The sequence below is a fragment of the Nonomuraea sp. NPDC048881 genome (genome assembly GCF_040649795.1).
Taxonomy (GTDB): Bacteria; Actinomycetota; Actinomycetes; order Streptosporangiales; family Streptosporangiaceae; genus Nonomuraea.
In genome coordinates this window covers 112,344-168,557 of sequence record NZ_JBEZGC010000020.1, presented here as the reverse complement: position 1 = coordinate 168,557, position 56,214 = coordinate 112,344, and the positions used below count along the sequence as shown (strand labels likewise).

Annotated in this window: 54 protein-coding genes (2 of these 54 running past the window's edge); 30 read left to right on the top strand and 24 right to left on the bottom strand. The window is 72.3% G+C overall.

Going from position 1 to position 56,214, the window contains the following annotated elements; genetic code table 11:
• From AB0C33_RS42995 to AB0C33_RS42980, 4 genes are all read left to right on the top strand, one after another.
• Nucleotides 1–716, top strand: the 3' portion of a protein-coding gene (locus AB0C33_RS42995; protein ID WP_358298948.1) for a DivIVA domain-containing protein. It extends 4 nt beyond the left edge of the window; the window shows 716 of its 720 coding nt (coding positions 5–720); its start codon lies beyond the left edge, outside the window; its stop codon occupies nt 714–716.
• A gap of 134 nt (nt 717–850) precedes the next feature.
• Nucleotides 851–2,044, top strand: a complete 1,194-nt coding sequence (locus tag AB0C33_RS42990; RefSeq protein WP_358298946.1) for a hypothetical protein — start codon at nt 851–853, stop codon at nt 2,042–2,044.
• A 197-nt stretch (nt 2,045–2,241) separates the two neighbouring features.
• A complete protein-coding gene (locus AB0C33_RS42985) occupies nt 2,242–3,495 on the top strand; it encodes a trypsin-like peptidase domain-containing protein (RefSeq protein ID WP_358298944.1) in 1,254 nt (417 codons plus the stop codon).
• A 311-nt stretch (nt 3,496–3,806) separates the two neighbouring features.
• Entirely contained in the window at nt 3,807–4,112 is a 306-nt protein-coding gene (locus AB0C33_RS42980) for a hypothetical protein (RefSeq protein WP_358298942.1), read from the top strand.
• 103 nt (nt 4,113–4,215) lie between these two features.
• Here AB0C33_RS42980 and AB0C33_RS42975 read toward each other — a convergent pair whose 3' ends face one another.
• A complete protein-coding gene (locus AB0C33_RS42975; RefSeq protein WP_358298940.1) occupies nt 4,216–4,587 on the bottom strand; it encodes a hypothetical protein in 372 nt (123 codons plus the stop codon).
• Between the two features lie 235 nt (nt 4,588–4,822).
• Between AB0C33_RS42975 and AB0C33_RS42970 the strand changes: the two genes are divergently transcribed.
• From AB0C33_RS42970 to AB0C33_RS42960, 3 genes are all read left to right on the top strand, one after another.
• Nucleotides 4,823–5,242 (top strand): RNA-binding S4 domain-containing protein, encoded by a 420-nt coding sequence (locus tag AB0C33_RS42970; protein ID WP_358298938.1) that lies wholly within the window; start codon nt 4,823–4,825, stop codon nt 5,240–5,242.
• A gap of 258 nt (nt 5,243–5,500) precedes the next feature.
• On the top strand, nt 5,501–6,691 hold the full coding sequence (locus tag AB0C33_RS42965; protein ID WP_358298936.1) for a serpin family protein: 1,191 nt from the start codon (nt 5,501–5,503) through the stop codon (nt 6,689–6,691).
• 178 nt (nt 6,692–6,869) lie between these two features.
• Nucleotides 6,870–8,051 carry an RNA ligase RtcB family protein gene (locus AB0C33_RS42960; RefSeq protein WP_358298934.1) on the top strand — a complete coding sequence of 394 codons (1,182 nt, stop codon included), beginning with the start codon at nt 6,870–6,872 and terminating at the stop codon, nt 8,049–8,051.
• Nucleotides 8,052–8,170: 119 nt separating this feature from the next.
• On the opposite strand, the gene AB0C33_RS42955 is transcribed toward AB0C33_RS42960, so the two are convergent.
• Both AB0C33_RS42955 and AB0C33_RS42950 read right to left on the bottom strand, forming a co-directional pair.
• Nucleotides 8,171–8,626 carry a hypothetical protein gene (locus AB0C33_RS42955; RefSeq protein WP_358298932.1) on the bottom strand — a complete coding sequence of 152 codons (456 nt, stop codon included), beginning with the start codon at nt 8,624–8,626 and terminating at the stop codon, nt 8,171–8,173.
• A 135-nt stretch (nt 8,627–8,761) separates the two neighbouring features.
• Nucleotides 8,762–9,304: a hypothetical protein gene (locus AB0C33_RS42950; protein ID WP_358298930.1), complete on the bottom strand. Its 543-nt coding sequence runs from the start codon at nt 9,302–9,304 to the stop codon at nt 8,762–8,764.
• A gap of 264 nt (nt 9,305–9,568) precedes the next feature.
• Here AB0C33_RS42950 and AB0C33_RS42945 point away from each other — a divergent pair, with 264 nt between their 5' ends.
• The gene (locus tag AB0C33_RS42945; RefSeq protein WP_358298928.1) at nt 9,569–10,141 is read left to right on the top strand and encodes a DUF305 domain-containing protein; all 573 of its coding nucleotides are present in this window, start codon (nt 9,569–9,571) and stop codon (nt 10,139–10,141) included.
• 95 nt (nt 10,142–10,236) lie between these two features.
• Here AB0C33_RS42945 and AB0C33_RS42940 read toward each other — a convergent pair whose 3' ends face one another.
• Nucleotides 10,237–11,448 carry a GNAT family N-acetyltransferase gene (locus AB0C33_RS42940; protein ID WP_358298926.1) on the bottom strand — a complete coding sequence of 404 codons (1,212 nt, stop codon included), beginning with the start codon at nt 11,446–11,448 and terminating at the stop codon, nt 10,237–10,239.
• 67 nt (nt 11,449–11,515) lie between these two features.
• Here AB0C33_RS42940 and AB0C33_RS42935 point away from each other — a divergent pair, with 67 nt between their 5' ends.
• A complete protein-coding gene (locus AB0C33_RS42935) occupies nt 11,516–12,970 on the top strand; it encodes a response regulator transcription factor (protein WP_358298924.1) in 1,455 nt (484 codons plus the stop codon).
• Between the two features lie 19 nt (nt 12,971–12,989).
• On the opposite strand, the gene AB0C33_RS42930 is transcribed toward AB0C33_RS42935, so the two are convergent.
• Both AB0C33_RS42930 and AB0C33_RS42925 read right to left on the bottom strand, forming a co-directional pair.
• Nucleotides 12,990–13,502 (bottom strand): RICIN domain-containing protein, encoded by a 513-nt coding sequence (locus tag AB0C33_RS42930; RefSeq protein ID WP_358298922.1) that lies wholly within the window; start codon nt 13,500–13,502, stop codon nt 12,990–12,992.
• Between the two features lie 245 nt (nt 13,503–13,747).
• Nucleotides 13,748–14,920: an ROK family transcriptional regulator gene (locus AB0C33_RS42925; RefSeq protein WP_358298920.1), complete on the bottom strand. Its 1,173-nt coding sequence runs from the start codon at nt 14,918–14,920 to the stop codon at nt 13,748–13,750.
• Nucleotides 14,921–15,061: 141 nt separating this feature from the next.
• Here AB0C33_RS42925 and AB0C33_RS42920 point away from each other — a divergent pair, with 141 nt between their 5' ends.
• Complete coding sequence (locus AB0C33_RS42920) at nt 15,062–16,306, top strand: Gfo/Idh/MocA family oxidoreductase (protein ID WP_358298918.1); 1,245 nt, start codon at nt 15,062–15,064, stop codon at nt 16,304–16,306.
• A complete protein-coding gene (locus tag AB0C33_RS42915; protein ID WP_358298916.1) occupies nt 16,303–17,910 on the top strand; it encodes a beta-N-acetylhexosaminidase in 1,608 nt (535 codons plus the stop codon). The genes AB0C33_RS42920 and AB0C33_RS42915 overlap by 4 nt, the downstream gene beginning before the upstream one ends.
• 61 nt (nt 17,911–17,971) lie before the next feature.
• Here AB0C33_RS42915 and AB0C33_RS42910 read toward each other — a convergent pair whose 3' ends face one another.
• Entirely contained in the window at nt 17,972–18,781 is an 810-nt protein-coding gene (locus AB0C33_RS42910; protein ID WP_358298914.1) for a metalloregulator ArsR/SmtB family transcription factor, read from the bottom strand.
• A 252-nt stretch (nt 18,782–19,033) separates the two neighbouring features.
• Here AB0C33_RS42910 and AB0C33_RS42905 point away from each other — a divergent pair, with 252 nt between their 5' ends.
• On the top strand, nt 19,034–21,403 hold the full coding sequence (locus AB0C33_RS42905) for a hypothetical protein (protein ID WP_358298911.1): 2,370 nt from the start codon (nt 19,034–19,036) through the stop codon (nt 21,401–21,403).
• 81 nt (nt 21,404–21,484) lie between these two features.
• On the opposite strand, the gene AB0C33_RS42900 is transcribed toward AB0C33_RS42905, so the two are convergent.
• On the bottom strand, nt 21,485–22,651 hold the full coding sequence (locus AB0C33_RS42900; RefSeq protein WP_358298909.1) for an erythromycin esterase family protein: 1,167 nt from the start codon (nt 22,649–22,651) through the stop codon (nt 21,485–21,487).
• 153 nt (nt 22,652–22,804) lie between these two features.
• On the opposite strand from AB0C33_RS42900, the gene AB0C33_RS42895 reads away from it, so the two are divergent.
• Complete coding sequence (locus AB0C33_RS42895) at nt 22,805–23,230, top strand: DNA-binding protein (protein ID WP_358298907.1); 426 nt, start codon at nt 22,805–22,807, stop codon at nt 23,228–23,230.
• A gap of 15 nt (nt 23,231–23,245) precedes the next feature.
• Here AB0C33_RS42895 and AB0C33_RS42890 read toward each other — a convergent pair whose 3' ends face one another.
• The 7 genes from AB0C33_RS42890 to AB0C33_RS42860 form a co-directional block, all read right to left on the bottom strand.
• Nucleotides 23,246–24,292 carry a VWA domain-containing protein gene (locus AB0C33_RS42890; RefSeq protein WP_358298905.1) on the bottom strand — a complete coding sequence of 349 codons (1,047 nt, stop codon included), beginning with the start codon at nt 24,290–24,292 and terminating at the stop codon, nt 23,246–23,248.
• Nucleotides 24,293–25,243, bottom strand: a complete 951-nt coding sequence (locus AB0C33_RS42885; protein WP_358298903.1) for a VWA domain-containing protein — start codon at nt 25,241–25,243, stop codon at nt 24,293–24,295. It lies immediately after the preceding gene.
• Nucleotides 25,240–26,124, bottom strand: coding sequence for a DUF58 domain-containing protein (locus AB0C33_RS42880; RefSeq protein ID WP_358298901.1), 885 nt, complete (start codon nt 26,122–26,124; stop codon nt 25,240–25,242). Before AB0C33_RS42880 ends, AB0C33_RS42885 begins: the two co-directional genes overlap by 4 nt.
• Nucleotides 26,125–26,130: 6 nt before the next feature.
• Nucleotides 26,131–27,108: a MoxR family ATPase gene (locus tag AB0C33_RS42875; protein WP_352361528.1), complete on the bottom strand. Its 978-nt coding sequence runs from the start codon at nt 27,106–27,108 to the stop codon at nt 26,131–26,133.
• Nucleotides 27,109–27,143: 35 nt separating this feature from the next.
• Entirely contained in the window at nt 27,144–27,950 is an 807-nt protein-coding gene (locus AB0C33_RS42870) for a trypsin-like peptidase domain-containing protein (RefSeq protein WP_358298899.1), read from the bottom strand.
• Nucleotides 27,951–28,141: 191 nt separating this feature from the next.
• Nucleotides 28,142–28,429, bottom strand: coding sequence for a putative quinol monooxygenase (locus AB0C33_RS42865; RefSeq protein ID WP_358298897.1), 288 nt, complete (start codon nt 28,427–28,429; stop codon nt 28,142–28,144).
• Nucleotides 28,430–28,443: 14 nt separating this feature from the next.
• Nucleotides 28,444–29,505, bottom strand: coding sequence for an aldo/keto reductase (locus AB0C33_RS42860; protein ID WP_358298895.1), 1,062 nt, complete (start codon nt 29,503–29,505; stop codon nt 28,444–28,446).
• Nucleotides 29,506–29,657: 152 nt separating this feature from the next.
• Between AB0C33_RS42860 and AB0C33_RS42855 the strand changes: the two genes are divergently transcribed.
• The gene (locus AB0C33_RS42855) at nt 29,658–30,521 is read left to right on the top strand and encodes a helix-turn-helix transcriptional regulator (protein WP_358298893.1); all 864 of its coding nucleotides are present in this window, start codon (nt 29,658–29,660) and stop codon (nt 30,519–30,521) included.
• Nucleotides 30,522–30,541: 20 nt separating this feature from the next.
• Here the strand turns inward: AB0C33_RS42855 and AB0C33_RS42850 are convergent, their stop codons facing one another.
• The gene (locus tag AB0C33_RS42850) at nt 30,542–30,856 is read right to left on the bottom strand and encodes a hypothetical protein (protein WP_358298891.1); all 315 of its coding nucleotides are present in this window, start codon (nt 30,854–30,856) and stop codon (nt 30,542–30,544) included.
• A gap of 193 nt (nt 30,857–31,049) precedes the next feature.
• Nucleotides 31,050–31,346 (bottom strand): hypothetical protein, encoded by a 297-nt coding sequence (locus AB0C33_RS42845; protein WP_358298889.1) that lies wholly within the window; start codon nt 31,344–31,346, stop codon nt 31,050–31,052.
• A 476-nt stretch (nt 31,347–31,822) separates the two neighbouring features.
• On the opposite strand from AB0C33_RS42845, the gene AB0C33_RS42840 reads away from it, so the two are divergent.
• The 4 genes from AB0C33_RS42840 (at nt 31,823) to AB0C33_RS42825 (ending at nt 35,129) form a co-directional block, all read left to right on the top strand.
• Complete coding sequence (locus AB0C33_RS42840; protein ID WP_358298887.1) at nt 31,823–32,947, top strand: hypothetical protein; 1,125 nt, start codon at nt 31,823–31,825, stop codon at nt 32,945–32,947.
• A 54-nt stretch (nt 32,948–33,001) separates the two neighbouring features.
• The gene (locus AB0C33_RS42835; protein ID WP_358298885.1) at nt 33,002–33,610 is read left to right on the top strand and encodes a hypothetical protein; all 609 of its coding nucleotides are present in this window, start codon (nt 33,002–33,004) and stop codon (nt 33,608–33,610) included.
• Nucleotides 33,607–33,816, top strand: coding sequence for a hypothetical protein (locus AB0C33_RS42830; RefSeq protein WP_358298883.1), 210 nt, complete (start codon nt 33,607–33,609; stop codon nt 33,814–33,816). Before AB0C33_RS42835 ends, AB0C33_RS42830 begins: the two co-directional genes overlap by 4 nt.
• 101 nt (nt 33,817–33,917) lie before the next feature.
• Complete coding sequence (locus AB0C33_RS42825; RefSeq protein ID WP_358298881.1) at nt 33,918–35,129, top strand: PP2C family protein-serine/threonine phosphatase; 1,212 nt, start codon at nt 33,918–33,920, stop codon at nt 35,127–35,129.
• 5 nt (nt 35,130–35,134) lie between these two features.
• Here AB0C33_RS42825 and AB0C33_RS42820 read toward each other — a convergent pair whose 3' ends face one another.
• Together AB0C33_RS42820 and AB0C33_RS42815 are read right to left on the bottom strand one after the other, a co-directional pair.
• On the bottom strand, nt 35,135–36,958 hold the full coding sequence (locus AB0C33_RS42820; RefSeq protein WP_358298879.1) for an ABC transporter ATP-binding protein: 1,824 nt from the start codon (nt 36,956–36,958) through the stop codon (nt 35,135–35,137).
• Nucleotides 36,958–38,772, bottom strand: a complete 1,815-nt coding sequence (locus tag AB0C33_RS42815) for an ABC transporter ATP-binding protein (RefSeq protein WP_358298877.1) — start codon at nt 38,770–38,772, stop codon at nt 36,958–36,960. The genes AB0C33_RS42820 and AB0C33_RS42815 overlap by 1 nt, the downstream gene beginning before the upstream one ends.
• 142 nt (nt 38,773–38,914) lie before the next feature.
• Between AB0C33_RS42815 and AB0C33_RS42810 the strand changes: the two genes are divergently transcribed.
• Nucleotides 38,915–40,114 (top strand): hypothetical protein, encoded by a 1,200-nt coding sequence (locus tag AB0C33_RS42810; protein WP_358298875.1) that lies wholly within the window; start codon nt 38,915–38,917, stop codon nt 40,112–40,114.
• A gap of 35 nt (nt 40,115–40,149) precedes the next feature.
• On the opposite strand, the gene AB0C33_RS42805 is transcribed toward AB0C33_RS42810, so the two are convergent.
• Both AB0C33_RS42805 and AB0C33_RS42800 read right to left on the bottom strand, forming a co-directional pair.
• Nucleotides 40,150–40,956: a hypothetical protein gene (locus AB0C33_RS42805; protein ID WP_358298873.1), complete on the bottom strand. Its 807-nt coding sequence runs from the start codon at nt 40,954–40,956 to the stop codon at nt 40,150–40,152.
• 104 nt (nt 40,957–41,060) lie between these two features.
• Nucleotides 41,061–43,163: a histidine kinase gene (locus AB0C33_RS42800; protein WP_358298871.1), complete on the bottom strand. Its 2,103-nt coding sequence runs from the start codon at nt 43,161–43,163 to the stop codon at nt 41,061–41,063.
• A 163-nt stretch (nt 43,164–43,326) separates the two neighbouring features.
• On the opposite strand from AB0C33_RS42800, the gene AB0C33_RS42795 reads away from it, so the two are divergent.
• Nucleotides 43,327–43,602 carry a sulfurtransferase TusA family protein gene (locus AB0C33_RS42795; protein WP_358298869.1) on the top strand — a complete coding sequence of 92 codons (276 nt, stop codon included), beginning with the start codon at nt 43,327–43,329 and terminating at the stop codon, nt 43,600–43,602.
• Nucleotides 43,603–43,618: 16 nt separating this feature from the next.
• On the opposite strand, the gene AB0C33_RS42790 is transcribed toward AB0C33_RS42795, so the two are convergent.
• Nucleotides 43,619–44,590 (bottom strand): helix-turn-helix domain-containing protein, encoded by a 972-nt coding sequence (locus AB0C33_RS42790; protein ID WP_358298867.1) that lies wholly within the window; start codon nt 44,588–44,590, stop codon nt 43,619–43,621.
• Nucleotides 44,591–44,662: 72 nt separating this feature from the next.
• Here AB0C33_RS42790 and AB0C33_RS42785 point away from each other — a divergent pair, with 72 nt between their 5' ends.
• Entirely contained in the window at nt 44,663–45,859 is a 1,197-nt protein-coding gene (locus tag AB0C33_RS42785; protein ID WP_358298865.1) for an MFS transporter, read from the top strand.
• Nucleotides 45,860–46,135: 276 nt separating this feature from the next.
• Nucleotides 46,136–46,924 (top strand): alpha/beta hydrolase, encoded by a 789-nt coding sequence (locus AB0C33_RS42780; protein WP_358298863.1) that lies wholly within the window; start codon nt 46,136–46,138, stop codon nt 46,922–46,924.
• A 79-nt stretch (nt 46,925–47,003) separates the two neighbouring features.
• On the opposite strand, the gene AB0C33_RS42775 is transcribed toward AB0C33_RS42780, so the two are convergent.
• Nucleotides 47,004–47,750, bottom strand: a complete 747-nt coding sequence (locus AB0C33_RS42775) for an SRPBCC domain-containing protein (protein WP_358298861.1) — start codon at nt 47,748–47,750, stop codon at nt 47,004–47,006.
• Between the two features lie 263 nt (nt 47,751–48,013).
• Between AB0C33_RS42775 and AB0C33_RS42770 the strand changes: the two genes are divergently transcribed.
• From AB0C33_RS42770 to AB0C33_RS42740, 7 genes are all read left to right on the top strand, one after another.
• Entirely contained in the window at nt 48,014–48,601 is a 588-nt protein-coding gene (locus AB0C33_RS42770) for a hypothetical protein (RefSeq protein ID WP_358298859.1), read from the top strand.
• Nucleotides 48,602–48,617: 16 nt separating this feature from the next.
• Nucleotides 48,618–49,787 (top strand): histidine kinase, encoded by a 1,170-nt coding sequence (locus AB0C33_RS42765; protein WP_358298857.1) that lies wholly within the window; start codon nt 48,618–48,620, stop codon nt 49,785–49,787.
• Nucleotides 49,784–50,440 (top strand): response regulator transcription factor, encoded by a 657-nt coding sequence (locus AB0C33_RS42760; protein ID WP_358298855.1) that lies wholly within the window; start codon nt 49,784–49,786, stop codon nt 50,438–50,440. Before AB0C33_RS42765 ends, AB0C33_RS42760 begins: the two co-directional genes overlap by 4 nt.
• Before the next feature lie 29 nt (nt 50,441–50,469).
• Entirely contained in the window at nt 50,470–50,787 is a 318-nt protein-coding gene (locus AB0C33_RS42755; RefSeq protein WP_352323139.1) for a DUF3140 domain-containing protein, read from the top strand.
• A gap of 82 nt (nt 50,788–50,869) precedes the next feature.
• Nucleotides 50,870–51,082 (top strand): hypothetical protein, encoded by a 213-nt coding sequence (locus AB0C33_RS42750; protein WP_352323140.1) that lies wholly within the window; start codon nt 50,870–50,872, stop codon nt 51,080–51,082.
• 86 nt (nt 51,083–51,168) lie between these two features.
• Entirely contained in the window at nt 51,169–54,081 is a 2,913-nt protein-coding gene (locus AB0C33_RS42745) for a BTAD domain-containing putative transcriptional regulator (protein ID WP_358298853.1), read from the top strand.
• 172 nt (nt 54,082–54,253) lie between these two features.
• Nucleotides 54,254–55,270 (top strand): acyl-CoA desaturase, encoded by a 1,017-nt coding sequence (locus AB0C33_RS42740; protein ID WP_358298851.1) that lies wholly within the window; start codon nt 54,254–54,256, stop codon nt 55,268–55,270.
• Nucleotides 55,271–55,273: 3 nt separating this feature from the next.
• Here AB0C33_RS42740 and AB0C33_RS42735 read toward each other — a convergent pair whose 3' ends face one another.
• Nucleotides 55,274–55,489: a hypothetical protein gene (locus AB0C33_RS42735; RefSeq protein WP_358000040.1), complete on the bottom strand. Its 216-nt coding sequence runs from the start codon at nt 55,487–55,489 to the stop codon at nt 55,274–55,276.
• Nucleotides 55,490–55,536: 47 nt separating this feature from the next.
• Between AB0C33_RS42735 and AB0C33_RS42730 the strand changes: the two genes are divergently transcribed.
• Nucleotides 55,537–56,214, top strand: the 5' portion of a protein-coding gene (locus AB0C33_RS42730) for a sensor histidine kinase (RefSeq protein WP_358298849.1). Its footprint extends 444 nt past the window's final position; 678 of the gene's 1,122 nt are visible here — the first part of the coding sequence; it begins with the start codon at nt 55,537–55,539; the stop codon falls past the right edge of the window.

The window sequence follows — 56,214 nt, the reverse complement described above, 5'->3', positions numbered from 1 at the left end:
ACCAGTTCCTCATGCACGCCGAGCACGAAGACCACGACCATGACCGCGACCATGACCACGCCCGTGGCCTCCCCCTCCCCCACAGCCACGCCGCCCTCGACGGCGCCACCGCACCGCCGCTCCAGGCGGGGACGCCCGGCCGGCTCGCCCTGCTGACCGCCTCCGCGGTGCACCATCAGGTCTTCACGGTCGTCCGCCTGCGCTCCGGCTACGACCTGGCCGAGGTGGACGCCTTCCTCTCCCAGGTGGAGACCACGCTCAGCCTGCTCTGGCAGGACAACACCCAGCTTCGCGAACGCCTCGGCGCCGCCCCTCCCGTGAGCATGCCCACCGACGCCGGCGTGCTCGCGGCGGCACACCGCAGCGCCCAGGAAACCCTTGAATCCGCCCAGCAGGAAGCCCATCAGATCCTCGCCGACGCCCGTACCGACGCCGAACGACTGCGGCGCGAGGCCGCGTCGGCCGCCGACGCGCTGACCCGGGCCGCCCACCAGGCCCTTGACGAACAGCTCGACCGGCTCGAACGCGCCATCACCGACCAGGGCCGGAACCTGCAGCACAACCTGCACACCCAACTCGGCCACCTGCGCGCCGCCCTGGCCGACCTGGACGCCCACGGCCCCACGCCCGCCCACGGCGCCCACGACGCGGCCTCGCAGCGGCCGATCACCGTACATTCGCCCCCCTTCACCCGCGACCCGGCCGCCGGTCACTGACGGACGGCCTGGCTCGTCGGCTCGTGCCGTCCGTCGTCGCGGTGTCCCGACGCGACGACCGCCCACCAACCCCGCACCCTCGCCGGAAAGGCCGTGTCATGCTCGTGCCGCTCGGGGGATCGACGCCGCCATCAGTGCCCCTGCACACCCTGTCCGCCCTGAACGTGGAAGCCTCCGCCCCCGATACTGCCCTGACCGCCTGGACGACCTGGGCCGCCGTCGTGCTGGTGGCACTGTCCACGCTGGTCGGCGCCTCCCTGGCCCGCCGCAGGAACGCCACGATCAGCGTCTGGCTGGCCATCGCCTCGGCGCTGATGCTCATCACCGCCCTGGTCGACCTGCTGCCCGACGCCTGGCACGAAGCCGACGCCACCGGCGTGCCGCTGTGGGTCGTGGGTGTGGCCGGCGCGTTCGGCTTCCTGGTCATCACCTTCTTCACCCGTAAGGGCTGCGGGCACAGTCACGGTGACGAGGCCGGCGGCGGGCGGCACGCGCCCGGCCTGCACCGCCGGGTCCAGCAGGCGGTCAGCGCCGCCGTCTACGGCGGTGTGGGCACCGCGGCCGCCCTGTCGCTGCACCGCATGATCGAGGGGGCGACCCTGGCCTTGGCCGCGTCCGCCGTCGTGGTGGCCGCCCTGGTGATCCACTCGGCCAGTGAAGGGCTGGCCCTGACCGCCATGCTCGACCTGGCGCGCAGACCGGCCGTCCCCTGGCTCACCCTGTCCTGTCTGGCTCCCGCGGCCGGCGTCGTCCTGGCGACGGTGGCGCCGCTGCCCGCCCAGAGCGTGCCGGTGCTGCTCGGCATGGTGACCGGCGTACTGCTGCGTACCGGTCTCATCGGACTCACCATCGCCCGCGACAGCCGCCGCCTCACCCGCCGCCACCTCGTCCTCGCCGCCACCGCCGTGGCCGCCATCGGCGGCCTGCTGGTCACCACCCAGACCCTGCTCGCCGACGGTCCGCCGGCATCCTCCGCGCCGGTCGCCGCCGCCCGGGGCCTCGCCACCGCGCCGAACCCTCGAACGGCCGAAGCCGCACCGCCCCTCGATCCGTTGCCTCGGCAGACGTCCGAGGCCCAGCTACGCGCCGCCGTCACCGCCAGGCGGCTCACCCTCGAACAACTCCTGGCGCGCAGGGACGCCACCACCATCACCGCCGACGCCACCGCCCTCCTGCGCGCCCTGCCCGAGCACACCCCCGACCAGATCACGCGGACCCTGCGCCAGGCCAAGATCGATCCCGGCACCAGTGTCGGTGACCTCACCCTGCTGCAGCGCCACCTCCTGCTCACCTCACTCAGCGACGCGCTCCCCACCCCGCGCCCCTGAGACGACGCCTCGGCCCACCGGTCCGGCCGGTCAGGTTCGACGACATGTAGAAAGCGATATCGGCGACTCACCCCCCGTCCCGACCTGGATCGATAAGGCCGTCATGAGGAGCGGGCCCGGTTCCGGGATCAAGGGCTTAGCCGGGTCTTACGCCGGAGTTGGCACCGTGAGGCAGCAGAACTTGAGGGAGATGACAGATGAACGCGCACGAGCCTCACGAGCAGGACCCTGGAGCGCAGGGAAACGGCGGGTGGAGCCAGTTCGGCACCACGCCACCGACCGCCGGAGGCTTCCCCCGCCGTGACCCGATCGTCACGGAGCAGCCGCCGCCCCCGCCTCCGCCGGCGCCGACCTTGAAGGCCCGTTTCACCGCCGGCCAGAAGGCGGTGGCCGGGCTCGCACTGGCAGCGATGGCGATCGTCGGCGGGGTGGTCGGCGCCGTCGCGGTGAACTCCTTCCGGCCCGCACCCGTCGCCACCACCAGCCACGTGCCCAGCCCCGCCCTCAAGCCGGCCTCCGGGTCGCTCACCGTGGCAGACGTCGCGGCCAAGGTTCAGCCGACCGTCGTGATGATCCAGGGGCAGAGCGGCGAGGGCTCGGGCGTCGTGCTGTCGGCGGACGGCCTCATCCTCACCAACAACCACGTGGTCGAGGGTGCGAGCCAGGGCGGCGGGCAGATGAGCGTGAAGTTCAGCGACGGCAAGACGGCCAAGGCGAGCATCGTCGGCACCGATCCAGCCACCGACCTGGCCGTCATCAAGGCCGCGGACGTGTCCGGGCTGACCAAGGCGACGCTCGGCGACAGCGACGCACTCAAGGTGGGTGAAGCCGTACTGGCCATCGGCAGCCCCCTCGGCCTGGACGGATCCGTGACGGCGGGGATCGTCAGCGCGCTTGACCGTACCCTCACCACCGGCCCTGACCAGCGGCAGCAGCTCCCTCCCGGCTGGGGGCAGGAGCAGAGCCGGCAGAGCGCCGGCACGACGATCGGCGGCGCCATCCAGACCGACGCCTCGATCAACCCGGGCAACTCCGGCGGCGCGCTCGTCAACGCCGCTGGGGAACTGGTCGGCATCAACACCGCCATCGCCTCGAACGCCGCCGGCGGCGGTGTGGGCTTCGCCATCCCGGTCAACACCGCCAAGCAGGTCTCCGACCAGCTCATCGCCACCGGCAAGGTCCGCCACGCGGTCCTCGGGGTGAGCGTCACCGACGCGACCGGCGATGTGCCCGGCGCCCTGATCAGCCAGGTCATAGCGGGAAGCCCGGCGGAGAAGGCCGGACTGAAGCAGGGCGACCTGATCACGAAGATCGGCAACACGCCGGTCGACGCGGGCGAGACCGTCGTCGGACAGGTCAGAGGCGCCAAGCCGGGCCAACAGGTCAAGATCACTTATCTGAGGGACGGCCAGGCGCACGAGGTCAACGTCACCCTCCAGGAGAAGACCTGACCCGACATCCACGCTGGCCATTCAACGGTCACGCCTCCCCAGGGTTGGGCTCTGGCCAGTGATTCGGCGCCTGACAGCGTTCTCGGCACACTCCGGAGCCTCTCCCTGAAGGCAGGAAAGGCGAATCATCATGGCAGTCCTCCGCAGGAGCGCTCACGACAGCCTGCGCGTTCGCCAGGGCTCCGAATTTCTCGTCACCGAGGTGGCGGACGGCATGCCCACAGGCAGCCCTCGCCCAGGGCAGGACTTGGGAGGGGTGGGCGCTCCCCAGGATCGGAGCAGGGCCCAACGGCGTCGACATCGCCGGCGCCGTGCCTCCCGGCGGCCCGATCCACGTCCGCTACGAACTCTGGGACGCCGAGCCGGGCCTGCTCCCTGCCTGGGATCGTCTGTGGGAAGGCCGCTTCCACCTGGGAACCGGCCTCATCGGCATTGCTCAGCATTTCGCGGAGGAGTGGGATGAGTACGTCGAGTTCGACACGGGCGAGCGTGACAGCGCCTGGTCGGCTCGCGTGCTGAACAGGGTTCTGTCCAACCCCGAGGAGCCCGACTTTCCCGCCGACATCGTCGAGGTCGATCTCTACCGAGTGCAACTCTGGCCGCTCGTCACGGCATGAAGCGGTCGCGACAGAACCGCCGATTGAACGCGTAGAAGGCTCCGGTGCTCGGGAAGTCCTCCGAGCGCTGCGCCTGCCCCGGCGGGATAACCGAAGGACGCCTCTATGTCAGAGAGGCGAGGAGCCGGCCAAATGCTGTGAGATCCGCGCAGGTGATCGGATAGCCGTAGGTGGACGGCCGCTTGCCTTTGTTGACCTTCTTGGGAAAGTGACGCATGCCATCGGAATGCTTGGGCGCGTCAGGAATCCCTAATCCCGCCTCCGCCGGAAGTCGTGACAGGTCGGTCTCGGGGTGCAGGAAGACAGCGATGACGTTTCTCCCGCTCCGCTGCCGATCGAGATAGATGATGGCGTGGTCGCGTTTCAACTCACAGTAGTACTGCACGGGCTCGCGGAGCAGGATGAATCCGTGCTCGTGCGCGATGGCCAACAGGCGCTGTTCGAGATCCGTGAGCGGGTGCTCGTGTGCGGCCATTGTGCTCCTTCTGACAGGCGCAGCCTCGGACGTACCTCACCAGAAGCGGATCTTAACGGCCGACCACGCCCACCGCAGGAGCCGCCTGGGCCCGTGATCCGGACGTTCCTGGGTACGTCGAGCGGGCCCAGCTGAGGCACGGCTGACCCAGGCGTGCTGCGAGCTCTGCCTGGCACGGGGTGAATGCGGCAAGGCGTGGATGTCGGCGGTGCGGGGTTCTCAGTACAGTGTCGGGGTGGTGGGTGAGCAGCTGAGTGTGCGGGTGGACAGCTGGATCTGGTCGGTACGGCTCACCAAGACCCGTTCGATCGCGGCCGACGCCTGCCGGGGCGGTCACGTCCGGGTCAACGGGGTGCGGGTCAAGCCTGCGCACGCCGTACGGGTCGGAGACGAGATCCGGCTGCGGCATGACGGGCGCGAACGCATCGTGGTTGTCTCCCGTGCCATCACCAAGCGCGTCGGCGCCGCCGTGGCCGCCGAGTGCTACGTCGACAAGAGCCCTCCGCCCCCTCCCCGCGAGGAGACCGTGACGGTGGCCGTCCGGGCTCGTGGCGCGGGGCGTCCCACCAAACGCGAACGCCGCAGCCTCGACAAGCTGCTCGCGCGCCCGGTGGTGGAGGAGGAGCGACGGAGCGGCCGGGCACGCCCGGACTGACCACAGAGGTCCCGCCGTGCCGGATGCACGGAGGCAACCGCGCCTGTGCGGCATCCCGACAACGCGGCGGTGCGCTCGCACGGATGCGGCGAGGTCCCCACAGAGGTGCTGGAAGCCGCTGCCAGGGCCGGCTGGTGTCCTCGACGGCATCGCGCGAGCCCACCGTAGCCCGCTCCTCGGTCACGACGGACTGACCGCATCCGCTCAGAGCGCTCGAACGGTTCTCGTCCAGGACTTCGATCTTGTACGGTCGCCCGCATGAACTGGCAGCAGCAGCACGCCGCGGTGACCGCGGCCAACGCACTGACCGCCCGGTGGGTACAGACCTGTTCGGGGGGATCCGTCGTGATGGCCGGCGCAGGCGCCTGGCCGTTGCTGGCTCATCTCGCGTCAGCCGCCGGAGGAGGGGGGCGCGCGGAACTGCAGGAGGCCGTGGGGGTGGACGCCGCCACCGCGTCCCAGGCGGCCCGAGTCGTGCTGTCGATCATGGGCGAGTCCACGGCGGTACGGTCGGCGCTGGGCTTGTGGTCCCGGCCGGACCTGCCGCTACGTCGGGACTGGCTCAGCACGCTTCCCGCAGGCATGCACGGCGAACTGACCGCAGACCCGGCCGCGGACCGGCTCCGGCTCGACACCTGGGCCAAGGAGCAGACCGGCGGGCTGATCGACAGCATGCCCCTCCAGCTGAGCGACCGCGTGCTGCTCGTCCTGGCCATGGCGCTGACCGTGCGCACCGCGTGGCTGCGGCCGTTCACCGACGGCGTCGGCCTGTACGAGGGCGGCCCGTGGGCCGGACGTGAGATCCATGTCTTACGCCGCAGCACCCGCCTACTCGACCGGGCTGGGGTCGCCGACACGCCGGCCGGCCGGCTGACCTTGCTTCGAGTCATGGGTACCGGTGGGATCGACGTCCATCTGGTGCTGGGTGACGGCTCGATGGGACCCGGGCAGGTTCTCGGCGCCGGGGTCGATGTGCTGGACGGGCGTCATCTCGCCACGCCGGCCGGTGTTCTGGCTGCGGGCTGTCCGGGCCCCGGGATGACTGTCCGCCACGTTCGCGACCACGTCCCTGAGGACGTGCTGAACGTCAAAATCCCGCGTTTCACCATCGCCGCCACGCACGACCTCCTGGAGTTGCCCGAGGTCTTCGGCCTGGCAACGGTGACCAACCCGACCCGCGGACACTTCCCGGGCATCAGCACCCAGCCGCTCGCCGTCACCCAGGCCCGGCAGAATGTCGTCGCCGCCTTCCACTCCGCCGGATTCGAAGCCGCCGCGATCACCGCCTTCGGCGCCGTCGGGGGCGGAATGGCCCCGCCGTCCCGGTACCGCGTCAGACACGTCGACCTCGAATTCAGCCGTCCCTTCGGGTTCCTCGCGGTTGACCGCCGGAGCCGGCTCGTCATGGCCGCCGGCTGGGTCGCCGAAGCCGAAGCCTGGTCTGGCTGAGGACCGCGTCGCCCTTGCCTGCGCCGGACCGAAAATCGGTTGCCTGGGATGGCGGGGGTTCGAGAGCGTGATGCCCATGAGGCTCTGACGGAAGACACCCCGCCCTTGGTGATGCCGCGACGCCGGTACGCGTCGTGATGCCGCCTGTCCATGCCCTTCTGCAGGGAAGAGAACGTCTTTGTCTCAGCAACAGTCTCAGCGACACCCGGCCCCGTCCGCTCCGGTCACGGGGGCCACCGTCACCGTGTTCGCCTCGCCCACCAGCTGGATCGAGTCCGACGCCGTCGCGCAGTGCCGTCAGGTGGCCGCTCTCGACGGCATGACGCACGTCGCCGCCATGCCTGACCTGCACCCCGGCAAGGGCGCGCCCGTCGGGGCCGCCATGGCGTCGGCCGTCCTGTACCCGTTCCTGGTGGGCTCCGACATCGGGTGCGGCATCGCCGTGTTCCCGGTGAGGCTCAAGCGCGCCGTGCCCGAGAGGCTCGCCGCCCGCTTTCCCGACCTCGATCGTGCGCTGGATCCCGAGCGTGATGCCGACGATCCCGCCTGGGCCGTCATGAAGGACGACATCCCCGCCGGTCACGTCGAGGGCCTCGGGACGGTCGGCCGCGGCAACCACTTCGTCGAGCTGGCCCGGATCGGGACCGTCTTCGAACCGGGCCATGCCGCTCGGCTCGGCCTCGACGCCGGTGACCTGGTCCTCGTCGTCCACAGCGGTTCACGGGGGCTGGGCGAACGGATCCTGCGCGAGCACACCGAGGTCCACGGCGCGGGCCCCGCCCCCGACCCCGCCGCCTACCTGGCCAGGCACGACCAGGCCGTACGGTGGGGGTCGCTCAACCGGCGGCTGCTGGCCGCCCGGGTCGCGCACGCGCTGGGGTTCGAGCCTGCCGAGCCGATCCTCGACCAGTGCCACAACCTGGTCGAACTCCGCGACGGCGGCTACCTGCACCGCAAGGGAGCGGCGCCGGGCGACGGCCGCGACGTGCTCATCGCCGGCACCCGCGGCACCCCGTCCTATCTCGTGGCCGCCCACGCCGGTCCGGACGCCGGCCATTCCGTGGCGCACGGCGCGGGCCGCAAGATGTCGCGCGCGGACGCCCTGCGCCGCGGCCGGGCCAAGCACACAGTCGAAGAGCTGCGCCGCACGCCGGTGGGGTCGGTGGTGGTGTGCGGCGACCGCCAGCTTCTCTTCGAGGAGGCGCCCACGGCCTACAAGCGCATCGAGCAGGTGATCAGCGACCTCGTCGACCACGGACTGGCCACGCCCGTGGCCACCACGATCCCCCTGGTCACCTACAAGACACCCGACCTCGGACCGGACTCCCGAAAGGACCGCCGCAAGCGGGGGCGGCCGTGAACGTCGTCCGCCTGCCGGCTGCCGCACCGCCTGGCAGGCGGCCTCCCTGTGCCGGCGGGCTTTCGGCGAGTGGTCCGGCTGCGGGAGTTCGAGTGGGGTCGGTGCGCGATCGGGAGGCGTCAGACACTGGAAGTGCGCCCCGTGCAGCGCAGCGTGTTGCCCTTCCTCACGAACGTGGCGTCCACGGCGAAGTAGAGCTTCTTCCTGGCCGGGACCTTGAGGTCGAGGATGACGTCGTAGGAGACGTCGTAGAGTGCCTTCTTCTCGCGAAACGTCTTCCCGTAGACCTTTTCGTCCTTGCCGCGGCGTTCGACCATCAGGTTGAGGTGTGCGGTCTTCAGTCGGGTCGGCGCCTCGGAGCTCCAGCGGTAGATGATGTCGGAGATGCGGTGGTACCCGCCGGTCGTCCGGTACTTCAGCTCGAAGTACGCCTTCTCGCCATCGCTCATCGTGCAGCTGGATTTGACGCTTTGCGCCGGAGCGGCCGTGGTGGCGTGCGCGGCGGAGGTCAGCAGGGCGAGTGTCAGGCCGGCCCCGGCGAGCGTGGCCGCGGCGTTCCCGAGGATGTGCGTCATTTGCGCGTCTCCCTTCGCATGGCTCGGATCTGTGGTCGAGGTTGACGGCGGCGGTGTTGAGGATCTGTTGAGTATCTGTTCAGGCGGGCGGGGACGGAGGGGTTGGCTCCGGTGCCGGCCTGTGGAAACACGGGGCTAGCGACCGATCAGGGTCGCGTCTGGGAGTGACTGCTTGACCGCCTCCGGCGTGCCCACCACGACCGTCAGTTTTTCGTCGGTCTTCTTTGCCGCCGCGTTTCCGTAGAGCTGCACCTTTCCGAGCTTTTTTGCCTGGACGGTGACGAACATCCGGGTGGGGGTGCACCACAGGGTCACGGTGCTCTCCGAACTGGTGCCGACCATGGGTTCCTTGGGCCCGGCGAAGCCCTCTTCCGCGGTGATGACGTTGCCCTCGGACTTGGTCAGATCCTGGCTCATGTTGAAAAGCACGCTGGAGGATCCCTGGTCGGCGAGCCCGCACACGCCCTTGTTGCTGATCCAGGGGACCATGTCGTATTCGCCGACCTGGATCCGCGCCAGCACTTTGTCCGCCCCGTCCGGCATGCCCGATTTGGAGGCCGCGGCCGGCAATGACGCCAGCGGCCAGCGGCCCGGATCCTTGAGCAGCCAGTCCTTCGGCTCGTTCGTCGAACAGCCCGTCAACAATAAGACCGCAAGTATCACGATTTTTCCCCGCATAGGTCGATCATCATAAGGTCGAAACTTCGTGCCGTACGGGCGTATGCGGTGACATTCCAGGGGCGGGTTACCGTTGGAGTAGGTGTCGAATCGGCGTTGGGGGTACGCATGAAGCGACGCTCCGCGAAGACAGCGATGGCCGCAGGGGCATTCCTGGCCGCCATCACCACCGGATCAGCCGCGTCAGGGGCCACTGCGACGGCCATGGCATCTTCGCCGATGCCGTCCCCGAGCCCTGCAGGAACGCAGCCCACGTGCCCCGGCATGGGGCAGATGCATGCCGTGACCAGCGAGTACGACTACCTGTCGCAGATGGTCCCGCACCACGAGGACGCCATCGCCGCGGCCCGGCAGCTGCAGCGGTCCAGCAGGCCGGAGATGCGGCGGCTCGGGCAGTCGATCGTCACGACGCAGACCGCCGAGGTCGCTCGGATGAAGGGCTGGCTGCTGCAGTGGTACCCGCAGAGCCCGGCGCCGAGCCCGAGCGGGACCACGATGCCCGACCTGTCGGGGCTCTCGGGGAATCAGCTCGACAAGGCGTTCCTGCAGCACATGATCCCGCACCACATGATGGCGATCATGATGTCGCAGCAGCTCCTCGTGCAGGGTGAGGCGGTGCATCCCGAGGTCGCCGCCTTCGCCCGCAAGGTGCGCGACGACCAGCGGGCCGAGGTCGCCACGATGCGGCGGTACCTGGTCCAGTGGTTCGGGGAGCAGAGCATGCCCTGCATCCCACAAATGCCCGGCATGCCCGACATGACGCCAGAGCCACACATGTCTGAGATGACACCAGGGCCGCACATGTCCGGCATGACGCCCACCACCGGCACGTCCTGACGGCACCCCGACCGCTCGGCCGGCGAGGGGAAGGGACGGCGCGGGCCGCGAAGAAGACGGGGAACGCCCAGCCCGACGGGTGAAAAGGCGCGACGTCAGAAGGCGGGGAAGGCCCAGCCCGACGGGTGGAAAGGCGCGCGCTCCCCGCGGAAGGCGAGCGAGGCGGCGGTGACCGCGCCCGGCCGCAGTTCCTCGACCCGGCCCGCCGCCGCCAGCGACGACAGTGTGGTGCCGCCCAGGTAGGCCGCCCCCAGTTCGGCGGACGTCAGCCGCAGGTCGGCCTGGGCCCGGGTGCGTTCGCAGGTGACGGAGTCGCCGTCGGCCCGCAGGCGGTGGCGTCCGGCGTTCCAGGGGCAGAACGGGTCCTGGACCTCCAGGACCAGGTCCAGGGGGTCGAGTAGCGGCGGGCCGCCAGCGCCCGGTCGACGTCCACCAGGCGCACCCAGAGGTTGTCGATCGTGGTGGCGCGGGTCGGTCAGCAGGTGCGTCAGCGGTTCGTCGACGGCGCCATCGTAGGTGAGGCCGGCGTGCGCGTCGAGGTCGATGAGGAAGCGCCACAGAGCGGCGTAGGACTGCCTGCTGGTGGCCACGACCTCGATGACCTGCACCAACCCGGGCCTGGAGCGGTAGAGGACGTACCCGGTGGCCTCGCCGCCTGGCTCGGTGTGCACCGCGAAGCGCAGCTCCGTCCCGCCGCCGCGGACGCGTTCGCCGTCCGCCAGGCGGGCCTGCCAGAACTTCTCCGCACGGTCCACCCAGCCGACCGCGCCGCGGCGGGCGGTGTCGTAGACCTTCTCCAGCAGCGGCCGGGCGTCCTGACGGGCGAGCAGGCGGATCGTGCCGTCGCCGAGGTCGGTGCCGGGCCGCAGGGCCATGAGTCTCTTGTCCGCCTGGGTCTCGGCCACGTGGCTGGCGACGCCGTACCCGAACCGGCCGTAGATGGTGGCCTCGGCGGCGTTGAGCGCGGTGATCGGCTCGCCGCCCGACTCGTGCAGGTCGGTGAGCTGCTTGCGCATCATCGCGGTGAGGATGCCGCGACGCCGGTGCGTGGGCAGGACCGCGACGAGCGTGATGCCGGCGACGGGGACGGCCGCGCCGGGGACCGTCATGACCCGGCCGTAGATCGAGGCGCCGCCGACGATCTCCGGGCCGTCGTAGGCGGCGATCGTGCGTTCGGGCTCGATGGAGGTGGCCGCGTTGCGGAGGCCGCCCTCGTACCAGTCCTGGCCGTAGGTGGTGGTGATCATGCGGGCCCAGGCGTCGAGTTCGTGGGCGTGGATGGTCCGCAGGGGGTAGGTGGTCGTCATGCTTCGAGCCTGGCCGGGTAAACACGGGCCGCACATCGGGAGATCCGGGTATTTATATGCTGACGCCGTGGTGGCGGAGCGCGTGGTCAGTCCCATGTTCGTCGGCTGGGGTGAGGAGCTGTCGGCCCTGGCCGACGCCCTCGACCGCGACTGGGAACACGCCCTTGACCTGCTGGCCGCCGCTCCCGACAGCGTCCGGCGGGGGCGGCTGCTCGGGGTGCTGGCCATGGGCCTGCTGCCGGAGGTGGACCGGGCCCGCGACCTGTTCGTGGAGGCGCTGGCCGTCGGCCGGCGCACCGGCGACGCCACGGTCACGATCCGCGGGCTGCTGGGCGTCGGGTCCATGACGAGCGACCTCGCGATGCTGGCCGAGGCCCGCACGCTGGCCGAGCGGCTGGACAGCCACGACCTGCTCATGACCGTCCCGATGTACGAGGCCACGCTGCACACCAAGGCCGGCGACCAGCACCGCGCCGTGGAGGCGGCCCGCGGCGGCATCCGTCACGCCCGCCGGTACGGGCTCGGCCGCAGCCGTGGCGCCGAGCTGGCCCGCTACGCCGCGCGCGGCCTGATCCTGGCCGGGCGATGGGACGAGGCCGCCGCCCTGCTGGAGGAGAGCCTCCAGCAGGATCCGCCGCCGCTGTCGCGCCTGGCGCTGCGCGTCCTGGCCGGCTACCTGGCGCTGCTGCGCGGGGACCTGGCCACCGCCGCCGACGCCGCCGCCGTGGCCGTGACCGGGCACGCCGGGAGCGGCGGCCTGTTCTCCCGCCACCAGTTGTTCTGCCTGCTCGCCGTCGCCCAGGGCGACCCGGAGCGGGCCGACCTGCTGCTGGAGCGGGCGCTGGCCGATCCGGCGCTCACCCGGATCTACAGCAGCGACGCCCGGCCGGTCCTGGTCGCCGGCGCCCTGGTGCAGCAGGTGCGGCTGGCCCGCGGCGCGCCCCGCGAGCGGGTCGCGGCCCGCCGGGCCGAGCTCGCCGCGGCCGATGCGATGCTCGGCGTGGACGGGCCGTTCGACCGGGCCTGGCAGGCCATGCTGCGCGCGCTCGTCGAGGACGCCGACTGGAACGCCGACTGGGACGCCGGCTGGGACGCCGGCTGGGACGGCGTGGCGGCTGCCTGGCGGGATCTGGGACAGCCGTACGAGCTGGCGCTGAGCCTGTTCCACGGCGCGCGGGCCGCGCTGACGGCGGGCGACCGGCCCGGCGGAGCCGCCCGCCTCAGGGAGGCCGCGCGGCTGGCCGACGAGCTGGGCGCCGCGCCGCTCGCCAGGGAGATCGCCCTGCTCGGACGGCCCCGACCGGCGCAGGACGGGCTCACCGAGCGCGAGCGCGACGTGCTCGTCCTGATCGCCGACGGGTTGAGCAACCGGCAGATCGCCGCCCGGCTGCACATCTCGCCCAGCACGGCGGGCGTGCACGTCTCCCACATCCTGGCGAAACTGGGCGCGGCCACCCGTACCGAGGCGGCGGCCATCGCGTTCCGCGAGGGACTGGCGGGATCCTCCCCGACCCGGCGGTGACCTGGAAGCAGCCCCGGGGTCAGGTCAGGGTGTCCTCGACCTTGACCTGGCCGCCCTGGACGACCCACTTCTGGTTGGGATGGTTCAGGCAGGTCCACAACCGCACCACGGTGTTGTTGGCGCGGCTGTTGGTGGCGTCCAGGCAGACCTCCCGGCCGGTGCCTACGGTGTCCTCGACCTTGATGTGACCGTTCTGGAGCACCCACTTCTGGTTGGGATGGTTCAGGCACGTCCACAGGCGCACGTTGGTGTTGTTGGCGCGGCTGTTGGTGGCGTCCAGGCAGACCTCCCGGCCGCTGCCTACGGTGTCCTCGACCTTGATCTGGCCGCCCTGGATCACCCACTTCTGGTTGGGATGGTCCAGGCACGTCCACAGGCGCACGTTGGTGTTGTCCGCGCGGCTGTTGGTGGCGTCCAGGCACACCGGCGGGCCGGCCTGGGCGGCGTGGGCCGTCGAGGCGGGGGCGACGGCGGCGGCCACCAGGACGACGGCGGACGCGGCCATCAGGCGGGCGACGGGGCTGGCGGGCATGGGTTACCTCCACTGATGCGGTGGGTGGGCCGGCACGGGCCTCGGACGGCGGGCGAGCCCACACGAGACGATCGACCGGCTCGGGGGCCGGTGACGACCATGAGCAATGCATACAGAACGTAATCGACTGACAGCGGAAAGTGATCTGGCGGAAAGGTGACGCATCACTGGCCGGTGTCGAAACCCTCCGAATCCGCCCGGGAGGTCAGCGACGGGCTTCTCGTGGAGTCCACGAGAAGAGCAGGTCAGGAGGGTCGCTGCGGAGCGGCGGGGCTGGAGATGGAACCCTCCAGGGAGAAGAATCGATCGTCCACGTGGTCCAGGGCCAGACAGGCTCCGCCCAGGGCGACGCACTCCTCGCCGAGCGTCGAGGGCCGGATGTCGGGAACGCGTACACAGTGAGGTTCGAGCGCCCGGCGCAGCGCGGGCAGCAGGACGTCGGCCGAGCGGGAGAACCCGCCGCCGAGCACGACCAGCTCGGGGTCGAGCGTCAGCACCATCGCGGCGGTGCCGAGCGCGAGATGGCGGGCGTACGCGTCGACCGCGGCCTGGGCCTCCAGGTCGCCGGCCCGGGCCGCGCCGAAGACGTGCCGGGCGGCCTCCTCGGGCGCGGCGCCCTCGGCCGCCGGGCCGCTCTCCAGCCGCCCGGCCATGGTGCTCCAGCCCGTGATCTCCATGAGCCCGACCTCGCCGGTGGCCCCGCTGAACCCGTGGTACAGGCGCCCGTCGATGATCAGCGCTGCGCCGGGCCGGCGGCCGACGTGCAGGTAGACGAGGTGCTGGACGCCCGCGGCCACCCCGAGCCGCTGCTCGGCGAGCGCGGCCAGCTTGCTGTCGTTCTCGATGGTGATCGGGCAGGCCAGCCGCTGCCCGAGATGACCGACGAGGTCGACGCCGGGCCAGTCGGGCAGGTCGTTGACCATGGTGACGAGCCCCTCGCGGTTGACGACGCCGGTGCTGCCCGCGGTGACGCCCCACATGTCGGACGCGCTCAGCCCGGCGGCGACGAGCGCGGCGTCGACGGCCCGCCACACCGCCTCCAGCCGCTCCCGCTGGGCGGTGTGCCGGTCGACGGCGACCCGCCCGCTGGCCACGATCCGGCCGGCCAGGTCGGTGACCACGGCCAGCACCTTGTGCACGCCCACGTCGATGCCGAGCACGTGCCCCGCGTCGCTACGGAACCGGTAGCGCTTGGCGGGCCGGCCCATGGCGCCCGGCGCGGGCGGCACCTCGGCGATCCAGCCGCGCTGCTCCAGATCCGTGACGACGTCCACGACGGAGGCCCGTGACAACCCGGTGCGGGCGGACAGCTCGGTGAGCGTCAGCGGCTCGCGCGCCTCCCGCAGGGCGCGGATGCTGCTCAGGGAGTTCAGCTGGCGTAGCCGCTGAAGGTCGCCACCACTGACCTGCACGGTCACACTCCTCACTATCACTGGTCTCTGAACTATATCCCTTTGGCCCATCCCCACTTCTAGCTGCATGTGCCCGGCGAGAAGAGGCTTGACGGCAAGGTCATTCTCGTGACTATCTATGGAGACCTTCATAAAGGAGTTTGCGAAATGACAGTGACCATAGCCATCGTCGGGGCCGGATCGCGCGGCCAGATCTACGCCAGGGCCGCCGCCGCGGACGGCCGGGCCCGCATCGTGGCAGTCGCCGACCCGGACCCGGCCCGGCGGGCCAAGGTGGCCGCCGACCACGACCTGCCGGACAGCGCCTGCTTCGCCGGATGGGACGAGCTGGCCGCCGTGCCGAAGCTCGCGGACGCCGTGGTCATCGCGACCCAGGACCGCTTGCACGTCGAGCCGGCCGTGGCCTTCGCCGACCTCGGTTACGCCATCTTGCTGGAGAAGCCCATGGCGCCGACTGAGCCGGAGGCTCGCCGGATCGTCGAGGCGGTCGAGCGCAACGGCGTGCTGTTCGCGGTCTGTCACGTGCTCCGCTACACGGCCTACACCAGGGCGTTCAAGGAGCTGCTGGACAGCGGCAGGCTGGGCACGATCTCCAGCGTGCAGCACCTGGAGCCGGTGGGCTGGTGGCACATGGCCCACTCCTTCGTGCGGGGCGCCTGGCGGAACGCGGCCGAATCGGGGCCGATGCTGCTGACCAAGTCCTGTCATGACATCGACTGGTTGCTCCACATCCTCGGCGAGCAGCCGGTCGCGGTGTCGTCCTTCGGCTCGCTGACCCACTTCCGGCCGGAGAACCGGCCCGAGGGCGCGAGCACGCGTTGCGTGAGCTGCGCCGTCGAGCCCGACTGCGCCTACTCCGCCAAGCGTCTCTACCTGAGCTGCCTGGGCGACCCGCGCCGGGAGTTCTGGCCGCTCGGCGCCGTCACGTCCGACGCCACCGTGGCGGGCGTCACGCACGCGCTGGAGACCGGCCCGTACGGCCGCTGCGTCTACGACTGCGACAACGACGTGGTCGACCAGCAGGTCGTCACGCTGGAGTTCGCGAAGGGCGCGACCGTGTCGTTCACCATGACGGCGTTCACGCCGCTGGAGCACCGCAGGACCCGGATCTTCGGCACCCGCGGGTACGCCGAGGGCGACGGGCGCGAGATCAGGGTCGTCGACTTCGTGACCGGCGCCGAGGAGCGGATCGACACCCAGACGACGGCGGGCGCGTCGCTCGCCGACGGCCACGGCGGCGGCGACGGGGGTCTCACCAAGGCGTTCATCGACGCCGTCGCCGCCGGGGACCAGGCGCCGCTGGGCGCCGGCCCGGCCGAGGCCCTGGCCGGGCACCTGGTCGTCTGGGCCGCCGAGCGCGCCCGCGAGACCCGCACCGTGCAGGCCCTGTGAACGCGACGATCCCGGCCCCCGCCCGCCGCACGCCCGGCGAGGGCCGGTTCACCTTCACCGCCACGACCCCGCTGTCCGCCGACCCGGCGCTGGCCAGGGCCGCGGAATGGCTTCGCGAGGCCCTCACCCCGGCCACCGGCCTGCCGCTCCCCGAGGGGCCCGGCGGGGTGGAGATCCGGCTCGTCGCGGGCCTCGGGCCCGAGGAGTACCGGCTCACCGCCACGACCGAGTCGGTGCTGATCGAGGCGACGGGCCCGGCCGGCGCCTTCTATGGGGCGCAGACCCTGCGCCAGCTGCTCGACCCCGCCGCCTTCCGGGCCGGACGCACCGGGGACAGGACGTGGAGCATCCCCGCGACGGAGATCACCGACGCTCCGCGATACGGCTGGCGTGGCTGCCTCATCGACGTGGCCAGGCACTTCCTGCCGAAGAACGACCTGCTGCGGTACATCGACCTGCTGGCCGCGCACAAGCTCAACGTCCTGCACCTGCACCTGACCGACGACCAGGGCTGGCGGCTGGAGATCAGGAAGTACCCCAGGCTCACGGAGGTCGGCGCGTGGCGGCACGAGTCACCGGTGGGCGCCGCGCGGCACCAGCGCTTCGACGGGCGCCCGCACGGCGGCTTCTACAGCCAGGACGACATCCGCGAGATCGTCTCCTACGCCGCCGACCGGTTCGTCACGGTCGTGCCGGAGATCGACCTGCCCGGCCACACGCAGGCCGCCATCGCCGCCTATCCCGAGCTCGGCAACCTCGACGACCGCCTGCCGGTCCGCACCGAGTGGGGGGTCGGCGAGAACGTGCTCAACGTCGCCGACGACACGATCGCCTTCTTCACCGACGTCCTGGACGAGGTCCTGGAGCTCTTCCCCGGCCGGTACGTCTGCGTCGGCGGCGACGAGGTGCCGAAGACCCAGTGGAACGAGAGCGTCCCGGCCAAGGAGCGCATCCGGGAGCTCGGCCTGCACGACGCCGACGAGCTGCAGACCTGGCTCATGCGCCACTTCACCGACTACCTGCTGTCCCGCGGGCGCAGCCCGCTCGGCTGGGACGAGCTCCTGGAAGGCGGCCTGCCGCCCGGCGTCACCGTCGCGGCCTGGCGCGGCGACAAGTGCGCGGTGCTGGCCGTGCGGGCCGGTCACGACGTGGTCGTCTCGCCGTTCAGCGAGACGTACCTGGACTTCCGCCAGGCCGACGGCGACCAGGAGCCGGTGCCGATCGGCAGCGTGACGTCCCTGCGGGCGGTGCACGCCTTCGACCCCGTCCCCGCCGGCCTGGACGCAGAGGAGCGCGACCGGATTCTCGGCGCGCAGGCCGCTCTGTGGACCGAGCACATCGACTCCCCCCGGCTGCTCGACTACATGGCCTTCCCGCGGCTGGCCGCCTTCGCCGAGGCGATGTGGAGCGGCGAGCGCGACTTCGCGGACTTCCTGGCGCGGCTCGCCGTGCACGAGAGACGTCTTGACGCCCTGGGCGTGGAGTACCGGCCGGCGGCCGGGCCGCACCCCTGGCAGCGCCGTCCGGACGCCCCCGGTCACCCCCGGACCAGAGCGGAGATCGACGCCCAGCTCGCCCGCTGGACGTCGAACCTGCGTCTCTGAACCGCGCGTCCCCGTGCCGAGGGCGGCGCCGGCCTCAGAGCAGGGCCAGGAGCCGTGGGCGTCAGGCGTGTGCCCGGTGCATCTCCCACGGCGCCTGCGGGAGGACCTCGCCGGTCTCCAGCAGCGACTTGAGGTTGGCCAGGACGGCCGGCCAGCCCTGCGCGATCCCGTCGTGCATCGCCTGGTTGGGCAGGTCCTCGTGGGTCACGGTGAGCCGGACGATGTCCTGGTGCGGCTCGATGAGGAAGGTGACGACCGACGCCTTCCGCGCCGGTTCCGTGCCGGCGGCGTCGTCGAAGGTGACGACCAGGCGGGCCGGGGGCTCGGCCTCGATCACCTCGCCGACGACGTCGACCACGTCCGACCCGTCGGCGCGCCGGTGCTCCCAGGGCGAGCCCGGCCGCCAGTCCGAGACGTTGGCGTGTCCCCAGTAGCGCGCCGTCAGGTCCGCGTCCGTCAGGGCCCGCCAGACCTGCTCGGCGCTCGCGCGGATGTAGGTGACGTAGACGTAGGTCGGCACGGACGTGGGTGCGTCGCTCATGGCGTACTCCTCTGCCTGGTTCTTGATGGCGTTGATCGCTCGCAGCCGGGGCCGGTCGAACTCCGAGATCCAGCGCTCCTGGATCTCGTGGATGGGCGCCGGGTTGAGGTAGTGGAGCCGTTCCCGTCCGCGCCGGACGACGGTGACGAGGGCGGCCTGCTCAAGCACGTTGAGATGCTGGGTCGCCGACTGGCGGGCCATGTCCAGGCGTTCGCACAGTTCGCGCAGCGTCTGGCCGTTGTGCTCGCGCAGTCGGTCGAGCAGGAGGCGCCGGGTGGGGTCGGCCAGCGCCTTGAAGACGAGATCCACGGCTGTCGCTTCGGGGCTCACGCCGTCCATTATGCAGGTATTTACCTGCCTATTGTCAAAGCCCGCCGGGACCAGGCCGAACGCGCTGCCCCCGCAACCCGGAATCCCTGTAGTCATTCCTGGTTGATCATTTGCTATGTCGATCGAGCTGTTCACAAGTGCGCATGGTTACCTTCAGTATTCGTGAAGATACGATCTGGCCCTGCGGGGCCGGGAAACAGCTCATCTGGCCCTAAACGTGCGGCCATTTCCACCATGCTCCTTCTGAGCGCGGTGTCTGTCGCGCTTCAACCTGCCCGTCCAGCAGCCGCGCAGCCGGTTCCGCTGGTCGAGGAGGACTTCACCGGGGCCACCGCGATCCCGCAGTTCATCGGCGTGGGATCGGCCTGCCTGACCGGCGCGCCGGCGGCTCCGCCCGCCGGGCCCGGCGACCATCCGCTCGGGGGCTGCCCCGCCAACGCGACGGGCCCCGTCCCGCCGACCGGAGCAGCCCCGTACGGCTACCTCCAGCTCACCAGCGCCGATCTGGACCAGACGGCGGCCGCCCTCTACAACGAGCCGATCCCGGCCGAAGAGGGCCTGGACGTGACGTTCGAGCAGTGGCAGTACGGCAACACCACGGCGGTGCCCGCGGACGGCATCTCCTTCTTCCTGATCAACGGGGAAGCCTCGCTGGACCGTCCAGGCGCGTTCGGCGGCAGCCTCGGCTACGCCCAGAAGCTGCCCGACGACGACCCGGCGAACCCGTTCGAGCCGGGGGTCAACCAGGGCTACATCGGCGTCGGCCTGGACGTCCTCGGCAACTACTTCGGGGACTGGGAGCAGCGGGGCCGCACCTGCGCCGAGCGCTCACCGGCCGGCACCGGGTTCCGCGTCCCGGCTCCCGGGCCGAACATGGTGACGGTGCGCGGGCCCGGCAACGGCACCGCGGGCTACTGCTTCCTGACCGCCACCACCAGCAACTTCACCACGACCGGGCCGTGGCCCTCGACGCTGCCGGGCGACCTGCAGGGGCCCACGCGGACCGTGCCCAACGACCCGCGGGCGGCGCAGGCCGTGCTGGAGGAGTCGAAGCGCACGGTCAACGTCCGGATCACTCCGGCGCCGAACCCCGAGGTCACCGTCTCGATCGACTTCAACGACGGCAACGGGATGCAGGAGGTGCTGTCCCTGCCCGCGCCGCAGCCGGTCCCGGAGACCTACAAGTTCGGCTTCGGTGCGTCCACCGGTCTGTTCACCGATGTGCACCTGATCCGGAACGTGGTCGTCCGTCCGGTGGCCGAGCGGCCTGAGCTGTCGCTCAGGAAGCGCGTCGCCGAGGACGCCGACCTGCCCGACCCGGTGCCGGTGGGCACTGAGGTGCCCTACGAGTACGTGGTCACCAACACCGGCAACATGAACATCGCCGACCTGATGGTGGACGACGACGTCGTCGAAGAGGTCACCTGCCCGCAGACCACCTTGAACGTGGGCGAGCGGGTCATCTGCCGCGGCTCGTACACGGTCACGGAGGAGGACGCCGAGCGCGGCTCGGTGACCAACGTCGCCACCGCGATGGGCCGGGCCGACGGCAACGAGGTCAGCTCGCCGCCGTCCGAGGTCACCATCGGCGTCACGGACGAGCGCGGGATGCTGGAGCTGGACAAGCGCGTCGACGACTCCCGCACGTACCGCCCCGGCGACCGGGTCACCTACCGCTACGTCGTGCGGAACACGTTCGACGAGATCGTGACCGACCTGCGGATCGACGACAACCGGGTGTCGGACATCGTCTGCGAGACCACCACCCTGGAGCCCGGCGAGTCCACGTCCTGCACGGGCACCTACACGGTCACCGAAGAGGACGCCGCCCACGGCTCGGTCACCAACACCGCCACCGCGGTGGGCCTGATCGACGACACGGAGGTGAGCTCGCCGCCGTCGGAGGCCACCATCGACGTCATGGGCGAGCGCGGGACGCTCCTGCTGGAGAAGACCGTGGACGACACCCGCACGTACCGGCCGGGCGAGCGGGTCACCTACCGCTACGAGGTCAGGAACAACTCTGACGAGACGGTGGAGAACCTCCGGATCGACGACAACCGGGTGACGAACATCGTCTGCCGGACCACCACTCTGGAGCCGGGCGAGACCACCACGTGCACGGGCGTCTTCGTCGTGCCGAGCCGTCCCGGCGGCAAGAAGGACTGCCGGAAGGGCTGCCGCTTCACCGTCACCAACACCGCCGTGGCGAAAGCGGACGGCCTGACCTCCGCTCCGGCGACGGCGACCATCCGGGTCGTGCAGAAGTCGAAGAACCCGCACCACCCGTGCCGGCCGGGCAAGAAGGACCGCCACTGCCGGCCCGGCAAGAAGCCGCACCACCACGGCCACGGCCGTCACCACGGTCACGACCACGGGTACGACCAGCGGTACGACCACGGCTACGACCACCAGTGCCCGCCGGGCGGGATGCCGTACGACGGCAGGACCGCCGAATCGGGATGCGTCCCGGAGCACGCGGACAAGAACGAGCGGGACATGGGCCAGTCCATGGACGAGTCCTACGAGCCTCAGCCTGAGGACATGATGGACGACCCGTACATGGAACGTTCCTACCGGGAGATGGGCGACATGCCGATGCCCTGGGAGACCTCCGAGTAGGTCGTCCCTCTTCCCATCCGCGTCAACCTGATGGTCCCTCCCCGCGGGGAGGGACCATCGTGCTGTCCGCCCTCCGGACGGTCACCCCCAGGCGCCGACCTGCTTGAGGAAGACGACGCCGTCGATCGTGCCGAGCTGGGACGGGTCGAGCGGGAAGTAGGCGAAATCCTGGGACACGCGCCGCTCCGGGTCGGCGACCATCCCGGCCAGGCGGCGGGCGTCGATCACCGCGTGGTCCCACGGGAGCGCGGACAACACGCCCTCGACGGTGTCCGGCGGCGGGGTGTCGTCGCCGGTCGCGCCGAAGGCGGAGGCCAGGTAGGCGTACCGGTCGCCCAGATGGGCGGCGGCGATCGCCCCCGCGCTCCACCACTCCAGCCGCTGGTCGCCGAACGGCATGAACGTCTTGTGGCGCTGGAGGTGCAGGTTGGAGGAGAAGACCAGGGCCGGGCCGTGCTCGGCGACGGCACGCAGGTTGGCCGCCATCATCGCGTCCCGCAGGGCCGACAGCCGGGTCCAGCGTGCCGGGGAGGCGTCGGCCATCCAGTGGTGGTAGCGCAGCAGGCCGGTGACGGTGCGCGCGTACAGGTGCGCGCGCTCCCTGTCCCGCGCGCCGAGTTGCGGCGACTGCGTGTCGAGCAGCGCCGCCAGGTCGTCGGCGATCACCCGCAGCCGCTGGGCGTCGGCGGACTGGCCGATCGACTTCGCCGGGTCCATGGCCGTGGCCTCGTCGGACCAGCGGTCGTCCGGGCCCAGCAGCGTGTCGAGGGTCTCCCTGGTCACCACCGCGGCGGGGAGCGGGCCGTCGAGCAGGTGGTAGAGGCCGGTGAGCGCCTCGCGCGGGCTCGCCGCCCAGTACTCCAGCGGGCCGTCGACGCCGAAGAAGCGCAGTTTCTCGTCGTGCTCCTCGTTGTGGGCGCGCATCCAGCGGACGAGCTCACGGTTGGCCGGCAGGGCGCCGAAACCGTGGCTGAAGCCGCGGTCCATGACGTCGTCGAGGGCGCCGGCGCCGGTCGTGACGTAGTCGTCCACCAGGAGGCCCTTGAGGCAGTCGCTCTCGACGGCGAACGACCGGTAGCCCTCGTACTCGACGAGGTGCCGGAAGATCTCGTTGCGCAGCTCGCCCAGTTCCCCCACGAAGTGCCGGGCCTCACCGAGGCCGAGCAGCAGCGGCCGGGCGGGCAGCGTTCCCAGGAACGCCGAGACACCCGCGCCATCGACCGGCCAGGCGATGTCCTTGATATCCATGCCTTCAACGCTAGCGTTGAACTTTCGGTGTAATCTTTGCCGCCGGAATACCGGCTCAGCCCTCTTGAACCTTCAATCGGCACTTCACGTGTTGAACAGTTCGTTCAAAACAAGCTGTTGACATCAATCGGTTCCCGCGACATCGTTTCCTCCATGTCGATCGAACACCCCTTCTCCCCGCCGGACCCCGAGCAGGCGCGCGCCCGGCGGGTGCACGCGTCCCTGTTCCGGATCGCCGAGCGGCACGCGGCCACCGACGAGCAGCGGCTCAGGCAGGCGCACCCGTCGGTCATCGGGCCGCACGAGGCCGTCAGGCTGGTGTCGTTCCTGCTCAGCGGGGCCGCGCAGCTCGACGACGACGAGCCGGAGGTGGATCAGGCCGACATCACCGCGGCGTTGAGCCTCGTCCCGCTGGTTCGCGGAGAGCTGGACGCGCTGGAGGCCGGGCTGCTGGCGATGGCCCGTGGCCGCGGCATGACCTGGCAGGAGATCGCCTTCGGGCTCGGTCTCGGCACCGCGCAGGCCGCCCGGCAACGCCACGAACGGCTCGCCGAACGGTCGGCGACGGCTCTCGACTAGGCCGCCCGCAGCGGGTCAGGCGCGGCGCGGGCGGTTCCACCAGAGGGAGAGCGACAGCGCCGCGGCCACGAGCAGGGCGCCGGCCCCGGCGAAGGCGGCGGCCGTGTCCACCCGTTCGCGGACGACCGTGAAGGTGCCGGGCAGGGCGTCGAGGGCGGTCGCGAGCTGGTCGGCGTTCTCGGCCCGGTGGTAGGAGCCGCCGGTCGTACGGGCGATCTGCCGGAGTGCCGGCTCGTCGATGACCCGGGGGTTGCGGCCCCGGTCGAAGCCCCCGCCGGACCCGCCGCCCCAGTCGCCGAAGCCGCGGCCGTCGAACTGCGAGTTGTCGCACACCATCGGCACCACCTTCGTGGTGCCGAAGCCGATGGTGAACACGCGTACGCGGCGCGACGCCGCCTCCTGGGCGGCCCGCTGCGGGTCGACGCCGTGAGTGTTGGCGCCGTCGGTGAGCACCACGATCGCGGCGCCGGCGTACCCGGAGGCTGCGGCGGGCGGCGTGGCGGCAGTGGCGGCGACCGAGGGGTCCACCTCGGCGATCGCGTCGATCGAGGTGAGCATGGCCTGGCCGATCGCGGTGCCGCGAGCGACGGCGAGCCCGTCCAGGGCCTCGATCAGGGCGTCGGTGTCGTCGGTGGGCGGGACGAGCAGGCCCGCGGTGCCGGCGAAGGTGACCAGGCCGATGCGCGGCCCGCCGCGCATCGACTCGATGAAGCCGGCGGCGGCCTGCCTGGCGGCGGTGAGACGGTTGGGATCGACGTCGGTGGAGCACATGGAGAGGGAGGTGTCGAGCGCGAGCAGGATCGTCGCCGACCGCATCGGCACCGGCACCGACGCCTGCGGCCGCGCCGCCCCCACCGCGAGCAGCGCCAGCCCGGCGACGAAGAGCGCCACGGGGATGCGCCGCGTCCAGCGCGTACGCCCGGGAAGCGCGGCCCGCACGAGCGCGATCGAGGTGACGCGCACGACGGCCCGCCGCCGCCGGCGGCCCGCCCACCAGCGGATCGCGAAGATCAACGGGATGACCAGCGCCGACAGCAGCGCCCACGGCCAGGACAACGACATTCAGATCACCCGCCCGGACCGGAACACGGTGACCGCCGCGCCCGCGGCGAGCAGCGCGAGGGCGAGCCCGATCAGCCCGCCGGCGAGCGGCAGCGGCTCGTCGGAGACGGTGAGCCGCAGGTCGATCGCGTCGGCGACGCCGTCGAGCCGGGCGGCGTCGGCGGCCGGGTGGTAGGCGCCACCGGTGGTCCGCGCGATCGTGGTGAGAGTGTCCTCGTCGAGCGAGGTCTGCAGGTGGTAGCCGTCGACCTGGACCGCCGCCCCGGCCGCGGTGCCGACCCCCACGGTGTGGACGCGCACGCCCGCCTTCTGGGCCGCGGCGGCGGCCCGTTCGACGTCGCCGCCCTGGTTCTGGCCGTCGGAGAACATCACGATCGTGGCCGACGGCCAGTAGCCGAGATCGGGCGGCGGCCCGTCGCGGCCGATGACCACCTGCCGGCCGGTGATGGCCGTCAGCGAGGCCGTGATGGCCGCCCCGAGCGAGGTGCCGCCGGTGATCCTCAGCCGGTCGATGGCCCTGAGCGCGACGGAATGGTCCGCGGCGGCCCGCGCGGTGGTGAGCGCGCCGCGCTCGAACGCGACGACCCCGATGTCCACGCTGTCGGGCTGCGCCGCCACGAACGCGCGGGCCGCCCGCTGCGCGGCGGCCAGCCTGGTCGGCGCGACGTCGCCGGCGCCCATGCTGTTGGAGACGTCGACGGCGAGGATGACGGTGCCCGCGGTGCGCGGCACCGGCACCATCGCCGCCGGTCCCGCGGCCGCGACCGCGAGCACGCCGACCCCGGCGATCGTCAGGCCGGTCCCGAGGTACGCGCCGCGCCCGCCCGGCCCGGCGACCCCGGCCGCGGCCAGCGCCGACCTCCGGCGGCGGGCCGAGACGACGGCCGCCCAGGCCAGCGCCGCCGTGACGAGCAGCCCGGCGGCCAGCGACAAGGGGGACGACAGTGTCATGGCCACCGCTCCCCTGTGCGGGCCGCGAGCTCGACGAGCGTGTCGGTCAGGTCGCGGTCGGTGGCGACGCGGTGGACCGGGACCCCCGCCCGGCGCATGCCCGCCGCGAGCCGGGCGTCGCGGGCGTCCACGGCCTCGCGGAAGCGGACCCGCAGCAGCGGGTCGGCGGAGTCGACGACGAGCTGCTCGCCGGTCTCGGCGTCCTCGACCACGATCAGCCCGGCCTCGGGCAGCACGTCGTCGGCCGCGTCCACGATGCGCAGGGCGACGACCTCGTGCCGCCGGGCCAGGCGCTGGAGCGAGCGTTCCCAGTCGCCCTCGCCGATGAAGTCCGACAGGACGACGACGAGCGCGCGGCGGCGCGCCAGCCGTCCGGCCGCGTCGAGCATGAGGGCCAGGTCGGTGGTGGCGCCGGCGCGCGGGCCTGCGGTGCGCTCCAGCTCGGCGCCGATCCGCAGCGCGTGCCGCCGGGACGTGCCCGGCGGCACGACCCGCGCCATACCGGTGTCGAACAGCAGCGCCCCGACCCGGTCGCCGCCCCGCCCGAACAGCCGGGCGAGGACGAGCGCCAGCTCGGCCAGGACGTCGTGCTTGCCGCGGCCCGGCCGCCCGGCCGTCATCGAGGCCGACCGGTCGAGCACCAGCCACACCGTCAGCTCGCGGTCCTCGGTGAACACGCGCAGATGGGGCTCGTCCAGGCGGGCGGTGACGTTCCAGTCGATGTGCCGGGCGTCGTCGCCGTCGGCGTAGCGGCGCAGGCCGGTGAAGTCGACGCCGGAGCCGCGGTGCGCGGTGCGGTGGGCGCCCTGGAGGCGGCCGTCCAGCCTGCGGACGACCTTCCACTCCAGGCGGAGCAGGAGTTTCTCGGGGGCGGTTGCCATGACGGCTCAGCGGTTCCGCAGGACGACGTCGGGTACCCGGACGGCCCCGAGCACCCTGCTGATGATCGTGTCGGCGTCGACGTCGTCCGCCAGGGCCTCGTAGGACAGCACGAGCCGGTGGCGCAGCACGTCGAGCGCGAGTTCGGACAGATCGTCCGGCAGGACGTAGTCGCGGCCGCGCAGGAACGCCAGCGCGCGGGCGCCCGTGACGAGCGCGATGGACGCGCGCGGGCTGGCCCCGTACGTGACGTACCGCTCCAGCTCCCCCAGCCCGGCCGTGCCCGGCGAACGGGTCACGGCGACCACGCGTACGGCGTAGTCGACGATCGACGGATCGACGTACACCTGCCGGGCGCGGGCCCGCATCTCCATCAGCTCGGCGGTCGTGACCGTCGGCTGCGGCGGGTCCGGCGGACGCAGCGCGCGCTCGACGATCGCCTGCTCCTCGTTCTGGGCGGGATAGCCGACGACGACCTTCATCATGAACCGGTCCACCTGCGCCTCGGGCAGCGGGTACGTGCCCTCCGACTCGATCGGGTTCTCCGTCGCCATCACCAGGAACGGCTCCGGCACCTGGAACGTCTCGCGGCCGATCGTCACCTGGTGCTCCTGCATCACCTCCAGCAGGGCGCTCTGCACCTTGGCGGGGGCGCGGTTGATCTCGTCGGCGAGCAGCAGGTTCGTGAACACCGGGCCGAGCTCCGTCCGGAACTCGCCGGAGTGCTGGTGGTAGACCCGCGTGCCGACGAGGTCGGCGGGGACCAGGTCGGGGGTGAACTGCACGCGCTGGAACCCGCCGGTGATCGCCGCGGCCAGCGACCGGACGGCCAGGGTCTTGGCCAGGCCCGGCACGCCTTCCACCAGCAGGTGACCGTCGGCGATCAGCGCGACGGCCATGCGTTCGAGCAGGACGTCCTGGCCGACAATGGTGCGTTTGACCTCGAAGAGGACCTGTTCGAGCGGATGAGCCTGGGCCGGGGGCATGATGTCCCTTCTGTGGGCGCTATGGGCGGTGGCGGTCAGAGCTGGGGTCCGTCGCCTGGTGGGCCGTCGCCGTCGTCGCCGCCCAGGGCCGCGCCGATCGGCACCGCGAACGCGATGCCCGCGAACGCGTCGTCGCCCCCGGGGTCGGCGATCGAGACGACGATCCCGACGACCAGCCCGCGGGCGTCCAGCAGGGGGCCGCCGGAGCTGCCCGGGTTGACGGAGGCGTCGAACTGGATCAGCCCGTTCAGGCCGGCGTCCTTGCCGGTCCGGCCGGTGGTCCGGTCGAGGCCCGACACCACCCCGGTGGAGACGCTGTAGGTCAGGCCCAGCGGATTGCCGATCGCCACGACCGGCGCCCCGACGGCCACCGCGCCGCCGAGCGTCGCGGGCACGACGATCTCCGGCAGCTTCACCGGCTTGAGCACGGCGACGTCCCTCTTGGGATTCGCGGCGGCGACGACGGCCTTCGCCCTGGTCCCGTCGGCGAACGTGAGGTTGATGTCCTTCGTGGCTTTGATCACGTGATGGGCCGTCAGGATCGTCCCGTCCTCGGCCGCGATCACGCCCGTGCCGAGCGACTTGCCCGCCTGGATGACCACGACCGACGGCCCGACCCTGCGGAAGACGTCCGGCACCATGAGCGTCGCGGTGGGCGTCGGCGTGGCGCCCCGCCCTCCCGCGGCCGTCCCGCCGCTGCCGCCGCCGCCCAGCCAGTACGCCAGCACCGCCACGACGACCAGCACCCCGCCCCCGGCGGCGACCCGCCGAACCTTCCCGGCCCTGGGCCGCCCGGCTTCCCGAGCCCCGGCCGCACCGTCCTCCTGCGGCACGCGCTCCATGCCCCTCATACTCAGCAATCGCACCGAAAACTGCCATAAAGAAGGACACACAAATGGCCGGGACCTCCGGACGCACCGGGGACGGGCCGCAACCCATACGGCAGGACCGATTCCTCAGCCGTTCGCCGACCGGTCCTCCGCCTCTTGCGGACACCCCAGGTCAGATCGGGCCCGGCGGCGCTCGGGCAGAGCTAGGCGGTCACGAGCGTGCGCACGACCATCGGCTCGGCCAGGACGAGGGCCAGCACCTGAGCCGCATGCCGGTGATGCGGAGTGGTCAGGTGCCGCGCCCGCGCCCCGGCGCCCGCCCACTCCTCGATCACCACCATGCTCGCCGGATGGTTCGGGTCGCCGTAGGCGCGGTAGGCCAGGCAGCCGGGCTCGTCCAGGGACGGCTCGATCATCGCTTCGAGCGCGGTCCGCAGCCGATCCTCCTGGCCGGCCGCGGCCACGTACTGGGCCAGCACGATGAGGGACATCTCCGGCGCCGTCCTCACGCGAGGGGCCGGGCGGGACCGGCGCCGGCGCCGGAGGCGGTGATCGCGGCGGCGATCTCCGCCAGGTCGGCCGGCGTCAGGTCCACCGCGCCGGCGCCGATCCAGCCGTCCACCTGCTCGGGCCGGCGGGCGCCGACGATGGCCCCGGTGACGCCCGGCCAGGCCAGGACCCACGCGATGGCCACCTCGGCGACGCCGACGCCGTGCCGGGCGGCGACCGGGCGCAGCGCCTCCGTCAGCCGCAGGTTGGCCGCGAGGCCCGTGGTGAAGTCGTGGTGGGCGGTGCGCCAGTCGCCGTCGGGCAGGCTCGCGACGCGCTCGGCGGAGAACGTCCCGGTGAGCAGGCCCGACTGCAGCGGCGAGTACGCGATCACGCCCGTGCCGTGGGCGTGCGCCCACGCGATCTCGGCCGCCGCCGACCGGTTGATCGCCGAGAACGGCGGCTGGATGACGTCCACGTGCGCGATGCGCTCCGCGGCCGCCAGCTCCTCGGGCGAGTGGTTGGACAGGCCGATCGCGCGGACCTTGCCCTCGGCCTTCAGGTCGGCCATGACCTGCCAGTACTCCTCCAGCGGCGTGGCGTTGGGCGACACCGCGCCGAAGCCGCCGCCGGCGTACTCCAGCGACTCGCCGGTGTCGGGGTAGTGCACCTGGTACAGGTCGACGCGCTCGACGTTCAGGCGGCGCAGCGAGTCCTCCAGCTCGCGCCGGACGCTGGCCGGCTTCATGATCCGGCGCGGGGCGGCCTGCGGGTCGTCGGGGTCCCAGACCAGGCCCACTTTGGTGAAGACGTACGGGCGGTCGGCCTCGGGCAGGTCGGCGATGGCCTTGCCGACCAGTTCCTCGGAGTGGCCGAGCCCGTACACGGCCGCGGTGTCGATCCAGTTGACGCCGCCGGCGACGGCGTGCCGGATCGCGGCGATCGACTCCGCGTCGTCGGTCGTGCCCCAGCCGAACTTCCAGCCGGCCCCCGACACCGCCCAGGAGCCGAAGCCGAGGCGGGTGACGTCCATGCCGGTGGCGCCCAGAGGCCGGGTGGGCAGGTGGGTGGTGCTCATGTCGCGTTGCTCCCTGTGGGTGACCGGGCATCCCTCGTGGACGTCCGGTGCAGCTCACTCTGGCGCGCCGCCCGCGGCCCACCCAGTGCCCGCCGCTGCCTAGGCACGGCATGACCAGGCTCGCGACGACGCCGGACGGCGATACTGGTCCCATGGCACTGGACAGACGCGCAGAACTGGGCGAGTTCCTCCGATCCCGCCGCGCCCGGCTGCGTCCCGAGGAGCTCGGCCTGCCCGAGTACGGCAGCCGCAGACGCGTGCCCGGCCTGCGCAGGGAGGAGCTGGCCCAGCTCGCCGGGGTGAGCGTGGACCACTACGTCCGGCTGGAGCAGGGCCGTACCCTGCACTTCTCCGAAGCGGTCCTGGACGCCGTCGCCCGCGCCCTGCGCCTGGACGCCGTCGAGCGCGCGCACCTCCATCGCCTGGCCCGCCCCTGGAACGACGGCGACCGCGCGCCAGCCGCGCCGCCGCTGCAACGCGTCCGGCCCGGCCTCCAGCGCCTGCTGGACGCGTCGGCCGACGTGCCGGCCTACGTCGTCGGGCGCAACACCGACGTACTGGCCTGGAACCACCTCGCGGCGGCGCTGATCACCGACTTCGGCGCGCTGCCGCCCCGGCAGCGCAACCTGGCCCGCCTGGTGTTCCTCGACGAGGGCATGCGCGACCTGTACGCCGACTGGCCCGCCAAGGCCGCCGACGTGGCCGCCTACCTGCGCCTCGACGCCGGCCGCCATCCTGCGGACACCCGGACGTCGGAGCTGGTCGAGGAGCTGTCGGCGGCCAGCCCGGAGTTCCGCGAGCTCTGGGCCGAGCACCGGCTCAAGGACAAGACCCACGGACGCTACGTCTACCTGCACCCGGTGGTCGGCAGGCTCGACCTCGGCTTCGAGACCCTCCGCCTGCCCGACGACCCCGACCAGGCGTTGATCGCCCACACCACCGAGGAGGGCTCCCCCTCCCAGACCGCTCTCCGCCTGCTGTCCGCCTGGACCCGTCAGGCCCACGCCGCCACCTGACCCACGGAGGGGCGCGGCCGCTAGGAGTCGTCCTTCTCCAGCAGGTGGTCGAGCCTGATGGCCAGATCGAGGGTCTCGCAGCGCAGCAGGTCGAGCCGTCGGCGGATCTTCGACCGGATCGCCTGGAAGTGCTCGTCGGTCTGCCCTCGCAGGCCGAGCAGCTCGTCGGTCAGGGCCGTGACGTCCTGGCCCGACTGACTCCGGGTCTCGGCGAGGTCGGCCCGCATCTCGGCGATGCCGAGCACCGCCTCGGAGCAGTCGGCCTCGGCGCACAGTGTCGCCTCCAGCGCCTGGACCCGAAGCCTGATGTCCAGGATCTCCGCCTCTACATCCACTTACTCCTACCTTTGCCGGTAGTCGGTAGGGAGCCGGCCCAGTGGTGGAGGGCGGCCGGGTCCCACTTGCTGTAAGCACATGGTGGCAACCCGTGTATACCCGACACGACCGCCGGCAAGCAACGGGTGCGGGTCCGCGAAGGGCTCGGCCCGGCGCCGGGTGGCGGCCTCAGGCCGAGCCTGGCCTGACAGGTCAGTTGTTGATCGGATCCGGGCCGTACGCCTGCGTCCCCTGCGGGCAGCCGGGCTCCGGGTCCTTGCAGCAGCGCGGCCTGCTCGACGTGAAGTGGTCGTTCATGTGGCGGCGCAGGGCCGCCAGCTCGTCGCCGAGCGCGGCGAAGTCCTGTCGCATCTCCGTCCGGATGTCGGCGATGTCGGCCTGCATCCGGGTGATGCCGGTCGTGGTCGCCGTGAGGTCGCCGGCGGGCCTGCCTGCCTTGAGCTTCCGCAGGCGCAACAGCAACTTGAGTATCCGTGTCTCTAGGTCCACACATTCCTGCCTTCGCGCAGCTGGACAGGGGCCCGCGCCGGACGAGCGGGCGGGCGCCCCGGGGATGACGAAAACGGTGGCACATCGGCCGCCCGCGTGGGGATGATCTTGATTTCGCCGGGTGAGGTTCCATTACACCGGCGCCCAAGTTTCTTTTCTGCCAGCGGATATTGGCCGCCGAAAGTGACGGACCGAAACAGGGCCAGGCCGGAGGAACGAGGGCGGAGACGGCGGCCCGCCGCGACGGGCGCGTACCGGCCCGCGGCACCGGCGCGCCTGCCCCGGCCACGGGCCCGAACCGGCCCGTCAGGGGTGTGGGAACCGGCCCGTCCGCTGGAAAAATCTTCTGGCGCATATCACGGCAAATCCGCAGATCAGGGACCGGCAACCATGCGAATTCCCCTCCGCGACCACGCGGGATCAAGCATCCTGAGCATGTCATCACGCTCCCCCACCCCCCGTTGTAAGGAGCCTCCGTGACCCGGTTCGCCGTCGACCACTCACGCCACGCGCTCATCGCCACCTGGGGTACGGGGATCGGCGACATCGCCACCACCGTGGCGGAACAGGTGCCTTCGAGCCCCGACGTGCTCCGCCTGGCCACCAGCCTCACGGAGCTGTCCTACGCCTGCTGGCGCTGCTACACCCACCCGTCCAGCGCCGCCGACCAGCACGGCCCCAACAGCGTCGGCTGGCAGCGGCAGGCCGAGCGCGACGCGTTCGCCTCGGTCATCCCGGCCCTGCTGGCGCCCGTCCGGCCGGCCAACGGCGCGCTGACCCTCTACTCCACGCGGGTGGAGGAGGTCGCCCACCGCGTCGGCCGTACGCTGCACACGATCAACCACGCGCCGCTGGCCGGCAGCGTGGCCACCGACGTCACCGCCGAGCTGGCCGCCATCGAGAACGCCGAGCTCGGCGACCTGACCGCGCGCGCCCAGCAGGCCGTCATGCTCAGCCGCGAGGACGCCTCGCCCCTCCAGGTCGCCCAGGCCGACAGCCTGCTGCACCAGCATCCGTTCGGCACGGAGGCGCTGTTCACCAAGATCGACCCCACCGCGGCCGCGATCGCGGCGGCCCACTGGCTCTACGCCGCCGCCACCATCAGCGCCCGGCACACCGGCCTGCATCCGATGCAGACCATCTCCGAGGTCGACAACATCAAGGCCCCCGCCCAGGAGAGCCTCACCGAGGTGATCTCCGCGATGAGCGGCGGCGGCTCGCCCAGGGCCGCGGTCATGCCGATGATCCGCAACGCGCTGCACGTCGCCGAGGGCCACCTCTACGGCGTCACCGAGGCCAAACACCGCATCGGCGTGGCCGAGGAGCTGATCGCCCAGGCCCGCACCGACCACCCCGAGCTCGGCCTCGGCCCCAGCACGGTCTACCTGCCCATCACCCCGCTCAACCCCGCCCGCCCGGCCCTCGACCTGCTGGAGAACCTCCTCTACGGCATCCGCAGCTGCTGGCTGACCTTCTCCCAGCACGCCGACACCCCGCCCGGCCGGGAGCCCGGCCGTCCGCGCCGCCACCACCGTCACACGGAGGTCTTCCTGGCCGAGGTGCGGAAGAGGGCGGCGTTGGACCGTTCCCGGCTGCTGTAACCGGTCCCTCCCTGCCCGCTGGGCCGGCGTCACATGATCGCGGTACTCTCTGGCATGTCGGAAAACGTCGTTGAGCGACCTCCCTTACCGGCGCTCACCCGGGCCCTGGTCGGCCCGCCAGGCAAGGTGCTGCTTCCGCTGGTCGCCGTGGTGGGGCTGCTCATGCTGAACCACACGAGCATGCCGGGCGGAGGATCGTTCACACTGCTGCTGGCGAGTCTCGCGCTCGCCGTCGTCACCGTGGTCGTCTGGGTCGCCCGGTTCGCGGTGGGCCTGCTGCGCTCCGACGGACGTCCCGGGCTGCGCCGCCACTGGGCCCGCTGGACGGCCGCGCCGGTGATGGGCGTGATCGTGACCGCGCTGGTGCTCACCGGGGCGCCGTTCAGCGCCCGGTTCGCGCTGTCGGAGTCGGGGCTGGAGCAGTTCGCCCGGACGGTCGCCGCGGACACCAAGACCGTCAGGCGCGAAGACCAATGGGTGGGCCTCTTTCCGCTGACGTCGATCGAACGGCTGCCGGGCGGCGCGCGGTTCCTGGTGAGCGACACCGGCCTGTTCGACCGGTACGGCTTCGCCTGGAGCCCGGGAGGCGCGCCGCCGGAGGAGTCCCACACGGGTTACACCCACCTCGAAGGCCCCTGGTACCTATGGGAGAGCCGGTTTTGAAGATTCCTGGATCGGTCGGCGGATGGGTCTTCACGGTCGCCGCCCTGCTGGCGTTCGCCCTCTTCATAGGCGGGGGCATGCTCTGGTTGTCGCTGGCCGGCGCGCAGGCGGCCATGATCCTCGCGGTGACGAAGGCGTACCAGGACGCGGCGCGATGGCGGGCGCCGACGGCGGAGCGCGCGGAAGGACCGCCTGCCGCCGAGTGAGGCCGGCCCGGTCCGTACGGGGGTGTCGGCGGCGGCCGACGGGGCAGGAACCGCCCCTCTAATGGGTAGGTTTCCGGGCAGACCTCAGGAAGGGTGTGCCGATGCGGCGGAGTGGCGGCGAGCTGATGCTGGGCGGCATGCTGTCCGCCAACCATCTGACCGCGATGGAGGACCTGCCGCACGTGGTCGCCGGGCACGCCGCGCTGGCGGGCTTCTCCGAGACCGCGATCTACGTCACCGACCTGCAGCAGCAGGAGCTCATCCCGATCTCGGAGCAGCGGGACCCGTCCGGCGAGCCGCTGGCGGTCCTGCGGATCGACGGCACGCTCGCCGGGATCGCCTTCCGCAACGCCGAGGTCGTGCACGTGCCGGCCGGGCCCGACGGCACGGCCAGGCGGTTGTGGCTGCCGCTCCTCGACGGCACCGAGCGGGTCGGCGTGCTCGGGGTGACGGTGCCGCTGGACGACGAGGTCGCCGAGTGGCGGGCCCAGCAGCTCGCGTCGCTGGTCGCGCTGCTGGTGATCAGCAAGCGGCCGCACAGCGACTCCTACTCGCGGTTGATCCGCGCCCGGCCGATGACGCTGTCGGCCGAGGTGCTGGTGCCCCTGCTGCCCCCGGGGACGTTCGCCAACGACGAAGTGGTGGTCAGCGCCGTGCTCGAACCGGCGTACGAGGTGGGCGGGGACGCCTTCGACTACGCCGTCGACGGCGAGGCGCTGCACGTGTCGATCTTCGACTCGATGGGCCACGACACCTCGGCCGGGCTGACCGCGACCATTGCCGTCGGTGCCAGCCGGAACAACCGGCGGCAGGGCGCAGATCTCGTCAACACGGGCCAGGCGATCGACGCAGCCATCGCCGAGCAGTTCACCGGCCGCTTCGCCACCGGCATCCTGGCCTGCCTCGACCTGCGCACCGGCTGGCTGACCTGGGTGAACCGGGGGCACCATCCGCCGCTGATGATCCGCGAGGGCCAGCAGGTGGCCACGCTGACCGGCGAGCCCGACCCGCCGATGGGCTTCCTGCTGCGGCCGTACACCGGGGAGCTGCGCTACCAGCTCCAGCCCGGCGACCGGCTGCTGTTCTACACCGACGGGATCATCGAGGCGCAGAGCCCGGACGGCGAGCTGTTCGGCCTGGAGCGCTTCATCGACTTCATCCTGCGGCAGGAGGCCGACGGCCTGTCGGCGCCCGAGACCCTGCGCCGGCTGGTGCAGGCCATCCTGGAGCACCAGCACGGACGGCTCCAGGACGACGCGACCGTGCTGATGGTGGAGTGGGGCAGCAGCAGGCAGCAGCGGCTCGTCATGTGAGCTCGTCAGGTCTCGCCGACGGCGACGAACCCGCTGTCGGGCCGGTAGTCGGGCGACTGGTGGCGGAAGTAGGTGTTGTAGACCTGGCAGTAGCGGCCGCCGCGGGCCAGCAGCGAGGCGTGGTCGCCCTCCTCCACGATCCGGCCGTGGTCGAGCACGATGATGCGGTCGACGTGCTCGATCGTGGACAGCCGGTGGGCGATGACGATCGAGGTGCGGCCGGCCAGCACCACGTCGAGCCCCTCCTGGATCTGGGCCTCGGTCAGCGGGTCGACGCTCGCGGTGGCCTCGTCGAGGACGACGATCGCCGGGTCCTGGATGAGCAGGCGGGCCAGCGCGACGAGCTGCCGCTGGCCCATCGACAGGGCCCGCCCGTGCTCGCCCACGTCGGTGGCCAGGCCGTGGGGCAGGGCCTCGATCCAGTCGCCGCCGCCGACCGCGGCCGCCGCGGCCAGCACCTCGTCGTCGCCCGCGTCGGGGCGCGGATAGCGGATGTTGTCGGCGACCGTGCCGCTGAACAGGAACGGCGCCTGCGGCACCGCGCCGATCTGCCGCCGGTACGCGCCGAGGTCGAGCGAGCGGATGTCGTGGCCGTCGATCAGCAGGCGGCCTTCCTGGAACTCGTAGAAGCGGGTGATCAGCTTGCCCAGCGTGGACTTGCCGGCGCCGGTGTGGCCGACCAGCGCGACCGTCTCGCCCGCCTCGACGACCAGGTCGAAGCGGCGGAGCACGGGGTGGGCCGCGTCGTAGCCGAAGGTGACGTCGTCGAACTCGATGCGCCCGGCCAGCCTGCCCGGTTCGGCCGAGCCGGTCTGCACCACCCGGGGCGGGGCGTCGATCAGGGCGAAGACCCGCTCGGAGGCCGACAGGCCCTGTTGGAACTGCGACCAGAAGGCGGCGATGGAGGTCAGCGGCATCCAGAACAGCGACACGCCCTGCAGGAACAGGTACCAGTCGCCCGCCGACAGGCCGCCGCCCAGCACCGCGGTGCCGCCGAGCTGGACCAGCGCGACCGTCGCGAGCCCCGCCACGAGGAACAGCAGGGGGAAGATGGCCGAGAAGACGAAGCCCTGGCGCAGCGTCACCCGGTAGCTCTGCTCGTTGACCGGCCGGAACTCGTCGTAGACCTGCCGCTCCTGGCGGAAGTTCTTGGCCACGGCGATGCCGCCCATGGTCTCCTGGAGGTTGGCGTTGACCCGGCTCAGCGACCGCTGGGCCCGCCGCGTGCTGGATCGGGCCAGCCGCCGGAACAGCAGCGCCATGCCCATCACGACCGGCGCCACCAGCAGGGTCAGCAGCGCCAGCTCGACGCTGCGCAGGAACAGCAGGACGGTGACGAACCCCACCATCAGCACCTGGCTGATCAGGTCCATCGTCAGGGTGGAGACCGTGGCGAAGTCGTCGGTGTCGGAGGTGACGCGGCTGACGATGCGGCCCGACGGGGTCTCGTCGTAGAACGACAGGTCGCGTTCGAGCACGGCGTCGAAGGCGTCTTCGCGCAGGCGCAGCACGACGTCGCCGGTCACCCGCGCGCTGTACCACTGGCGGACGAAGTTGAAGGCCCAGCTCAGCGCGCCGGCGAGCAGGATGCCGGCGGCCAGCAGCGGGCCCACATCGGCGATCGTGCCGTCCTGGATGGCGTCGACGCCCTGGCTGGCCAGCAGCGGCAGGGCCGCCTGCGCCGCCGACACCAGCACGATCATGGCCGCCACCAGGAACATCGCGCCCAGCTTGGGGCGGAAGTAGGCCAGGATCCGGCGCGTCAGGTCACGGTCGGAGTAGGTGCGGTCGTAGTCCTCGGCGTCGAGGCCGTCCATGATGAAGCCCATCAGTGGACCCTTTCCTGCTCGTCGAGCGCGCCCTGATCGGCCGTGACCTCGTCGTAGTGGGAGAAGATGCGGCGGTAGAGGGGGCTGCCGGCGATCAGCTCGTCGTGGGTGCCGAAGGCGGCCACCTCGCCGCGCCGCAGCAGCAGGACCTTGTCGGCCCAGCGGATCTGGGAGAGCCGGTGGGTGATCAGCAGGGTCGTGCGCCCTTCCTGGATGCGCTCGATGGCCTGCTGGATGCGGTCTTCGGTGGCGGAGTCGATGGCGCTGGTGGAGTCGTCGAGGATCAGGATGGCCGGGTCGGTCAGCAGCGCCCGCGCGATGGCCAGCCGCTGGCGCTGGCCGCCGGACAGCGTGAGGCCGCGCTCGCCGATGACGGTGTCGTAGCCGTCGTCGAGCTCGGCCACGAACTCGGCCGCCTGCGCGTCTTCCGCCGCTTTGACCACGGCGGCGCGGTCGGCCCGCTGGCCGAGGCCGAAGGCGATGTTCTCGGCCACGGACCGCGAGAACAGCACGACGTCCTGCTCGATGGTGGAGATCTGGGAGCGCAGCGAGTCGAGGTCCCACTCGCGGACGTCGACGCCGTCGACCAGGATCCGGCCCGAGGTGACGTCGTAGATGCGGGGCACCAGCTTCGTCAGCGAGCTCTTGCCCGCCCCGGTCTCGCCGACGATCGCCACCGTCTCCCCCGGCCGCACGGTGAACGTCACCCCCCGCAGGACGGGCTCGCCCTCGCCGTAGCCGAACGTGACGTCGTCGAAGACGATCTCGCCCCCGATGGGCGCGACGTGGCCGGCGGTCGGCTGCTCCAGCTCGGTCTCGGCGCCCACGATGTCGAGGATCCGGCGGGAGGACACGATGCCGATCTGCACCAGCGAGAACGTGAAGATCGAGATCTGGGTCGGGAAGCCCAGCATGCCCATCAGCCCCATGAAGGCCACCAGGTCGCCGATCGTGATCGCGCCGGCGGCGTGGAGGTGGAGCGCGTGCCACAGCGCCCCCGCCATGGCGCACGCGAACAGCAACGTGGGCAGGTAGCGGGCCTGGACGAGGCCGTTGCGCACGAACGAGTCGCGGTAGCGCCGGGCGTTGGCACGGAAGCGCAGCCGCTCCTGCTCCTCCTGCGCGGTCACCTTGATGACCTCGATGCCGCGCACCGCCTGGCTCAGCCCGGCGTTGAGGTCGCCGAACTCGTCGCGCATGCGGGTGGCCACCGGGTTGAGCTGCCCCATGTAGTGGCGCAGCGCGACCCCGAACAGCACCCCGAACGCCACGGGCACCAGCAGCAGACGCGGGTCGATCGCGGCGATGAACACCAGGGGCACCAGGCCGGTGAGCCCGGAGTCGACGATCAGGTCGACGCCCGGACTGATCATGATGGACAGCTGGCGGATGTCGTTGGCCGCCCGCGCCATCAGGTCGCCCACCCGCTGCCGGTTGTGGAAGGTCTGGCTCTTGCCGAGCAGGCCGGCGTAGAGCTCGTCGCGGGCGTCGCGTTCGAGCCGCTTGGCCAGCATCTCGCTGCTCAGCCGGGCGACGAGGTCGAACAGGCCGCGGGCCGACACCACCGCCAGCAGCGCCAGGGCGACCAGGCCGAGCGCGGCGGCGGACGTGCCCCTGCCGCTCAGCACCGCGTCGAAGGCCGAGCCGGTGAGCTGGGGGACCAGCGCGTTGAGCACCACCATCACCAGCGAGCCGCCGAGGAAGCCCGTCAGGGGGAGCGGATGGCGGCGCAGGTGGGACCAGAGCCAGCGGACCGGCCCACGCCGGTCGTAGCGCGGGCCTTCGACGGAGAACTCCGAACTGCCGCTGGTCACGGTGAAACCCCTTGGCCGAGGGCGGGCGAACATCGGACCCGTTTGTATCACCGGCCACCGACAGAATCCGAGGGGTTTTCCGGCCGCCCGTGAAGGCAAAGAGCGGGCATCGTCACGCAATGAGACAGTAACCTTACCCACCGTGGACCCTTTCCTCCATCAAGCGGACCTGCTGCCGCTCGTGACCCTCCAGCCGCCGGTGCGCCTCCTCCCGGCCGACGACCTCGCGGCCGTGGTCCGGGCGACGCCGGTCGTCCACGACCTGCTCCGCCTCGCCTCCGCCGCCGGTGAGCAGGGGGCGGCGCGGCCCGAGCAGGGGCGGCTCTGGGGCGTGGCCGAGGACAGCCGGCTCATCGACGTGCGCGACGGGACCGCCACGACCGGCCCGGCGGTCGAGACCCTGACGTCCGGGCCGGCCGACGACGTGCTGGACACGTGGGGCGACATCCTCTACTCGCTGTTCTCCCCCGAGGCCGACGCCGCGGCGCTCGACGCGGGCACGAGCACCCTGCTCATGCTGCTCAGCCACCGCGACGCCCTGCCGGTGGCGGAGATCCCCGAGCTGACCGACGAGGCGGCCGACGAGCTGGCCTGGTTGCGGCTGATCCGGCGCGAGGGCTCGTCGGTGTCGCTGACCCCGCTCGGCACCTGGAGCGCGCTCGACCTCTTCAAGACCCTCATCGGCCAGGACATCCCGGTCCACGGCGGCACGGCCGGCGCCGACGCCCCCACGCTGCTGCGGGCCCTGCGCACCTACGACGACGACGAACGCGCCGAGGAGGTGCGCGTCTGGCTGGGCGGGCGGGACCCGGCGCGGGCCGCCGAGGAGATCGCCGACGTCCTGCTCGACGTCAGCCCGCTGAGCCGGGCCGTCGGCCTGACCGTGTTGCTGGAGGACCTCGGCCGGCCCGGTCAGGAGATCGCCGCCGCGTTGCGCGAGGTGCCCCGGCTGGGGGCGCTCATCCGGGCCCGGGAGAAGGAGGACCACGACGTCCCGCCCGCGCCCGTCGACGTGGCCTGGGTGTACGCCGACATGACCGTGGCCGCGATGGAGATCGGCGGCCCGGCCGAGTCGATACTCCAGCTCTCCGGCAACCTCGACGTCGACGACGTGCTCAACATGCTCGGCATGATGACGTGCAGCGACCACCCCTACACGACGCCGATGCTGCGCTTCCTCATCGAGCACCATCCGGCGCCCCGGGTGGCCTCGGCCGCGCGCGTGGCGTTGCAGCGGTGGCGCGGGGTGCACGTACGGCCGCCGGGCGAGCGCGGGCGCCTGCCCAGGAAGCCCCGCAAGCCGGGCAAGACGGCGGGCGCCCAGAAGCGCCGGCGACGCTGACCGGGCCCTCCAAAGGGCTCGGAAGGCTCGGAAGGTCAGGGCTTGCGGGTCAGTTTGAGGGCGGCGCCGACGCGTTCGGCCCACTGCCAGGGGGCGTCCGTGCCGCCGGGCAGGGCGTTGTAGTACTCCCAGCCGCTCACCCCGCCCATCCCGGGATGCCGGTGCAGCAGCTCGGCGACGGTGGCGGCCAGGCGGTCGATCTCGACGTAGCCGCCGCCCCCGTTGTCGGGGGTGGTGACCGCCCCGGCCACCAGCCGGCCCGCCGGCACCACTCCCCCGGCGAGCACGGCGTCGTAGTCGCACGGGTCGGCCAGGCTGCGCGGGCCGCCGTACATCGGCAGGTTGAGCCAGGCGAGGTCGGCGCCCCGGTCGCGGAAGACCTGGTCGTGGTCCACGGCGGCGGACGGGGTGAGCGCGATCAGGAAGGCCGGGCCGAAGTCGGCGCGCAGCCGGTCGATCAGGCGTGCGAGGCCGGGCGGCGACATGGGCGCGGTCAGGCGCAGGTCCACGCCGTCGAGGCGGCGGCGGGCGAGCAGGCGGCGCAGCGGCGGGTAACAGGCGCCGAAGTCGTGGTCGAGGCGGTCGAGGCCGTCGATCATGGCCAGGGCGCGGGCGCCGTACACCTGGGTGACCTGCACGTCGTCCCACATCTGGGCGAGGTCGGGGCAGTCGGGCGGGGCGCCGTTGAGGCGGACGTCGCCGTCCGCGCCGACCTCCACGGTGGCGACGACCAGGTGGGTGAGGCCGGTACGCCGTTCGATCAGGGGCAGCGGGGAGACGTAGAGGCCGCCGTCGCAGTGGGTCCGGTAGTACATCACCAGGCGGGGTGTGTGCTGGGGCAAGGCACGTCCTCCGTGAGGAATGAGGTGATACTTCACCATGTTCCACACCAAGAGTGAGATCAAAACTACTCTTGGTTAATTTTGCCCAGGGCGGCCCGCGGCGCTCAGCGGCCCGCGCGCGGCGGCCTGACCGGCTCCTTCGCGGCCGAGCCCAGGGGCAGCATGACCTCGACCCGCGTCCCGGCCCCCGGCCCGCTGTTGACGACGCAGATGCCGCCGAGTTCGGCCGCCCGTTCCCGCATCGAGCCGAGGCCCACCCCCGCGCTGTACGCGGCGGGCAACCCCCGGCCGTCGTCGGCGACCAGCACGCGCAGCACGGAGTCCCGCTGGAGCACGATGCGGGCGCGGGAGGCCCTGGCGTGCCGCCTGATGTTGGTCAGCGCCTCCTGGACGATCCGGTAGACGGCCACCTCGACGGCGGCGGGCAGGTCGGTCATGCTGCCCTCGACCTCCACCTCGATCTCGGTGTCCGGGGAGGACTGGCCGGCCAGCTCGCGGACGGCTCTGGCCAGGCCGAGGTCGTCGAGCGCGGGCGGGCGCAGGCCGTACACCAGCTCGCGGATGTCGTCGGTGACCGCGCCCATGCCGGTGTGCAGCTCGCGCAGCAGCTCGTCGGCGGCGTCGGGGGACTTCTTCAGGCTCATCCTGGCCATGTTGATGGTCATGGCCATGGCCGAGAGGGTCTGGCCGAGCCCGTCGTGCAGGTCGCGGCGCAGGCGGCGGCGCTCCTCCTCCCTGGCCGTCAGGATGCGCTCCCTGGAACGCTGCAGGTCGGCGGCCATGCGCACGGCGTGCGCCACGTCGGCGGCGTACGGCGTGAGCGTGGTGAGCACGCGTTCGTTGTGGGCGGCGGGGAAGCGGCGCGGGCCGGGCGGCCCGACGAACAGGCGGCCGACGCGCTCGCCGTGCCACACCAGCGGCACCTGGCGGGGCTCCGCGCCCACCCGGCCGCTCTCGACGTAACGCGGCTCGCCGTCGGCGACCTCCACGGCCACGCCCTCGACCGCGAGCCCGTCGCGCAGCACGCTGACCACGGAGGTCAGCGCCTTGGCCGGGTCGCCGCGCCGGACGGCCTGGGTCAGGCGTTCGGCCAGCACGGCGGGGTCGCCGACGCTGCCGTACAGGAGGCGGTCGACGGCGCGTTGCAGCACGTGCCGCAGCGGCTGGAAGAACGCGCCGGCGAACAGCGCGGCGGCGATGCCCGCGATCTCGTCGTAGCCGGAGACCACGAGGCTGGACAGCGCGCCCGCGCCGAAGTAGACCGCGCTCACCACGGCCACCAGCCCGGCCGCGACGAAGGCCCGGCTGATCACCGTGTCGATGCCGTAGAGCCGGTAACGGGTCACTGAGAACGCGACGGCGACCGGGATGAGCGCCGCCCACACGATGCTCGGCCACAGGAGCGCCGGCACGAACGCGGCCATGATCAGGAACACGACGTAGCCCGCGAACGCGAACAGCGGCCAGCCGATCTGCCGCCTGCCCACCGGATCGGCCCGGCGCAGCCGCAGCGCCAGGGAGAGCGCCGTCAGCGCCATGGCGACGTAGATGCCGGTCCAGGCCACCATGGAGACGGCCTCCACGTACGGCCCGAGCGCGCGGATCTGCAGCGGGTTGGGGATGACGGCCGGGTAGGGGTAGCTGCCGGGGGGCGGGTCGGGCCGGAACACCGAGCGGGCCAGGTCGAGCCCGAGCGAGAACGCGCCCAGCAGCAACACCCACCGCCAGCGCGGCGAGGGCAGCCGCCCGTCGGGCGAGTAGAGCGGCAGCAGCATGGTGAGCGCCAGGCCGCACACCGCCCACCCGACCTGCACGGGGAAGCGTACGAGCCCGGCCGCGACCAGGTCGCCGTCGGCGGCCAGCCGGAACATCATCGCGCTGGACAGGTCGCTGACGGCGGCGGCGATGCCGCCCGCGACCATCAGCCACGCCATGTTCAGCCGCGGCCGATGGAAGATCAGGAACGCGCCGACCGCGGGGAAGGTCAGGGCGGCGGCCGTCTGGGGCGAGGCGGTCCTCAGCGGCGTCCACGCCTCCGGCAGACGGGCGTAGACGAGCAGCGCGGCGACCGTGAGGACCGGCGAGGCCACCGCCAGGACGACTGCCGTGACGCGCGCGAGCCGCACGCCCCGGCCCGCGGAGCCGCGCCCGGTCCCGTGGCTCTCCGCCGGCCCGGCCTCTTCGGCGATCTCGGTGAACCCGGTCATCTCATCACCGCCTTCCCCAACACTTGAACAGGATTATGACCCTTTTACTGGGATAATCCGCCCGTTGTGTCCGGGCCGTTACCGTCCGACGCCTGCTCCGGCCCCTCGCGGGGCCAGGACAGGCCTCAACCTACTCGACGGCGACGCGTGGTTTCCTATACGCATGCCCGAACCTGATCTGGTGATCGACGGCGGCGACAAGATGTGCGTCCAACTGCTCATCGAGCTGCGCGGGCACGTGCTGCGCGCCGGTCCGGGCGCCGTGATCCACCTGATCGCCAGCGACCCCGCCGCGCCCGTCGACCTGCCCGCGTGGTGCCACCTGACCGGCCACTCCTACCTCGGGCCGGTGCCCGGCGCCGAGCGCCCGACGTACGCGGTGCGCGTCGCGGACGCCGCCAAGGAGACCGAGCCCGCCCGTCCCTGGCACGCGGCCTGACGGCGGCCGCCGCCCGTCAGCGGAAGGAGCGCCGGTAGGCGGCCGGGGTGGTGCGCAGCGCGGTGTGGAAACGGCGGCGGAGGTTGACGGCCGAGGAGAGGCCGACGCGGGTGGCGATCGTCTCGACCGGCAGGTCCGTCTCCTCCAGCAGCGCCCGGGTGGCGGCCAGCCGGCGTTCCAGCAGCCAGCGGGCGGGCGGCACGCCGAGCTGATCGGCGAACTGCCGGGTCAGGGTCCGCGCGGAGACGCCTGAGTAGGCGGCCATGTCCTCGACGGTGACGTGGTCGGGCAGGCGGCCGAGCAGCCATTCGAGCAGCGGGGCCAGGGAGTCCGGCATGGGTCCCGCGGTGGGCAGCGGCGGGTACTGGCGCTGGCAGCCCTCGCGGTGCGGCCCGGCGGCGAGCTGGCGGCCGATGCGCATGGCGTGGGCCGCGCCGTGGTCCTGGAGCACCTGGTGCAGGCACAGGTCGAGGGCGGCGGCCGAGGCTCCGGCGGTGGCGACGTCGCCGTGGTCCACATAGATGACGGTGTCGTCGGGGATGACGCGCGGGTGGCGGGCGGCCAGCTCCCCGGACAGCTCCCAGTGGACGGACGCGCGGCGGCCGTCCAGCAGGCCCAGCGCGGCGGGGATGAAGATGCCCGCGCAGACGGCGACGATCCGCGCCCCGCGGGAGTGGGCCCGGGACACCGCGTCGAGCACGGCCGGCGAGGGGACCAGGGTCCAGCCCGCGACGATCACGGTGCCGGCCTCGTCGATGGCTTCGAGACCGCTGTCCACCTGCATGGGGACGCCGAGGGTGGTGGGCAGCGAGCCCGGCCGCTCGGCGCACAGGGTGAGGCTGTAGTGCTGGGGGATGTCGGGGCCCTGGTAGCCGAAGACGGCCGAGGCCGAGGTGACGGGATAGAGCTCCTGGTTGGGGGCGACCAGGGCGACCACGCGGTGCGGGCTCACGGGGGCCGGAGGCGTCTCGGGACAGTCCAGGGGCATGGCGCAAATGTACCCAATGATGTCATTTGGGACACCGGTGCTCTGATCTGGAAAAATCCAGAATTAGGGCTCATGTGGACGAGGAGTTTCGCCCTCTACTTCGGGGCCCGCACGATCTCGCTGCTCGGCGACGCGATGATGCCCGTCGCCTCGGCGCTGGCGATCGGCAAAGTTTACGGGATCGCCGGCGTCGGCTTCGTGCTCGCGCTCTGGACCGCGTCGGCCGTGCTGGTCATGTTGTTCGGCGGGGTCGTCGCCGACCGGATCGGACCCCGGCGCCTGATGATCGGCGCGGACGTGGTCAGGGTGGTCACCCAGGCGGTCGTGGCCGTCGCCTTCCTCGACGGCGCCCCGCCGTTCGCCCTGCTGCTGGCGATGGCGTTCCTGTCGGGCATGGCCGCCGGGGTGTTCGAACCGTGCGTCAACGGGATGGTGCCGCTGGTCGCCGAGGATGCGCAGCGGGCCAACGCGACCTTGAAGATCGCCGAGGCGGTCACCCAGCTCGTCGGGCCCGCGCTGGCCGGGATCCTCGTCGTGGCCACCGGGCCGGTCTTCGTCTACACCGTGGACGCCGCGACGTTCCTGGTCAGCGCGGTGTGCCTGGTGCTGGTGCGGGTCGCCGTGCCCACGCCGGAGCCGTCCGACGTGCTGAGCGACCTGCGCAGGGGCTGGGAGGAGTTCAAGGCCAGGAGCTGGATGTGGTCGGTCATCCTGGTCTGGGTGTTCTGGGGCGTGCTGGTGGTGGGGCCGTACGTGCCGCTGTCGTCCCAGGTCATCGGGGCCGACTACGGCTGGGTGATGGCGGCGCTCGGCCTCGGGACCGTGCTGGGCGGGCTGGTGGCGATCCGGCTGAAGCCGCGCAGGCCGCTGGCGGCGGGGGCGATGGCGCTGATCGGGTACGTCGCCGTGCCGCTGTCGGTCGCACTCGGGTCGCCGCTGCCGCTGCTGATGGCCGGGCACCTGCTCGGGGGATGCGCCATGGCCTTCTGGTCGGTGATGTGGTCGACCACCGTGCAGACCCAGGTCGCGCCGGACGTGCTGAACCGGGTCAACGCCTACCAGGTGGCCGGGTCGGTCGCGGGCATGGCGGTCGGGCAGGCGCTGGCCGGCCCGGTCACCGCGCTGGTCGAGCCGCGCGTCTTCATGCTGGGCTCGGCCCTGGTGACGGTCGGCGTGGTGACGGCGCTGCTGGTGATCGGGCCGGTACGGCGGCTCGGCCGCAGGTCGCAGGCGTCCGGGAGCGGGCCGGTCACGGTCCCGGCGACGTAGCCGACGCCGAGGGGACGGTGCCCACGGCACGTGCCGCGGCCGGGGCGTGCGGCTGGCAGACCGCCCGCCCCCGTCTGCGGCACGTGCCGTCCCCTCCTTTTCGCGGCACGCGATGTGGGAGCCGCCCCGGCGTTCCCCCGCGCTCGGGACGACTCCACCACGTAAGAGCGCAGAGGTACCCGTATCAGTACGTCTTCTCCCAAAAGATTTCTTGACAATTTTATTTGTCGGCAGCTAGCGTGGGCACCACGAAACGGGAGGAACACCATGAGCAGCATGATCAACTCCGCGGACGGCACCCCCATCGCGTACGAACGCGCAGGCCAGGGCCCGGCGGTCATCCTCGTGGACGGCGCACTCAGCTTCCGCGGCTCCAGCATCAACGGCGGCCTGGCCGAGGCGCTCGCCCCCGACTTCACGGTCTACACCTACGACCGGCGCGGACGGGGCGAGAGCGGCGACACCCAGCCGTACGCCGTCGAACGGGAGGTCGAGGACCTGGCCGCGCTCGTCAAGGAGGCCGGCGGCTCGGTCCGCCTGTACGGCACCTCCTCCGGCGCCGCCCTCGCCCTGGCCGCGGTCCAGCACGGCCTGCCCGTCGAGCGCCTGGCCCTGTACGAGCCCCCGTTCGTCGTGGACGGCACCCGCCCCCCGATCAAGGACGACTACCCGCGACGCCTGGAGGCGCTGGTGGCCGCCGGCCGCCGGGCCGAGGCGGTCAGGATGTTCATGCGCGAAGGGGTCGGCCTGCCGGCGATCGTGGTGGCGATGATGCGGTTCATGCCCGCGTGGGCCACGCTCAAGGCCGTGGCGCACACCCTGCCGTACGACACCGCGCTCGTCTTCCCGCACCAGCGGGGCGTGCCGTACCCGGAGGACGCGTGGGCGTCGGTGACCGTCCCGACGCTCGTCGCCGACGGCGGGAAGAGCCCGCAGTGGATGCGCAACTCCGTCGGCGCGCTGGCGAAGGCGCTGCCCGCGGCCGACCACCGCACGCTCGACGGGCAGACCCACATCGTCAAGCCGGAGGCCCTGGCGCCGGTGCTGCGGGAGTTCTTCGCCTGAGGGCCGCCGGTCAGGCGAAGACGGTGGGGTTCGCCTGAGGGCCGCCGCTCAGGCGAGTTCTTCGCCTGAGGGCGGGCGGTCAGGGGGAGACGGTGGCGAGCCAGTGGGTCCAGGCGGCTTCCAGGGCCTCGCCGTCCACCGGGGCGTAGGCGTGGTGCTCCACCACCGCCATGCCGCGTCCCTGGACGAACATGTACAGGCCGTCGTCCGTACGGACCGCCACGAACGCGCCCGGGGCGGTCACCCACTCCACGACGCCCCGCTCCGGCGAACGCCCCTCGATCGCGACCGTCACCTTCTCCCCCGCCACCGGACGGCCGGCGACGCCGAGCGCGGCCCCGAGCGCGGCCCAGAACCGCTCCTCCGACGCGCACGGGCCGGCCAGGAACAGGTTGTGGGTGGAGATCCTGCCGGGGAAGTGCCTGAGGTAGACGGCCAGCTTGTACAGGTACTGGAGGTCGCCGCGCTCCAGGTCGTCGTACTCCGACTCCCAGTCGTCGCCGAGGAAGCCGCTGTGGACGAAGCGGAGCACCGTGCTGCCCGAGCCGCGGGCTTCCAGCAGGTACTCGAAGGCCATGAACGTGCCGTCGGGGTTCTCCACGCCCCGGTGGGCCAGGCGCCTGCCCGGCTCCCAGGCGGTCACCACCGACTCGGTGGCGACGTCGTCGCCGAAGGTCTGCGTGCCCCGGCCGCCTTCGCGCGGTTCCAGTTCGGTACGGCCCATGAACCACGAGTCGATGCCCGGGCCCTCCGCGATGGCCTGCCAGACGACGTCGGGGGCGGCGTCCAGCTGGATCTCGTGGCGGATCTCGAACTCGTGCGGCATGGCGGTCTCCCTGTCACGGCCCGGCGCGGTGTGCGGCCGGCGATCGCACCGACAATATCGCTTGTCAAGCCGACTCCTGTTGTCGGCCGGCATGTGGGGCACGGTCGGCCGGCATCTGGGCGCGGTCGGCAGGCTTGTGGGGCGTGGGAGCGAGGGGCATCCCTCTTGAGAGCGAGGCGCGGGATCGCCCGTCCCGGCGATCACATCCGGAGCGGAAAACCGCAGGATAAGTGCATCGCCCCGGCCCTTGAGGAGAACCTCTGATGAACACCCGCGCCGCCTTCGTGGCCGCCCCGCTGCTAGTCCTGTCGTACGGCGTGATCCGGATCGTCGACGGCCTGGACGGGAGCCGAGGGCCGGGGTTGGCCTGGACGGCCGGCCATCTCGCCTTTCTTGCCGCTCTTGCCCTGTTCATCATGATATTTCGGGAAATGTGGCAGATGCTGGGCGGCAACCGCGTCGCCACCACCAGCCTCGTGGTCGGCCTGGTGGGCATCGCCTGCGCGGCCGCGCAGTTCGTGATCGACATCGTCGTCGGGTTCATGGCCACCGACCACGACGCGATGTCCCCGCTGTTCGACCAGGTCCAGGCGGTTCCGGGGGTGTCGCTCGCGGTCTACGCCGCCGGCCCGCTCCTGTTCTACGTCGCCCAGCTGGCCCTGGTCGTCCAGCTCGCCGCGCGGCGGCAGGTCAAGCTCTGGACCCCCGTCCTGGTCATGCTCGACTTCGCCCTCCCGGTCCTGGAGAAGGACCTGATCCCGCTCGGCGCCGTGTGCATGCTGGTGTCGTTCTGGCCGCTGGCCCGCCGCCAGGCCCCGGCCGGCGCCCGGCCCGTGCTCGTCCATGCGTGAGGAAGAATGGGACCCCGTGTCCGATCTGACGCTTGTCGACGTCTTCCGTCGCCGGCTTCGAGCGCTCCCCAACTTCTGGGTGGACGGGGCGCTCGCCCTGTTGATCGCCCTCGTCCAGGCCTGGCCGCTGATCTCCAGCCATGACCCGCAGGGCGGCAGATGGGACTGGTGGGGGTACGTGATCGCGATCGGCGCCTCGCTCCCCGTCGTCTGGCGGCGCCGGTGGCCGGTGACCATGCTGATCGCCAGCCTGGTCGTGGGCGCGCTCTACGACTTCGCCGACAACGTCGCCCGCCAGCCCATCTGGTACGGCGCCCTGGTCGCCTTCTACACGGTCGCCGCGTACTCACCCCGCCTGCCCAGGGTCGTCATGCTCGTCGTGACCCTCGTCGGCGGGCTGTCCTCCGTCGGCTCGTGGGAGACCGCGATGCGCGGGGTCGCCCTGTTCACCGCCGCCTACGCCATCGGCCGCGCGGCGGCCACGTCCCGCGCCCACGCCGCCGAGCTGGCCGAGCGCGCGGCCCGGCTCGAAAGGGAGCGTCAGTTGGAAGCCGAGCGCGCGGCCGAACGCGAGCGGGCCAGGATCGCCCGCGACATGCACGACATCCTGGCCCACGCGGTCAGCCTCATGGTGGTCCAGGCCGAGGCGGGGCCCGTCGTGGTGCGCAGCAACCCGGCCAGGGCCGAGGCCGCCTTCGACGCCATCGCCGCCGCGGGCCGGGACGCGATGGTGCAGCTGCGCCGCATGCTCGGCGTACTGAAGGAGGACGAGCCGCAGGCGCCGCGGACGCCGCAGCCGACCCTCGCGGACCTGCCCGCGCTGGCCGGCCAGGTGGCGGGCACCGGCCTGGACGTGCGCTTCGCCGAGTCCGGCGAGCCCCGCCCGATCGGCCCCGACAGCGCGCTGGCCGCCTACCGGATCACGCAGGAAGCGCTCACCAACATCGTCAAGCACTCCGGCGCCGACCGCGCCGAGATCCGGCTCACCTGGGAGGACGACCACCTGATGATCGACGTCACGGACAACGGGCGCGGCGGCGGCCCCGCGCTGCCCTCGGGCGGCAACGGCCTGATCGGCATGCGCGAACGGGCCGCGGCCTGCGGCGGCAGCGCGACCGCCGGCCCGCGCGCGGACGTGCCCGGCTTCGCGGTGTCGGCGCGACTGCCGCTGGGGGCCGGCCGATGAGCGTGCGCGTCGTGGTGGCCGACGACCAGGAGCTGGTCAGGGGCGGGTTCACGATGATCCTCGACGCCCAGCCCGACATCTCGGTGGTGGCCGAGGCGGGCGACGGGGTCGAGGCCGTGGCCGCCGTACGGGCCCACGAGCCGGACGTGCTGCTGCTCGACATCCGCATGCCCAGGATGGACGGCATCGAGGCGGCCAGGATCGTGTGCGCCGAGACCGCCTGCCGGGTGCTGATGCTGACCACGTTCGACCTGGACGACTACGTGTTCGACGCGCTGCGCGCGGGCGCGAGCGGGTTCCTGCTGAAGGACGTGCGGCGGGACGACCTGGTGACCGCGGTGCGCGTCGTGGCCGCGGGCGAGTCGCTGCTCGCGCCCACGGTGACCAGGCGGCTGATCGCCGAGTTCACCTCCCGCCCCGCGACGACCGCCGCTCCCGCGCACACGCTGGAGTCGCTGACCGCCAGGGAGCGCGAGACGTTGCAGCTGATCGCGCGCGGCCTGTCCAACGCGGAGATCGCCGAGGCCATGGTGGTCAGCGAGCACACCGTGAAGACGCACGTCAGCAACGTGCTGAGCAAACTGGGGCTGCGCGACCGGGTGCAGGCGGTGATCGCGGCCTACGAGTCGGGGCTGACCGTTCCCGGGGCGTAACGCGAGGGTCGGGCGGGTAGGCGGCCCATATGACTGAGGGTTTCGACACGGACACGCTCTGGAACGAGTTCCACCGGGCGGTCAACATGAACTCAGAGGAGCTGCGCGGCTACCTGCTCGCCGACGCCTCGGACGAGGAGGGCTTCCCTCCCGACCCCGACATGGGCATCGACGAGCTGGGCAGGGGCGTGCTGCACGTCCTGAGCAAGCGGAAGGGCGACCTGACCAAGGCCGACCTGGACGTGATGCGCCAGGTCGTCGAGCTGGTCGAGACCATGGGCGACCGGACGGACGACGACTCGCGGCGCGAGCTCATGTCCGTCGGCCACGACCCGCTCAGGGCATGACGCCTCGAATTCAACAAATGGTGGATGTGGGGCGACGCAAAGTGATGAAATGTGCGAAGCCGACTTCGTCCGAGGAGATCCGTTGAGAGACAACCTCGACCTCGCCGCGAGCGCCCAGCAGCTGGCCGACGCCGCCCCGACGGGATCGATCGACCGTGCCGCGGCCTCGTCCGTGGCCATCACCTTGGCCACGACGCGTGACATCGCCGACGCGCGGCAGGCCCTCGACGGGTTGACCCCGGAGGAGGTGCGCCAGGCGGCGCTCACCCTCTTCGACCGGCTCTCGGAGAGCTGAGCTCACTGCGCCGGGCTGCTCGAACCGGGTGAAGGCGGGCGGCCCGCCGGGAACCCGGCATGGCCGCATGCCCGTACGGTGGGGGCATGCGGATCGGGGTCCTGGGGGCGCTCCAGGTGGCTGGGGCCGAGATCGGCGGCGCCCGGGTGCGGGCCCTGCTCGTCCGTCTGGCGCTCGACCCGGGCCGGGTGGTGACCGCCGACCGGCTGATCGACGACCTGTGGCCCGGTGAGCCGCCCGCCCATCCGGCCGCGGCGCTCCAGTCGCTGGTGTCGCGGGCCCGCAGGCAGGCGCCTGGGCTGATCTCCTCGCACCCGGCCGGCTACCTGCTGGACGTGCCGCCCGGCGAGGTGGACGCCTCGGCGTTCGAGCGGCTGGTGCGGGCCGGCGACCCGCGCGGCGCGCTGGCGTTGTGGCGCGGGCCCGCGCTGGCGGACGCGGCCGGGCTGGCCTTCGCCGCCGCGCCCGCGGCCCGGCTGGAGGAACTGCGCCTCACGGCCCTGGCCGCCGCGATCACCGCCGACCTGACCGCCGAGGCCGCCCCCGCCCTCGGGCCCGAGCCCGCGTCCGAGCCCGCGTCCGAGCAGGCGCGAGGCGGACGGGACGGCGGGCCGGGGGTCGTGGCCGAGCTGGAGGAGCTGGTCGCGGCGCACCGGCTGCGCGAGCCGTTCCACGCCCTGCTCATGCGGGCGCTGGTGGCGCGCGGGCGGCGCGGCGAGGCGCTGGAGGTCTTCGAGCGGATCAGGGCCGACCTGGCCGACGAGCTGGGCGTCGATCCCGGCCCCGAGCTGCGCGCGGCCCACATGGCGGCGTTGCGCGACCCGGCTCCCGCGCCGAGGGGCAACCTGCCCGCCCGGCTGACCGGTTTCGTCGGCCGCACCGGCGACGTCGCCCGGCTGCACGCCCTGCTGGGCGGCCGGGACGAGCGGCTGGTCACGCTGGTCGGCCCCGGCGGCGTGGGCAAGACCCGCCTGGCGCTGGAGGCGGCCCGCGGTCTCGACGTGCCCGACGGCGTGTGGCTGGTCGAGCTGGCCTCCGCCACGGGGGTGCGGGCCGCGGTCGAGAGCGTGCTGCGGACGACCGACGTGGTCCGGGCGCTGCGCGGCACGTCGCCGCTCATCGTGCTGGACAACTGCGAGCACGTCGTGGAGGAGGCCGCCACGGTCGCGCGGTGGCTGCTGTCGGAGGTCGCCGGGCTGCGCGTCCTGGCCACCAGCAGGGAGCCGCTCGACATCCCCGGCGAGGTGCTGCATCCCGTCCTGCCGCTGCCCGAGGCCGCGGAGCTGTTCCTGGCGCGGGCCGCGGCGGCCAGGCCCGGCCTGGAGGTGAGCGCGGCCGACGCCGGGCGCATCTGCCGGGAGCTCGACGGCATCCCGCTGGCGATCGAGCTGGCCGCCGCGCGGCTGCGCACGATGCCGGTGTCCGTGCTGGTCCGGCAGCTCGGCGACCGGCTGGCCTTCCGCGGAGGGCGGACGTCCGAGCCGCGCCATCGCACGTTGCGCGACGTCATCGACTGGAGCTGGAACCTGCTGTCGGCGCCCGAGCGCGAGCTGCTGCGCGGGCTGACGGTCTTCTCCGGCGGCGCGACGTACGAGGCCGTCGCGGAGGTGTGCGGCGGCGACCCGGACGATCTCGCCTCGCTCGTGGACAAGTCGCTCGTCTCGGTCTCCGGCGACCGCTACTCGATGCTGGCCACCATCAGGCAGTACGCCGCCGCCGACCTGCCCGCCCTCCGGCAGGCCCACGCCCGCTACTACACCCGGCTGGCCGAGACCGCCGATCCGCTCCTGCGTACCGGCGAGCAGCTCGCCTGGCTGGAGGTGCTGGACGCCGAGCAGGACAACCTCGACGCCGCGCTGCGCCACTCCGACGACCCGCTCAGGCTGATCCTGCCCCGGTTCTGGCCCTGGATCATGCGCGGACGGCGGCGCGAGATGAGCGAGCGGGCGGCGGCCGTGCTGCGCCGGGTCGGTGACGTGCCGCCGCCGGGACGCGAGCTGGCGCACGGGCTGTGCCGGGTGCTCACGGGCGGCGAGCCGACCCCGGCGGTGCTCGACTCCGACCATCCCGCCGCGCTGAACTTCTGGGCCATGAGCGGCGCGCAACGCCCGCCCGCCGACGTCGTCGAGCTCACCGAGGACGTCGTCGAGCGCCTGCGCGACTCCCCCGACCTGTGGACGCGCTCGGCCGCGCTGCTGGTCGGCGGCATCGTCCGGTTCGAGTACGGCCCGGTCGCCGGCGCGCAGGACCTGCTCGGCCCGGCGCTCGACGGCTTCCGCCGCACCGGCGACCGCTGGGGCCAGTGGGCCTGCCTCTACTGGTTGTCGCTGGTCGCCGAGAACCGGGGCGACTTCGCCGCCGCGCTCGCCCGTGCCGAGGAGCCGGGACGCCTGGCCGCGGAGCTGTCGGGGCTGGACGCGCCGTTCGGCCCGATGACGTTCCTGCTCCGGCTCGGGCAGCTCAAGGCGCGGGCGGGCGACCACGAGGGGGCCGCGACCACGCTGGCGCAGGCATGGCGGTCGGCGCTGCGGGCCGAGGACGCGGTGACCCAGGCCAGGGTCCTGCACGCCCGCGCCGAGCTGGCCCGGCGCACCGGCGACCGGTCGGCGGCGGCCCGGCTGCTCGACCGCGCGCTGGCCCTCGGCAGCGGGGACGGGCCCGCGCAGTTCAGGGCGTTCATGCAGGTCGAGCTGGCTCGCGTGACGGAGCCGGGGCCGCCGCTGCGCACGGCGCTGGAGCTGATGGAGACCTGCGGCGACCGGACGGCCCGCGCGACCGTGCTGGAAGGCGTCGCCGAGCACCTGCCGCCCCGGCCGGCGGCCGAGCTGCTGGGCGCGGCCCGCGCGCTGCGCGGCGTCGCCGACCCCGCCGACCCCGCCGTGGTGGCCCTGATCGGACGATGCCGCTCCGCCCTCGGCACCGACGCCTTCCACGAGGCTCTGACCAGCGGAGCGGCGCTGCCGGCCCCGGAGCGGCACGCAATGTCCCTGCTCGGCTGAGCCCGTCGCGTACGCGGCATGCGCCGCCGGGCCATATGGTCGGGGAAGAGGCCACGGAAACCGACGACGAACCCCTTCTCCGCCGCTCCCCGGACGAGCATGGAACACCTTCCGGTTTCGCGGCGGATACGCCAGGGTTGTGGCAACTTTCCACCGCAATGTGAGGAGATCTGTGGCCAGTCCAAGTGTGGTCGACACCCGGGGCAGTGACTTCGCCCGACTAGCCCGCCGAATCTCTGACGCCGGTCTCCTCGACCGGCGTCCGGTCTATTACGCGGTGCGGCTGACCATCGTGGTCGCCGCGTACCTCGGCTGCTGGGCGTTGTTCGCCTGGGTGGGCGACTCGTGGTGGCAACTGCTCGTCGCGGTCGCGCTGGCCGTGGTCTTCGCGCAGATCGGCTTCGTCTCCCACGACCTGGGCCACCGCCAGGTGTTCAGGAAGCGGCGGCCGAGCGACGTGACCGGTCTGCTGCTGGGGAACCTCGGCATCGGCCTGGGCTGGGGATGGTGGACCAGCAAGCACAACCGCCACCACGCCAACCCCAACCACGAGGACCACGACCCGGACGTCTCCCCCGCGGTGATCGTCTGGTCGGACGACCAGGTGACGCGGAGCGCGGGCCTGGCGCGGGCCGTCGCGAGGTACCAGGCGTTCCTGTTCTTCCCGCTGCTCACCCTTGAGGCCTGGCACCTGCACATCGCCAGCTTCAAGGCGCTGCTCGCGCCGGCGGCCAAGCGGCCGTGGGCGGAGCTGGCGCTGCTGACCACCCACTTCGTGCTCTACTTCGGCGCGGTCTTCGCCGTGCTGCCGTTCGGCAAGGCGCTGGTGTTCCTGGCCGTGCATCAGGGGCTGTTCGGCCTCTACCTGGGCTCCACGTTCGCGCCCAACCACAAGGGCATGCCCGTCCTGACCAAGGACGACAAGCTGGACTTCCTTCGCAAGCAGGTGCTGACCTCCCGCAACGTCAGGGGCGGCCTGTTCACCGACGTGGCGCTCGGCCAGCTCAACTACCAGATCGAGCACCACCTGTTCCCGAACATGCCCGCGCCCAACCTGCGCAAGGCGCAGCCCATCGTCGAGAGCTACTGCGCCGAGGTCGGCGTCAGCTACCTGCAGACCGGGCTCGTCGCCTCCTACGGCCAGGCCCTGCGCCACCTGCACGAGGTGGGCGCTCCGCTGCGCCGCTGAGCCTCAGCCCTCCTCCTCGACCCGCCTCTCCAGATCGGCACGGCGTCGTTCGAGGTCGGCGATCAGCTCGGACTGCTCGTCGGCCTGGGCGATCATGGCGGCGGTCTCGATCTGGTCGGTCGCGCCCATGGTGCCCACCTGGTCGCGCACGTCCTGGTTCTCCGCCTTCAGCCGGGCCAGGTCCTCTTCGACCTGCCGGAGCTCATCCTTGGTACTCATCTCGGTCAACTACCCCATCACTCGCACGACCATACAAAATGGAGCACATGCCTAGATTGTCGGCGAGCAGCACGGTGTCCCTCGTGGTCGTCGCCGTCGCGCTCGCCGGCACCCTGCTCGCCGGGCTCAGGAGCGAGCAGCCCGCCGGCGCGCTGGACGTGGTGCTGCCGATCGTGTCGTGCGGCGCGCTGCTGTTGCGGCGGCGCCTTCCCGTCACGTCGCTGATCGTGGTCGTCGTGGCGGTGTCCGCCTACTATCCGCTCGCCCGGTTCGACGGGCCGCTGGTCGTGCTGGTGTTCGTGGCCCTCTACACTGCCGCCGACCAGGGACGGCTGGCCGCCGCGATCGCCACCGGGGCCGCCGTGCTGCTGGCGATGGGGTTCGGCGAGTCCCACGGGTCCAGGCACGTGGACGACGGCACGTTCGGCGCGATCACCGGTTGGGTGGTGGCCGCCATCGCGTTCGGCGGGGTCACCAGGAACCGCCGGGCGTACCTGCTGGAGGCGCAGCGGCGCGCGCTGGACGCCGAGCACTCCAAGGAGGAGGAGGCCAGGCGGCGCGAGAGCGAGGAACGGCTGCGCATCGCCAGGGAGCTGCACGACGTGCTCGGGCACAACATCTCCATGATCAACGTGCAGGCGTCGGCCGCGCTGCACGGGCTGGCCAGGCGTCCCGAGAAGGCCGAGGCCGCGCTGCGGACCATCAAGGAGACCAGCAAGGAGACG

Excerpts from the sequence above, each read along its gene's own strand:
- AB0C33_RS42985 (WP_358298944.1), top strand. The coding sequence starts at position 2,242 with ATGAACGCGCACGAGCCTCACGAGCAGGACCCTGGAGCGCAGGGAAAC.
- AB0C33_RS42975 (WP_358298940.1), bottom strand. The coding sequence starts at position 4,587 with ATGGCCGCACACGAGCACCCGCTCACGGATCTCGAACAGCGCCTGTTG.
- AB0C33_RS42965 (WP_358298936.1), top strand. The coding sequence starts at position 5,501 with ATGAACTGGCAGCAGCAGCACGCCGCGGTGACCGCGGCCAACGCACTG.
- AB0C33_RS42955 (WP_358298932.1), bottom strand. The coding sequence starts at position 8,626 with ATGACGCACATCCTCGGGAACGCCGCGGCCACGCTCGCCGGGGCCGGC.
- AB0C33_RS42950 (WP_358298930.1), bottom strand. The coding sequence starts at position 9,304 with ATGCGGGGAAAAATCGTGATACTTGCGGTCTTATTGTTGACGGGCTGT.
- AB0C33_RS42945 (WP_358298928.1), top strand. The coding sequence starts at position 9,569 with ATGGGGCAGATGCATGCCGTGACCAGCGAGTACGACTACCTGTCGCAG.
- AB0C33_RS42940 (WP_358298926.1), bottom strand. The coding sequence starts at position 11,448 with ATGACGACCACCTACCCCCTGCGGACCATCCACGCCCACGAACTCGAC.
- AB0C33_RS42930 (WP_358298922.1), bottom strand. The coding sequence starts at position 13,502 with ATGCCCGCCAGCCCCGTCGCCCGCCTGATGGCCGCGTCCGCCGTCGTC.
- AB0C33_RS42920 (WP_358298918.1), top strand. The coding sequence starts at position 15,062 with ATGACAGTGACCATAGCCATCGTCGGGGCCGGATCGCGCGGCCAGATC.
- AB0C33_RS42900 (WP_358298909.1), bottom strand. The coding sequence starts at position 22,651 with ATGGATATCAAGGACATCGCCTGGCCGGTCGATGGCGCGGGTGTCTCG.
- AB0C33_RS42895 (WP_358298907.1), top strand. The coding sequence starts at position 22,805 with ATGTCGATCGAACACCCCTTCTCCCCGCCGGACCCCGAGCAGGCGCGC.
- AB0C33_RS42890 (WP_358298905.1), bottom strand. The coding sequence starts at position 24,292 with ATGTCGTTGTCCTGGCCGTGGGCGCTGCTGTCGGCGCTGGTCATCCCG.
- AB0C33_RS42885 (WP_358298903.1), bottom strand. The coding sequence starts at position 25,243 with ATGACACTGTCGTCCCCCTTGTCGCTGGCCGCCGGGCTGCTCGTCACG.
- AB0C33_RS42880 (WP_358298901.1), bottom strand. The coding sequence starts at position 26,124 with ATGGCAACCGCCCCCGAGAAACTCCTGCTCCGCCTGGAGTGGAAGGTC.
- AB0C33_RS42875 (WP_352361528.1), bottom strand. The coding sequence starts at position 27,108 with ATGCCCCCGGCCCAGGCTCATCCGCTCGAACAGGTCCTCTTCGAGGTC.
- AB0C33_RS42870 (WP_358298899.1), bottom strand. The coding sequence starts at position 27,950 with ATGGAGCGCGTGCCGCAGGAGGACGGTGCGGCCGGGGCTCGGGAAGCC.
- AB0C33_RS42865 (WP_358298897.1), bottom strand. The coding sequence starts at position 28,429 with ATGTCCCTCATCGTGCTGGCCCAGTACGTGGCCGCGGCCGGCCAGGAG.
- AB0C33_RS42860 (WP_358298895.1), bottom strand. The coding sequence starts at position 29,505 with ATGAGCACCACCCACCTGCCCACCCGGCCTCTGGGCGCCACCGGCATG.
- AB0C33_RS42855 (WP_358298893.1), top strand. The coding sequence starts at position 29,658 with ATGGCACTGGACAGACGCGCAGAACTGGGCGAGTTCCTCCGATCCCGC.
- AB0C33_RS42835 (WP_358298885.1), top strand. The coding sequence starts at position 33,002 with ATGTCGGAAAACGTCGTTGAGCGACCTCCCTTACCGGCGCTCACCCGG.
- AB0C33_RS42825 (WP_358298881.1), top strand. The coding sequence starts at position 33,918 with ATGCGGCGGAGTGGCGGCGAGCTGATGCTGGGCGGCATGCTGTCCGCC.
- AB0C33_RS42820 (WP_358298879.1), bottom strand. The coding sequence starts at position 36,958 with ATGGGCTTCATCATGGACGGCCTCGACGCCGAGGACTACGACCGCACC.
- AB0C33_RS42800 (WP_358298871.1), bottom strand. The coding sequence starts at position 43,163 with ATGACCGGGTTCACCGAGATCGCCGAAGAGGCCGGGCCGGCGGAGAGC.
- AB0C33_RS42795 (WP_358298869.1), top strand. The coding sequence starts at position 43,327 with ATGCCCGAACCTGATCTGGTGATCGACGGCGGCGACAAGATGTGCGTC.
- AB0C33_RS42790 (WP_358298867.1), bottom strand. The coding sequence starts at position 44,590 with ATGCCCCTGGACTGTCCCGAGACGCCTCCGGCCCCCGTGAGCCCGCAC.
- AB0C33_RS42785 (WP_358298865.1), top strand. The coding sequence starts at position 44,663 with ATGTGGACGAGGAGTTTCGCCCTCTACTTCGGGGCCCGCACGATCTCG.
- AB0C33_RS42780 (WP_358298863.1), top strand. The coding sequence starts at position 46,136 with ATGATCAACTCCGCGGACGGCACCCCCATCGCGTACGAACGCGCAGGC.
- AB0C33_RS42775 (WP_358298861.1), bottom strand. The coding sequence starts at position 47,750 with ATGCCGCACGAGTTCGAGATCCGCCACGAGATCCAGCTGGACGCCGCC.
- AB0C33_RS42770 (WP_358298859.1), top strand. The coding sequence starts at position 48,014 with ATGAACACCCGCGCCGCCTTCGTGGCCGCCCCGCTGCTAGTCCTGTCG.
- AB0C33_RS42760 (WP_358298855.1), top strand. The coding sequence starts at position 49,784 with ATGAGCGTGCGCGTCGTGGTGGCCGACGACCAGGAGCTGGTCAGGGGC.
- AB0C33_RS42755 (WP_352323139.1), top strand. The coding sequence starts at position 50,470 with ATGACTGAGGGTTTCGACACGGACACGCTCTGGAACGAGTTCCACCGG.
- AB0C33_RS42745 (WP_358298853.1), top strand. The coding sequence starts at position 51,169 with ATGCGGATCGGGGTCCTGGGGGCGCTCCAGGTGGCTGGGGCCGAGATC.
- AB0C33_RS42735 (WP_358000040.1), bottom strand. The coding sequence starts at position 55,489 with ATGAGTACCAAGGATGAGCTCCGGCAGGTCGAAGAGGACCTGGCCCGG.